Source organism: Burkholderia sp. AU16482, from assembly GCF_002223285.1.
Lineage (GTDB): Bacteria > Pseudomonadota > Gammaproteobacteria > Burkholderiales > Burkholderiaceae > Burkholderia > Burkholderia semiarida.
The window spans coordinates 115,344-173,014 of the sequence record NZ_NKEY01000009.1 but is presented as its reverse complement, the minus strand read 5'-3'; the positions used below and the strand labels follow the sequence as shown (position 1 = coordinate 173,014).

50 protein-coding genes and 1 pseudogene (2 of these 51 cut by a window edge) are annotated in these 57,671 nt (G+C 68.7%); 25 read left to right on the top strand and 26 right to left on the bottom strand.

The features are described 5' to 3' along the window. Positions 1-1,237: the 5' portion of an MFS transporter gene (locus CFB35_RS31255; protein WP_089466237.1), read on the bottom strand. Its footprint begins 344 nt before the window's first position; 1,237 of the gene's 1,581 nt are visible here — the first part of the coding sequence; the start codon lies at positions 1,235-1,237; the stop codon falls past the left edge of the window. An 83-nt stretch (positions 1,238-1,320) separates the two neighbouring features. Between CFB35_RS31255 and CFB35_RS31250 the strand changes: the two genes are divergently transcribed. Then, positions 1,321-2,373, top strand: coding sequence for an HlyD family secretion protein (locus CFB35_RS31250; protein ID WP_059575184.1), 1,053 nt, complete (start codon positions 1,321-1,323; stop codon positions 2,371-2,373). Next, positions 2,370-3,821: an efflux transporter outer membrane subunit gene (locus CFB35_RS31245; RefSeq protein WP_059574854.1), complete on the top strand. Its 1,452-nt coding sequence runs from the start codon at positions 2,370-2,372 to the stop codon at positions 3,819-3,821. Before CFB35_RS31250 ends, CFB35_RS31245 begins: the two co-directional genes overlap by 4 nt. Positions 3,822-3,861: 40 nt before the next feature. Here CFB35_RS31245 and CFB35_RS31240 read toward each other — a convergent pair whose 3' ends face one another. Continuing rightward, positions 3,862-5,133, bottom strand: coding sequence for an NAD(P)/FAD-dependent oxidoreductase (locus tag CFB35_RS31240; RefSeq protein WP_059574852.1), 1,272 nt, complete (start codon positions 5,131-5,133; stop codon positions 3,862-3,864). Positions 5,134-5,367: 234 nt separating this feature from the next. On the opposite strand from CFB35_RS31240, the gene CFB35_RS31235 reads away from it, so the two are divergent. From CFB35_RS31235 to CFB35_RS31180, 12 genes are all read left to right on the top strand, one after another. Further along, the gene (locus tag CFB35_RS31235) at positions 5,368-5,640 is read left to right on the top strand and encodes a UBP-type zinc finger domain-containing protein (protein ID WP_059574850.1); all 273 of its coding nucleotides are present in this window, start codon (positions 5,368-5,370) and stop codon (positions 5,638-5,640) included. Positions 5,641-5,796: 156 nt separating this feature from the next. After that, positions 5,797-6,276 carry a VOC family protein gene (locus CFB35_RS31230; RefSeq protein WP_059574848.1) on the top strand — a complete coding sequence of 160 codons (480 nt, stop codon included), beginning with the start codon at positions 5,797-5,799 and terminating at the stop codon, positions 6,274-6,276. Between the two features lies 1 nt (position 6,277). Then, positions 6,278-7,501 carry an FAD binding domain-containing protein gene (locus tag CFB35_RS31225; protein ID WP_089466085.1) on the top strand — a complete coding sequence of 408 codons (1,224 nt, stop codon included), beginning with the start codon at positions 6,278-6,280 and terminating at the stop codon, positions 7,499-7,501. A gap of 73 nt (positions 7,502-7,574) precedes the next feature. Then, the gene (locus CFB35_RS31220; protein ID WP_089466084.1) at positions 7,575-7,934 is read left to right on the top strand and encodes a DUF485 domain-containing protein; all 360 of its coding nucleotides are present in this window, start codon (positions 7,575-7,577) and stop codon (positions 7,932-7,934) included. Beyond that, on the top strand, positions 7,931-9,613 hold the full coding sequence (gene actP, locus CFB35_RS31215; RefSeq protein WP_089466083.1) for a cation/acetate symporter ActP: 1,683 nt from the start codon (positions 7,931-7,933) through the stop codon (positions 9,611-9,613). The genes CFB35_RS31220 and actP overlap by 4 nt, the downstream gene beginning before the upstream one ends. Next, positions 9,610-10,794, top strand: a complete 1,185-nt coding sequence (locus CFB35_RS31210; RefSeq protein ID WP_179231819.1) for an amidohydrolase family protein — start codon at positions 9,610-9,612, stop codon at positions 10,792-10,794. The genes actP and CFB35_RS31210 overlap by 4 nt, the downstream gene beginning before the upstream one ends. Before the next feature lie 277 nt (positions 10,795-11,071). Then, entirely contained in the window at positions 11,072-12,358 is a 1,287-nt protein-coding gene (locus tag CFB35_RS31205) for a cytochrome c (protein ID WP_089466081.1), read from the top strand. Next, positions 12,355-12,855, top strand: coding sequence for a (2Fe-2S)-binding protein (locus CFB35_RS31200; RefSeq protein ID WP_060310513.1), 501 nt, complete (start codon positions 12,355-12,357; stop codon positions 12,853-12,855). Before CFB35_RS31205 ends, CFB35_RS31200 begins: the two co-directional genes overlap by 4 nt. Continuing rightward, positions 12,855-15,116, top strand: a complete 2,262-nt coding sequence (locus tag CFB35_RS31195) for a molybdopterin cofactor-binding domain-containing protein (RefSeq protein WP_059574834.1) — start codon at positions 12,855-12,857, stop codon at positions 15,114-15,116. The genes CFB35_RS31200 and CFB35_RS31195 overlap by 1 nt, the downstream gene beginning before the upstream one ends. Before the next feature lie 104 nt (positions 15,117-15,220). Then, complete coding sequence (locus CFB35_RS31190; RefSeq protein WP_059574832.1) at positions 15,221-16,138, top strand: LysR family transcriptional regulator; 918 nt, start codon at positions 15,221-15,223, stop codon at positions 16,136-16,138. A gap of 181 nt (positions 16,139-16,319) precedes the next feature. Continuing rightward, on the top strand, positions 16,320-17,537 hold the full coding sequence (locus CFB35_RS31185; protein ID WP_059574830.1) for an MFS transporter: 1,218 nt from the start codon (positions 16,320-16,322) through the stop codon (positions 17,535-17,537). A 78-nt stretch (positions 17,538-17,615) separates the two neighbouring features. Beyond that, the gene (locus tag CFB35_RS31180; RefSeq protein ID WP_059574828.1) at positions 17,616-18,728 is read left to right on the top strand and encodes an alkene reductase; all 1,113 of its coding nucleotides are present in this window, start codon (positions 17,616-17,618) and stop codon (positions 18,726-18,728) included. Positions 18,729-18,810: 82 nt separating this feature from the next. Here CFB35_RS31180 and CFB35_RS31175 read toward each other — a convergent pair whose 3' ends face one another. From CFB35_RS31175 to CFB35_RS31165, 3 genes are all read right to left on the bottom strand, one after another. After that, positions 18,811-19,494 carry a hypothetical protein gene (locus tag CFB35_RS31175; RefSeq protein WP_059574825.1) on the bottom strand — a complete coding sequence of 228 codons (684 nt, stop codon included), beginning with the start codon at positions 19,492-19,494 and terminating at the stop codon, positions 18,811-18,813. Positions 19,495-19,587: 93 nt separating this feature from the next. Next, positions 19,588-21,474, bottom strand: coding sequence for an amidohydrolase (locus tag CFB35_RS31170; RefSeq protein ID WP_059575182.1), 1,887 nt, complete (start codon positions 21,472-21,474; stop codon positions 19,588-19,590). 132 nt (positions 21,475-21,606) lie between these two features. After that, positions 21,607-24,510: a winged helix-turn-helix domain-containing protein gene (locus tag CFB35_RS31165; RefSeq protein WP_059574823.1), complete on the bottom strand. Its 2,904-nt coding sequence runs from the start codon at positions 24,508-24,510 to the stop codon at positions 21,607-21,609. Positions 24,511-24,909: 399 nt separating this feature from the next. On the opposite strand from CFB35_RS31165, the gene CFB35_RS31160 reads away from it, so the two are divergent. Then, the gene (locus tag CFB35_RS31160) at positions 24,910-25,830 is read left to right on the top strand and encodes an AraC family transcriptional regulator (RefSeq protein ID WP_060967346.1); all 921 of its coding nucleotides are present in this window, start codon (positions 24,910-24,912) and stop codon (positions 25,828-25,830) included. A 38-nt stretch (positions 25,831-25,868) separates the two neighbouring features. Here the strand turns inward: CFB35_RS31160 and CFB35_RS31155 are convergent, their stop codons facing one another. Then, positions 25,869-26,903, bottom strand: coding sequence for an MBL fold metallo-hydrolase (locus CFB35_RS31155; RefSeq protein ID WP_089466080.1), 1,035 nt, complete (start codon positions 26,901-26,903; stop codon positions 25,869-25,871). A gap of 218 nt (positions 26,904-27,121) precedes the next feature. Here CFB35_RS31155 and CFB35_RS31150 point away from each other — a divergent pair, with 218 nt between their 5' ends. Next, positions 27,122-28,027 (top strand): LysR family transcriptional regulator, encoded by a 906-nt coding sequence (locus CFB35_RS31150; protein WP_089466079.1) that lies wholly within the window; start codon positions 27,122-27,124, stop codon positions 28,025-28,027. A gap of 24 nt (positions 28,028-28,051) precedes the next feature. On the opposite strand, the gene CFB35_RS31145 is transcribed toward CFB35_RS31150, so the two are convergent. From CFB35_RS31145 to CFB35_RS31125, 5 genes are all read right to left on the bottom strand, one after another. Then, the gene (locus CFB35_RS31145) at positions 28,052-29,512 is read right to left on the bottom strand and encodes an alginate export family protein (RefSeq protein WP_089466236.1); all 1,461 of its coding nucleotides are present in this window, start codon (positions 29,510-29,512) and stop codon (positions 28,052-28,054) included. A 14-nt stretch (positions 29,513-29,526) separates the two neighbouring features. Continuing rightward, positions 29,527-30,480 carry a VOC family protein gene (locus CFB35_RS31140; RefSeq protein ID WP_089466078.1) on the bottom strand — a complete coding sequence of 318 codons (954 nt, stop codon included), beginning with the start codon at positions 30,478-30,480 and terminating at the stop codon, positions 29,527-29,529. 315 nt (positions 30,481-30,795) lie between these two features. Further along, positions 30,796-32,685, bottom strand: a complete 1,890-nt coding sequence (locus CFB35_RS31135) for an amidohydrolase (protein WP_089466235.1) — start codon at positions 32,683-32,685, stop codon at positions 30,796-30,798. A 19-nt stretch (positions 32,686-32,704) separates the two neighbouring features. Next, positions 32,705-32,872: a DUF1427 family protein gene (locus CFB35_RS31130; protein WP_059579100.1), complete on the bottom strand. Its 168-nt coding sequence runs from the start codon at positions 32,870-32,872 to the stop codon at positions 32,705-32,707. 168 nt (positions 32,873-33,040) lie between these two features. Further along, on the bottom strand, positions 33,041-33,727 hold the full coding sequence (locus CFB35_RS31125) for a hydrolase (protein WP_059579098.1): 687 nt from the start codon (positions 33,725-33,727) through the stop codon (positions 33,041-33,043). A 306-nt stretch (positions 33,728-34,033) separates the two neighbouring features. On the opposite strand from CFB35_RS31125, the gene CFB35_RS31120 reads away from it, so the two are divergent. Continuing rightward, positions 34,034-34,315: a XapX domain-containing protein gene (locus tag CFB35_RS31120; RefSeq protein ID WP_089466077.1), complete on the top strand. Its 282-nt coding sequence runs from the start codon at positions 34,034-34,036 to the stop codon at positions 34,313-34,315. A gap of 29 nt (positions 34,316-34,344) precedes the next feature. Beyond that, entirely contained in the window at positions 34,345-34,491 is a 147-nt protein-coding gene (locus CFB35_RS35745) for a hypothetical protein (protein WP_373453028.1), read from the top strand. Between the two features lie 134 nt (positions 34,492-34,625). Here the strand turns inward: CFB35_RS35745 and CFB35_RS31110 are convergent, their stop codons facing one another. Further along, positions 34,626-35,363 (bottom strand): YoaK family protein, encoded by a 738-nt coding sequence (locus CFB35_RS31110; RefSeq protein ID WP_089466076.1) that lies wholly within the window; start codon positions 35,361-35,363, stop codon positions 34,626-34,628. Continuing rightward, a complete protein-coding gene (locus CFB35_RS31105; protein ID WP_089466075.1) occupies positions 35,345-35,581 on the bottom strand; it encodes a DUF1427 family protein in 237 nt (78 codons plus the stop codon). The genes CFB35_RS31110 and CFB35_RS31105 overlap by 19 nt, the downstream gene beginning before the upstream one ends. Before the next feature lie 227 nt (positions 35,582-35,808). Here CFB35_RS31105 and CFB35_RS31100 point away from each other — a divergent pair, with 227 nt between their 5' ends. From CFB35_RS31100 to CFB35_RS31090, 3 genes are all read left to right on the top strand, one after another. Then, on the top strand, positions 35,809-36,528 hold the full coding sequence (locus tag CFB35_RS31100; RefSeq protein WP_060314486.1) for a TetR/AcrR family transcriptional regulator: 720 nt from the start codon (positions 35,809-35,811) through the stop codon (positions 36,526-36,528). Positions 36,529-36,670: 142 nt separating this feature from the next. Further along, a complete protein-coding gene (locus CFB35_RS31095; protein WP_089466074.1) occupies positions 36,671-37,546 on the top strand; it encodes an alpha/beta fold hydrolase in 876 nt (291 codons plus the stop codon). A gap of 40 nt (positions 37,547-37,586) precedes the next feature. Then, positions 37,587-38,729, top strand: coding sequence for an FAD binding domain-containing protein (locus CFB35_RS31090; protein ID WP_089466073.1), 1,143 nt, complete (start codon positions 37,587-37,589; stop codon positions 38,727-38,729). Here the strand turns inward: CFB35_RS31090 and CFB35_RS31085 are convergent. From CFB35_RS31085 to CFB35_RS31075, 3 genes are all read right to left on the bottom strand, one after another. Continuing rightward, positions 38,657-38,917 (bottom strand): hypothetical protein, encoded by a 261-nt coding sequence (locus CFB35_RS31085; protein ID WP_089466072.1) that lies wholly within the window; start codon positions 38,915-38,917, stop codon positions 38,657-38,659. The genes CFB35_RS31090 and CFB35_RS31085 overlap by 73 nt on opposite strands. Positions 38,918-39,058: 141 nt before the next feature. Continuing rightward, a complete protein-coding gene (locus tag CFB35_RS31080; protein ID WP_060314497.1) occupies positions 39,059-39,364 on the bottom strand; it encodes a DUF4148 domain-containing protein in 306 nt (101 codons plus the stop codon). 222 nt (positions 39,365-39,586) lie between these two features. After that, positions 39,587-40,054, bottom strand: coding sequence for an MEKHLA domain-containing protein (locus CFB35_RS31075; RefSeq protein WP_059579075.1), 468 nt, complete (start codon positions 40,052-40,054; stop codon positions 39,587-39,589). 211 nt (positions 40,055-40,265) lie between these two features. Between CFB35_RS31075 and CFB35_RS31070 the strand changes: the two genes are divergently transcribed. From CFB35_RS31070 to CFB35_RS31060, 3 genes are read left to right on the top strand one after another with little or no spacing between them, the layout of a single operon-like run. Continuing rightward, entirely contained in the window at positions 40,266-43,505 is a 3,240-nt protein-coding gene (locus CFB35_RS31070; protein WP_089466071.1) for an efflux RND transporter permease subunit, read from the top strand. A 53-nt stretch (positions 43,506-43,558) separates the two neighbouring features. Continuing rightward, a complete protein-coding gene (locus CFB35_RS31065; protein ID WP_089466070.1) occupies positions 43,559-44,986 on the top strand; it encodes an efflux RND transporter periplasmic adaptor subunit in 1,428 nt (475 codons plus the stop codon). Between the two features lie 31 nt (positions 44,987-45,017). Beyond that, positions 45,018-46,559, top strand: coding sequence for an efflux transporter outer membrane subunit (locus tag CFB35_RS31060; protein ID WP_089466069.1), 1,542 nt, complete (start codon positions 45,018-45,020; stop codon positions 46,557-46,559). A gap of 466 nt (positions 46,560-47,025) precedes the next feature. Here the strand turns inward: CFB35_RS31060 and CFB35_RS31055 are convergent, their stop codons facing one another. The 8 genes and pseudogenes from CFB35_RS31055 to CFB35_RS31020 all read right to left on the bottom strand — a co-directional run bounded on the left by CFB35_RS31055 (position 47,026) and on the right by CFB35_RS31020 (position 54,069). Next, entirely contained in the window at positions 47,026-47,376 is a 351-nt protein-coding gene (locus CFB35_RS31055; RefSeq protein WP_059579063.1) for a type II toxin-antitoxin system ChpB family toxin, read from the bottom strand. Beyond that, positions 47,370-47,621, bottom strand: coding sequence for an AbrB/MazE/SpoVT family DNA-binding domain-containing protein (locus tag CFB35_RS31050; RefSeq protein WP_081066622.1), 252 nt, complete (start codon positions 47,619-47,621; stop codon positions 47,370-47,372). The genes CFB35_RS31055 and CFB35_RS31050 overlap by 7 nt, the downstream gene beginning before the upstream one ends. A gap of 169 nt (positions 47,622-47,790) precedes the next feature. Further along, entirely contained in the window at positions 47,791-49,251 is a 1,461-nt protein-coding gene (locus CFB35_RS31045; protein ID WP_089466068.1) for a heavy metal sensor histidine kinase, read from the bottom strand. After that, on the bottom strand, positions 49,248-49,925 hold the full coding sequence (locus CFB35_RS31040) for a heavy metal response regulator transcription factor (protein WP_060314447.1): 678 nt from the start codon (positions 49,923-49,925) through the stop codon (positions 49,248-49,250). The genes CFB35_RS31045 and CFB35_RS31040 overlap by 4 nt, the downstream gene beginning before the upstream one ends. Positions 49,926-50,138: 213 nt before the next feature. Then, positions 50,139-50,660 (bottom strand): annotated as a pseudogene (locus CFB35_RS31035) (methyl-accepting chemotaxis protein); the annotation flags it as partial. Between the two features lie 83 nt (positions 50,661-50,743). Then, positions 50,744-51,217, bottom strand: a complete 474-nt coding sequence (locus CFB35_RS31030; RefSeq protein WP_060967331.1) for a hypothetical protein — start codon at positions 51,215-51,217, stop codon at positions 50,744-50,746. 91 nt (positions 51,218-51,308) lie between these two features. Next, positions 51,309-52,595, bottom strand: a complete 1,287-nt coding sequence (locus tag CFB35_RS31025; RefSeq protein WP_089466067.1) for an MFS transporter — start codon at positions 52,593-52,595, stop codon at positions 51,309-51,311. 49 nt (positions 52,596-52,644) lie between these two features. Next, positions 52,645-54,069, bottom strand: coding sequence for a M20 family metallopeptidase (locus tag CFB35_RS31020; protein WP_089466066.1), 1,425 nt, complete (start codon positions 54,067-54,069; stop codon positions 52,645-52,647). 134 nt (positions 54,070-54,203) lie between these two features. On the opposite strand from CFB35_RS31020, the gene CFB35_RS31015 reads away from it, so the two are divergent. Then, entirely contained in the window at positions 54,204-55,100 is an 897-nt protein-coding gene (locus CFB35_RS31015; protein ID WP_059579045.1) for a LysR family transcriptional regulator, read from the top strand. Here the strand turns inward: CFB35_RS31015 and CFB35_RS31010 are convergent. Continuing rightward, the gene (locus tag CFB35_RS31010) at positions 55,097-56,188 is read right to left on the bottom strand and encodes an IS630 family transposase (RefSeq protein WP_059625722.1); all 1,092 of its coding nucleotides are present in this window, start codon (positions 56,186-56,188) and stop codon (positions 55,097-55,099) included. The two genes, CFB35_RS31015 and CFB35_RS31010, sit on opposite strands and share 4 nt — an antisense overlap. A gap of 350 nt (positions 56,189-56,538) precedes the next feature. After that, positions 56,539-57,671 carry the 3' end of an alpha-ketoglutarate dehydrogenase gene (gene mdeB, locus CFB35_RS31005; protein WP_089466065.1) on the bottom strand. 1,555 nt of this gene lie beyond the right edge of the window, so the window shows 1,133 of its 2,688 coding nt (coding positions 1,556-2,688); its start codon lies off the right edge, out of view; its stop codon occupies positions 56,539-56,541.

Sequence of the window (57,671 nt, the reverse complement as noted above, 5' to 3'; positions counted from 1 at the left end):
CGAACGTCAGCGCATGCTCGGCCGTCACGTGCCTGCCGAAGAAGACGATGACCGACGTGAGCGCCATCGTCTGGCCGAGCGCCTGCAGCAATTGCGACGGAATGAAGTCGGGTTCGGCCCACACCGGCGTGAGCCGCGAGCCGAGCGCGAACGCGATCGCCACCACCGCGAAGCCGGCGACGATCAGCCGGCGCGGGTCGACACGCTGCAGCAACAGCGCGACGCACGGCGCGAACAGCAACTGCGGAATCGCGATCCAGCGCAGCGTATCGCCGATCTGCAGCGGGCGCAGCCCGTACGTACTCGCGAGGAACAGCGACGGGATGAAGCTCGTGTTGAGCACGGTGAAGCGCACGAGGCCGACGAGCACGATCAGCAGCGCGACGTTCGGCCGCGCGAGGTAGCCGAGATCGATGCCCGCGCGCGGCGACGCGAGCTCGTGGATCAGGAACGCGGCGACCATCAGGATGCCGACGGCCAGCAGCGTGACGATCAGCGGCGACTGCAGCCAGAACAGCCGCTCGCCCTGGTCGAGCGCGATGCACAGGCAGGCGAACCCGCCCGCGCCGAGCAGCATGCCGCGCGCGTCGATGCCGGACGCGAAGCGCTTGACCGGCTCGTCGGCGAGCGACAGCATCAGGCAGGCGATGAACGGCAGGGTAAGCACCGCGTTCTGCCAGAACAGCCAGCGCCAGCTCAGGTGCTCGCTGTACCAGCCTTCGAGCGTGGCCGACAGGTTCAGCGACATCTCGAGATTCATCGCATACGCGGCGATGCCGAACGGAATGAGCCGCGGCGGCAGCGTGCGCACGACGAAGCCGATCGTCAGCGGCACGAACACGCCCGATGCGCACCCGGCGAGCGCCTGAAACACGATGAACGCACCGAATCGCGTGCAGAGCGGCAGCACGCTTTCGGCGCAGAGAAACACCACGGCGCCCGCGAGCAGCACGCGGCGTGTGCCGAACAGGTAGGCCGCGGCGATCGCCAGCGGCCCGACGAACATCTGCGACGCGGTAAATGCGGTATTGATCCACGCGCCTTCGTCGACGCCGATGCCGAGCGCGCCGCGCACGTCGGCCAAGCCGAGCGACGTGATGCGCGACGTCAGCGTCGCGATGACCGCACCGAGCAGCACGGCCGCGATCGCGGCGATCGACCGGAACGTCGGAACGTCGGAGGCCGCGCCCGAGGCCGGCCCTGGCGCGGCACTGCCGGTGGCGAACGTCGTGTTCATCGTCGAGCGGCTCCCGTTTGTCAAGCTGGCGCCAGCATAACGCGATGCGCCGAATCCCGTCCGTACGATGGAGTGTGCCGATCATGACCCCGCCCTCGCCCGATACCCGATCTTCCGCGGCCTCCGCGCCTTCCACGCCCGCGCCCGCGCGCTCGCGCCGGCCGGCCGTCGTCGCGATCGCCGTGCTCGCGCTGTTGCTCGTCGCGTTGCTCGTGTACGAGTTCGACGCACGCGATCGCGGCACCGACGACGCGTACGTGACCGGCCACCTGCACGTGATCTCGCCGCGCGTGGCCGGCGCGGTCGAGCGCGTGCTCGTCGACGACAACCAGTTCGTGCATGCGGGCGACGCGCTCGTGCAGATCGACCGCCGCGATTTCGACGTGCGCGTCGCGGTGCAGCGCGCACGCGTCGCCCAGGCGCATGCCGATGCGAGCCGCGCACGCGCGCTGATCGAACAGGCGGACGCGGCGCTCGTGTCGGCGCACGCCGATGCCGAAAAAGCCGAACTTGATTACGCGCGTGCCCGCGAGCTGACCCGCGAGACGCCGCGCGGCTTGTCGAAGCAGGAGTTCGATGCGGCCGATGCCGCACGCAAGTCGGCCCGCGCGCGCGTCGCGGCGGCCGATGCGCAACGGCGCAGCGCCGCCGCCGCCGCTCAGGCCGCCGATGCCGCGTCGAGCCAGAACGATGCCGAGCTGCGCGACGCGCAGTTGCAGCTCGGGTACACGACGGTCGTCGCGCCGTCGGACGGCTACGTCGGCAAGAAGACCGTCGAGACCGGCGAGCATGTCGCGCCCGGTCAGGCGCTGCTCACGCTGGTCGAGCCGCATCCGTGGATCGTCGCCAATTTCCGCGAGACGCAACTGCGGCACGTGCGCGCCGGCGACGCCGTGCAACTGCGCTTCGATGCGCTGCCGCAGCGCGCGTTCACCGGCCGCATCGACAGCCTGTCGCCCGCGACGGGCGCGCAGTTCGCGCTGCTGCCGCCCGACAACGCGACCGGCAATTTCACGAAGGTCACGCAACGGGTGCCCGTGAAGATCCTGCTCGACGGCCCGGCGGCGACGGAGCCACGCATCCGGCCCGGGCTGTCGGTCGTCGTCACGCTGCAACCCGGCGGTGAATCGCGATGAAGCGCGCATGCATCCTCGTCGCCGCGAGCGTGCTGGCCGCGTGCTCGATCTCGCCGCAACCGCTCGCGCCCGTCCCGGTCGGACACGACGGGTTCCGCCATGCCGATCCGTCGACCGATGCGGGTGCGCCGTCGCTCGCGGCATGGCCCGCGTGGTTCGGCGATCCGCAGCTCGGCCGCCTCGTCGACGCCGCGCTCGCGCACAACCTCGATATCCGCGCGGCGGCCGCGCGCGTCGACCAGGCGCGGGCGCTGCTCGGCATCCGCGATGCCGCGCTCGCGCCGACCGTGCGCGTCGATCCGTCGTTCAGCCGCACGCGCGTATCGGGCACGGTCGACAACGCGCTGCCGAAGCGGACGATGCACAACTGGTCGGTTCCCGTCGCCGCGAGCTACGAAGTCGATCTATGGGGGCGCTTGCGCGGCGACGCCGACGTCGGCGAACAGAACGTGCTGCAGGCCGCGGCCGATCGCGATGCGATCCGCTTGAGGATCGCGACCGAAGTCGCCGTCGACTACCTGACGCTACGCTACGTCGACGACGATCTCGCGACGCTCGACAGAGCGATCGGGCTGCGCCGCACCGCGCTGGACGTGATCGCCGCACGCGTGCGGGCCGGCGCGGCGAGCGACCTCGACGGGCTGCGCGCGTCGGCCGACCTCGATACCGCGCATGCCGATCTCGCGGAAAGCCGCCGGCTGCGCGACAACCTCGTCGACGCCATCGCGGTGCTGACCGGCGTGTCGCCGACTGCGTTCGACGTCGACACGCGCGCCGTACCCGTGCGCGTGCCGGACGTGCCGGCCGGGCTGCCGTCCGCGCTGCTGGCGCGACGCCCCGACGTGTTCGCGGCCGCGCGGCGCGCCGATGCGGCGTCGCTCGAACTGGGCATCGCGCGCACCGCGTGGTTGCCCACGCTGACGCTGACCGCCGACGGCGGTTTCGCCACCCGCGACCTGCGCTCGTTTCTCGACCGCAACAGCTCGCTGTGGAGCCTCGGCGCGAACGTCGCACTGACGCTGTTCGACGGCGGCAAGCGCGACGCGGCGGTTGCCGCCGCGCGGGCCGGCACGGACATCGCCGACGCGAACTATCGCGCGACGGCGCTCGGCGCGCTGCGCGACGTGCAGGACGCGCTCAACGACATCGCCGCGCAAAAGGAACGGATCGCACGCTACGCCAGCGCCGCGCGCGCGACCGACGCGGCGGCGCGCCTGTCGCTGAGCCGTTACGCGCACGGTTACGTCAGCTACCTCGAAGTCATCGATGCCGATCGCGACGCACTGAACGCGCGGCGCCAGCTGATTCACAGCCGGCAGGCGCTCGCGATCGCGACGGTGAGCCTCGTGCGTGCGTTGGGCGGCGGGTGGACGCCGCCGGCGCGGACGGGCCGTGACGGGTCGCGCGATGACGGGTCGCGCGGTTCGACGCAGGCCGACGCCGGATGAAACCGCGATCCGGGGCGGTCGCGACGCCTTCGCACGCGCGTCAGGCCCTCGCGAGGCGATGTGCGTCCTCGCCGAGAAACCGGTGCACGAAGGTCACGGCCATCGCGCCTTCGCCGACCGCCGACGCGACGCGCTTGACCGACCCCGATCGCACGTCGCCGGCCGCGAACGATCCCGGCACGCTGGTTTCCAGATGGTACGGCCGGCGCTCGAGCGGCCACACGCGCTCGAACGCCGGACAGTCGTACAGGTCGCCGCCGGTGACCAGATAACCGTCCGGATTGCGGATGATGTCGGTATCCTTCGCCCAGTCGGTGTTCGGCGCGCCGCCGATGCACACGAACAGGCGCGTGGCCGGCAGCCGTTCGCGCGTGCCGTCCGCCGAGCGAAGCTCGATCGCGTCGAGCCAGCCGTCGCCGTGCAGGGCAACGACGCTCGACTGGTAGCGGACCTCGATGTTCGGCGTCCGCTCGATCCGGTCGATCAGGTAGCGCGACAGCGTGTCGGCGAGCGACGCACCGCGCACGAGCATCGTCACCTGACGCGCGTGCCGCGAGAAATTCATCGCGGCCTGGCCGGCCGAGTTGCCGCCGCCGACGATGAACACCTGCTCGCCCGCGCACATCGGCGCTTCGCTCGAACCGGCGCCGTAGAACAGCCCTGCATTCAGGAACGCCGGCTCTTCCGGCAGGCCGAGGCTGCGATATTCGATGCCGGTCGCGCAGATGTTCGCGCGCGCGACCAGGGTCGACCCGTCGGCGAGCTCGACGCGGATCTTGCCGTCGACAAAGGTCGCATGCACGCCCTCGCGCATCGTCAGCAGCTCGACGCCGAACTTGACCGCCTGCTCGCGCGCGCGTTCCGCGAGTTCCGCGCCCGGAATGCCGTCGGGGAAGCCCATGTAGTTCTCGATCAGCGAACTCGTGCCGGCCTGCCCGCCCACCGCGCCGCGCTCGATCACGACCGCGCGCAGCCCTTCGGACGCCGCGTAGACCGCCGCCGACAACCCGGCCGGCCCGGCGCCGTAGATCGACACGTCGTATTCGACGAAGCGCGGCCGCGCGACCCAGCCGAGCCGCGCGGCGATGTCGGCCAGCGTCGGCTGGTACAGGCGCGAGCCGTCCGGAAAGATCACGACCGGCAGCCGGATGTCGCGCAGCGGCGCGATGCCGAGCTCGCGCGCGCAGTCGGCGTCGGACGTCAGCTCGCACCAGTCGTACGCGACCATGCGCCGCTGCAGGAAATCGCGGATCGCGTACGCGTCCTTGCTGTGCGGCAGGCCGACGATCCGGACCAGTTGCGACTGAATCATGCGCGGCTCCCGAAGAAATCGATGCTGGATGCGGTCCGGCCGTCGCCAGGATAAAAGGGTGAGCCGGACGCACCGCGACTGTACGCCGCGCCGACGCGCCGCACGCGCGATTTCATAACAATTAAGGCGCGGCCGCCGCGCGGCGCCGCACAATGCGGCATCCCCGTCCCCGCTTGCGGCATCGCGCCGGCCGCGTCGCAAGCGTCGTTCCCCGCGCCGGCACCGGAGCGCAAGATGGCCATCGCCTGTACGCATCTCGACGAAGCACGCGTGCTCGACACCGACAAGGACTACTGCGAGGAATGCATCAAATCGGGCAGCGGCTGGGTGCATTTGCGGATGTGCCTGATCTGCGGACACGTCGGCTGCTGCGACTCGTCGCCGAATCGCCACGCGAGCCGGCATTTCCGCGACACCGGACACCGGCTCGTCCGCTCGATCGAGCCCGGCGAGCGCTGGATCTGGTGCTACGAGGACGAAGTCGTCGCCGGCGAGGTGCCGTCGTAACGTGACGCGCGGCGCACTCGGCGCCCGTTCGTCGCCGATTCGCCCCCGGTTCCGGGCCAAGGGTTAACACGGCTGGATCACGGCTTTGCGCCGCGTCGTTTTCGGCCTAGAATTTATCGAACGATAACTTATCCTTCGATAAACAAGAGGTTCGCCATGCCTGTCTCGCGACTCGCGCATTACTCGATCCGCACGCCTGATCTCGAAGCCTCGTGCCGCTTCTACGAACGCGTGCTCGGCTTCAGACGCGGCTACCGCCCGCCGTTCGACTTTCCGGGCGCGTGGCTCTATCTCGGCGACGACGAAGCCGATTACGGCACGGTCCACCTGATCGGCATCGATCCGGCCAACCCCCACGGGCTGGCCGCGTATCTCGGCGACAAGCCCGTGCCGGCCGCGGGCACCGGCACCGTCGACCACATCGCGTTCGTCGCGACCGGCGTCGAGGCGATGTGGCGCACGCTGCGTGACGAGCGCATCGCGTGGCGCGACCGCACCGTGCCGAGGCTCGGGCTGCATCAGGTGTTCATCGAGGATCCGTCGGGCGTGACGATCGAACTGAACTACCCGGCCGCCGAAGTCGCCGGCCTCGACATACGCGGCGCCGCAGCGGCCGCCGCCACCCGTGGAGACTGACATGCGCACCACTTCGACGCATCGCAAGGCCGCCATCGTCGGCGGCTCGCTGGGCGGGCTGTTCGCCGCCAACCTGCTGCTGCGCCACGGCTGGGACGTGGACGTGTTCGAACGCGTGCCCGACGCGCTGTCCGGCCGCGGCGCCGGCATCGTCACGCATCCGGAGCTGTTCGACGTGCTGCGCGCGGCCGGCGTGCGCATCGACGCATCGATCGGCGTGAACGTCGAATCGCGCATCACGCTGGCGCGGGACGGTACGCTCGCCGCCGAGCGGCCACAGCCGCAGACGCTGACCGCATGGAGCAAGATGTACCACGTGTTGCGCGCCGCGCTGCCCGACCAGCACCATCACGCGGGGGCCGTCGTCGCCGACGTCGCGGACGGGCCCGAGCGCGCGACGCTCACGCTGGCCGACGGATCGGTCGTGCATGCCGACCTCGTCGTCGCGGCCGACGGCTTCCGTTCGGCGATCCGCGAACGGTTGCTGCCGGACGCGCGTCTGCAGTACGCGGGCTATGTCGCGTGGCGCGGCCTCGTCGACGAACGCGAACTGTCCGGGCGCACGCATGCGGCGCTGTTCGACAAGTTCGCGTTCGGCCTGCCGCCGCACGAGCAGATCCTCGGCTACCCGGTCGCCGGCCAGCACAACAGCACGCAGCCCGGCGAGCGCCGCTACAACTTCGTGTGGTATCGCGCGACCCGCGAGGACACCGACCTGCCGAACCTGCTCACCGACGCGACGGGCAAGCTGTGGGCGGCCGGCATTCCACCGACGCTGATCCGCCGCGACGTGCTCGCCGACATGGAAGACGCCGCGCATGCATTGCTCGCGCCGCAGTTCGCGGAAGTCGTGTCGCGCGCCGCGCAGCCGCTGTTCCAGCCGATCTACGATCTCGAGGTGCCGCGCATGGCGTTCGGCCGCATCGCGCTGCTCGGCGATGCCGCATTCGTCGCGCGGCCGCATTGCGGAATGGGCGTCACGAAGGCCGCGGGCGACGCGCTGGCGCTCGTCGGCGCGCTGGCCGCGCATGCCGATCCGCTCGACGCACTGCACGCGTACAGCGACACGCGCACCGCGTTCGGCGCCGCGATCGTCGAACACGCGCGCCATCTCGGCGCGTACATGCAGGCGCAACTGAAGAACGACACCGAACGCGAGATGGCCGAGCGTTACCGCACCGCGGAAGTCGTGATGCGCGAAACGGCCGTGCCGCCGTCGCTCTGACCACCGACGGGCGCATGCACGACGTGTCGCGCCCGCCGCATCGCGCCCCATCCGATACCGACAAGGAGACACCGTGAACCGCTCGATTCCGGCTGCCGCCGGCCCCGCACCCGATCCGGACCTGCCCGCCGCGGCCATGCATCCGCTGCTGCGCGATGCCCGCTTCCGCCATCTCGTCACGCGAAGGAGGCGATTCGCGTGGTCGCTGACCGCGGTCATGCTCGCGCTTTACTTCGCATTCATCCTGTCGCTCGCGTTCTCGCCGGCATGGCTCGGCCGGCCGATCGTGGCGGGCCGCCCGACCACGTGGGGCATCCCGGTCGGTTTCGGCATGTTCGTCGCGACGTTCGCACTCGTCGCGCTGTACGTGTGGCGTGCGAATGCGGTGCACGACGCGCTCGTCGCGTCGATCCGCGACGGAGGCGGCCAATGAAACGCACCGTCGCCATCCTCGTCACCGCGGCCGCGGTCGCCGCGGCGCCGGCGTTCGCGGCCGGCCCCGCCGCGCTCGCGCATCCGCACAATCCGGTCGCCATCGGCATGTTCGTGCTGTTCGTCGCGTCGACGCTCGTCATCACGCGCTGGGCCGCCCGCCAGAACCGCAGCGTCGCCGATCATTACGCGGCCGGCGGGCGCATCACCGCGCTGCAGAACGGCTGGGCGATCGCCGGCGACTACATGTCGGCCGCGTCGCTGCTCGGCATCTCGGCGCTCGTGTTCACGAGCGGTTACGACGGGCTGATCTATTCGGTCGGCTTTCTCGCGAGCTGGCCGATCATCCTGTTCCTGATCGCGGAGCCGTTGCGCAATCTCGGCAAGTACACGCTCGCCGACGTCGTGTCGTATCGGCTGCAGCAACGGCCGATCCGTGCGTTCGCCGCGTCGAGCTCGATCGTCATCGTCCTGCTGTATCTCGTGTCGCAGATGGTCGGCGCCGGCAAGCTCGTCGAGCTGCTGTTCGGGCTCGACTACACGATCGCGGTGGTGATCGTCGGCGTGCTGATGGTCGTCTACGTATTCTTCGGCGGCATGCTCGCCACCACGTGGATCCAGATCGTCAAGGCCGTGCTGCTGCTCGCCGGCGCGGCCTTCATGGCGTTCATGGTGCTGAGCCGCTTCGGCTTCAGCCTCGACGCGCTGTTCGCGCAGGCGTTGCGCGTCCATCCGAAGCACGCGGCCATCATGCGGCCGGGCGGCCTCGTGTCCGATCCGGTGTCCGCGGTATCGCTCGGCCTCGCGCTGATCTTCGGCACGGCCGGCCTGCCGCACATCCTGATGCGCTTCTTCACGGTCGGCGACGTCGGCGCGGCGCGCAAGAGCATCCTCCATGCGACGGGCATCGTCGGGGCCGGCTATGCGCTGATCATCGTGATCGGCTTCGGCACGATCGCGCTCGTCGCGGCGGACCCGCGGTATCACGATGCCTCCGGCGCGGTCGCGGGCGGCGCGAACATGGTGGCGATCCATCTCGCGCATGCGGTCGGCGGCAACTTTTTCCTCGGCTTCATCTGCGCGGTCGCGTTCTCGACGATTCTCGCCGTGGTCGCCGGGCTGACGCTCGCCGGCTCGTCCGCGATCTCGCACGACCTCTATGCGAACGTGCTGCGCCGCGGCCGGGCGACCGACCGCGACGAAATGCGCGTCGCACGCGCGACGACGCTGGTGCTCGGCGTGCTCGCGATCGTGCTGGGCATCGCATTCGAGAAGCAGAACATCGCGTTCATCGTCAGCCTCACGTTCTCGATCGCCGCCAGCTCGAATTTTCCGGTGCTGCTGCTCTCGATCTACTGGCGCGGCCTGTCGACGCGCGGCGCGGTGGCCGGCGGCACGATCGGCCTCGTCACGGCGGTCACGCTCACCGTGCTGAGCCCGACCGTCTGGGTCCAGGTGCTCGGCCATGCGCACGCGCCCTACCCGTACGAATATCCGGCGCTGTTCTCGATGGCCGCCGCGTTCATCGCGATCGTCGCGGTATCGGCCACCGACGGGTCGGCCCGCGCGCGACGCGAACGCGCGCGCTTCGACGCGCAGCTCGTCGCATGCGAACTCGGCACCCTGCCGCGCCACGGCGCGCGGCAACACGACAATCCCGACCTGGAGACGATTCGATGACCTGCCCCTGCTGTCTGTCCGCCGGGCGCCGCCGCATGCTCGGCGCGTTCGCCGCGCTTGCCGGCGCGGCCGTTGCCGGACGCCCCGCCGCGGCGGCGCAACCGGCGCCCGCGTCGGCCGTGTCGGCCGTGTCGGCCGTGTCGGCCGTGTCGGCCGTGTCGGCCGTGTCGGCCGCTTCGGCCACGCTGGCTGGCCGGCGTCCGCGCGCGATCGACATCCACGCGCATTACTACCCGGAAAGCTTCTGCGACCTCGTCGGCGGCGACGGCAAGCGCTTCGGCGGCGCATTCGCGTGCGACGGCACGACGTTCACGTTCCGCACGCCGGCCGGCGGCCTCGGGCCGCTGCCGATGAAATTCATCGACGTCGATGCGCGGCTCGCGGACATGGACGCGTCGGGCGTCGACGTGCAGGCGCTGTCGCTGAGCGTGCCGATGGCGTACTGGGGCGACCGGCCGTTCAACGCGAAACTGGCGCGCGCATGGAATACGGCCGCGTCGCGCGTGCACCAGCGGCATCCGGCGCGCTTCGTCGTACTCGCGACGCTGCCGATGCTCGACGCGACCGACGCGATCGACGAGCTCGAGCGCGCGTCGACGCTGCCGGGCGTGCGCGGCGTGTACATGGGCACGAACATCGACAACCGCGACCTCGACGATCCGCGGTTCGCGCCGGTGTTCGCGCGCATCGAACAGCTCGGGCTGCCGGTGTTCCTGCATCCGCAGCAAACCGTCGGCGGCGCGCGCCTCGGCGATTTCTACCTGAGCAACCTGCTCGGCAATCCGTTCGATACGGCCATCGCCGCCTCGCACCTGATCCTCGGCGGCGTGCTCGACCGCCATCCGGCGCTGCATGTCACGCTGCCGCATGCGGGCGGCGCGCTGCCGATCCTCGTCGGCCGGCTGGACGCCGGCTGGGCCGTCCGGCCGGAAACGCGCCGGCTCGCGCACAAGCCGAGCAGCTATCTGCGGCGCTTCAGCTACGACACGGTGTCCCACTCGGGGCCGGTGCTGAGCTTCCTGATCGAGAACGTCGGCATCGACCGGCTGGTGCTCGGCAGCGACTATTGTTTCGACATGGGCTACGCGCAACCGGTGCGTTTTCTCGATCGGCTGGACCTGCCCGACGACCAGCGCGCGATGGTGCTCGGCGGCAATGCGGGCCGGCTGCTGCGGATCTAGCTGGCGCGCGCGTGCCGGATGTCGCCGAACCGGCCCGGCCCGCCGTTCAGAACGTTTCAGCCGGACTTCAGGAAATGATGCGGGCGTCTGCGTAGACTGGCTGCAAGAGCGACCGCGCTGGCCAGCCCGCGCGCCTTTTCGACTGATGGAGTGACGACGTGAATCCAGTTGCCAATTACCGCCTCGCCGCAACGCGTTCGCGGCCCGGCCGGCCGCCGCACGACGGCCCGGGCACGCCGCGCGCGACGTGCGGCGCACCGCTTCGCGCGGAGCGCGCATGAAGCACAAACGACTCTGGTTCGGCGCGGCCGGCATCGCGGTCGCCGGCCTGGCGATCGCGATCGGCATCATGGTGCGGCCGTCGATCGCGCCGATCGATCCGCCCGCCCCCGCTTCGTTCGATCCGCAACTCGTGCGCGCCGGCGCGCGCGTCGTCGCGCTCGGCGACTGCGTCGTGTGCCACACCGCGAAGGACGGCAAGCCATTCGCGGGCGGGCTGCCGCTCGCGACGCCGTTCGGCACGATCTACGCGACCAACATCACGCCGGATGCCGAAACGGGGATCGGCCGCTGGTCGCGCGACGCGTTCGCCCGCGCGCTGCGCACCGGCATCGGACGCAACGGCCAGCCGCTCTATCCGGCGTTTCCGTACATCCATTTCACGCGGATGTCCGACGACGACATCGCCGCCGCGTATGCGTACCTGATGACCCGCGAGCCGGTGCGCGCGACGGCGCCCGCCAACGACCTGATATTCCCGCTGAACTTCCGGCCGCTGGTGGCGTTCTGGAACGTGCTGTTCCTGCACGAAGGCGCATATCAACCCGACCCTGCGCAGTCCGCGCAATGGAACCGCGGCAGGATGCTCGTCGACGGGCTCGGCCACTGCGCATCGTGCCATTCGCCGCTGAACGCGATCGGCGGCGAGCAGCGCGGCCGCGCGTTCGACGGCGGCATCGTCGACGGCTGGGAAGCGCCCCCGCTCAATGCGCTCGGGGATGCCGCGCGGCCGTGGACGCAGGCACAGCTCGTCACCTACCTGCGCACCGGCCGCGCGAGCGAGCACGGCGCGGCGGCCGGGCCGATGCTGCCTGTCACGCGCGACCTCGCGACGGTGCCGGTGGAGGACGTCGAGGCGATCGCCGCGTACATCCTGTCGATCCAGAAACCGGCGAACGCACGTGCGGCCGCGGCTGCGCATCCGGTCGAACGCGTCGCGACGACGCCGGCCGCGCAGCGCGGCGCGGTGCTGTTCCAGGCATCGTGCGCGCAGTGCCACGGGCCGGCCGCGCCGATGCAGTCGATCGGCGAACGGCCGACGCTCGCGTTCAGCACGGCGGTCAACGCAGACACGCCGCGCAACGCGATCCAGATGATGTTCAACGGCATCGGCTGGCACGGCGAGGATACGCTCAACTACATGCCGTCGTTCGTCGACCAGTACGACGACGCGCAGATCGCCGATCTCGCCGCGTACGTGCGAGAAACCTATACCGACCGCCCCGCGTGGTCGGGCGTCGACGCGATGGCCGCGAAGCTCAGAAAAGAGGACACCGCACGATGATCACCCTCACCGTCAACGGCGTGCGCCACACGCTGGACATCGACCCGTCCACGCCGCTGCTGTACGCGCTGCGCAACGACCTGCACCTGCACGGCGCGAAGTTCGGCTGCGGCCTCGGGCAGTGCGGCGCGTGCACCGTGATCGTCGACGGCAAGCCGACGTTCTCGTGCCTGATGCCGGTGGCCGCGGTCGGTTCGCGCAGCGTGCGTACCATCGAGAGCCTCGGCACCGCCGAGCGTCCGGGCCCGCTGCAACGCGCGTTCATCGAGCACCAGGCCGCGCAGTGCGGCTACTGCATCGCCGGGATGATCATGCGCGCGCAGGCGCTGCTCGAACGCAACCCGAAACCGACCGAACAGGAACTGCGCACGCACATGGAACCGAACCTGTGCCGCTGCGGCACGCACATGCGGATTCTCGCGGCGGTGCGCTCGGTCGCGGGGCTGCCGGCCCCCGAACCCGCTTCCGCTCCCGTCACGATCAGCAAGGGGCTGTAATGAATTCCCACGACGACATCGACGAAAGCCGCCGGCACTTCATCGTCTCCGGCGCGCTGTTCGTCGCGTTCAGTCTCGCGCCCGCGTCGCGCGCGGCCGCGCAGCTGGTGATCGCCGACGAAGGCGCGGCCGTGCACGTGGCGAAAGCCACGCAGGCGCTCGCCGGCAGCCTGAAGACCAATCCGCTGCTCGACGCATGGATCAAGATCGCGCCCGACGGCAAGGTCACCGTGTTTACCGGCAAGGTCGAGCTCGGCACCGGCGTGCGCACGGCGCTGCTGCAGGTGGCCGCCGAGGAACTCGACATGAAGCCGTCGCTGATCACGTTCCTGACGGCCGACACCGGCGCGTCGCCCGACGAGGGCCTGACGGCCGGCAGCCACACGATGGCCGACAGCGGCTCCGCGCTGCTGAACGCGGCCGCGCAGGTGCGTGCGCTGCTGGTGGAAGGCGCGGCGAAGCGCTTCGGCGTCGAGCCGCGCGTGCTGACGACCGCCGACGCGGTGATCACGGCGCCCGACGGACGCACGATGACCTACGGCGACGCGATCCGCACGGTCGACCTGCATCGCAATGCGACGCCCACGTCGCCGCTGAAGAACCCGGCGACGTTCGCCGTGATCGGCACGTCGCTGCCGCGCGTCGACATCCCGAACAAGGTCACGGGCGGCGTCAGCTACGTGCAGGACATGCAGTTGCCCGGCATGCTGCACGCGCGCGTCGTGATGCCGCCGGTATATGAAGCGAAGCTGCTGTCGTTCGACGAAACCGCGATCCTGAAGCTGCCGGGCGTCGTGCGGATCGTGCGCAACGGCAGCATGCTCGCGGTCGTCGCGCAGGGCGAATGGCAGGCGGTGGTCGCGCAGCGCGCGCTCGCCGCCGGCTGCCGCTGGTCGCCGGGCCGCACGCTGCCCGAGCGCGGCACCGTGCACGCGGACCTGAAGCGGATCGCGACACAGCGCATCGAGATCGCGAACACGCACGCGGCCACCGCGCCGGCCGTGAAGACGCTCAATGCGACGTTCCTGAAGAACTACCTGCTGCACGGGTCGATCGGGCCGTCGTGTTCGGTCGCGCATCTCGAGAACGGGATGATGACGGTGTGGACGCACTCGCAGGGCGTCTACCCGCTGCGCGACGCGCTCGCCGAGATGCTGTCGATGCCGAAGTCGAGCATCCGCTGCATTCACACCGAGGGGTCGGGCTGCTACGGGCACAATGCGGCGGACGACGCGGCCGCGCACGCCGCGCTGATCGCCGCCGCGATGCCTGGCAAGCCGATTCGCGTGCAATGGATGCGCGAACAGGAACACACGTGGGACCACTTCACGCCCGCGATGGTGACGGAGGTCAGCGCATCGCTGGACGCGAGCGGGCGCATCGTCGACTGGAACTATGCGTTGTGGAGCAGCTCGCACAACGAGCGGATCGTCAACGCCGGCCGGCTGCTGCCGGCGCGCATGCTGGAGCCGCCGTTCGTGCCCGCGCCGTCGACGCCGATGCTGCAACCGGAAGGCGGCGGCGACCGCAACGCGATTCCGCTGTATGCGCTGCCGAACCAGCACATCGTCAACAACTTCTCGCCGACGATGCCGCTGCAGACCTCCGCGATGCGCTCGCTCGGCGCGCACACCAACGTCTGGGCGATCGAAAGCTTCATGGACGAGCTCGCGCATGCGGCCGGCGTCGATCCGGTCGAATTCCGGCTGCGCCACATGGACGACCATCGCGCGCGGCAGGTGATCAAGCTCGCCGCGACGCACTTCGGCTGGCCGCGGCCGCCGCGTGCGCGCAACCGCGGCGTCGGCTTCGCGTTCGGCAAGTACAAGAACCTGATGGCCTACGTCGCGATCGCGGTCGAGGTGTCGGTCGTGCCGGAAACCGGCCAGGTGACGCTCGAGCGCGCGGAAGCGGCGGTCGACGCGGGCCAGGTCGTGTCGCCGGACGGGATCCGCAACCAGATCGAGGGCGGCATCGTGCAGGCCGCGAGCTGGACGCTGTACGAGGCGCTGAAGTACGACACCGAACGGATTCGCAGCTTCGACTGGAGCAGCTATCCGATCCTGCGTTTCTCGGCGGCGCCGCAAAGCGTGAAGGTTCATCTGATCAATCGTCCCGGCGCGCCGTTTCTCGGCGCGGCCGAGGCGTCGATGGGGCCGACCGCCGGCGCGCTGGCCAACGCGATCTTCGACGCGACCGGCCAGCGCATGCGTGAAATGCCGTTTGCCGGCGACGCGCTGAGAAAGCGCATCGACGCATAGCGGCCCGGTCGCCCCCGCTACGCGATACCCGATATCCGATATCCGACCAGACGGCGCCGGCACGCACCGGCGCCGCATGCCGACAGGCTGGAGAACTTCCGACGATGGATACCTTGCTTTCGATGCGCGTGTTCACGCGCATCGTCGAAACCGGCAGCTTCACGCGCGCGTCCGACACGACCGGCCTCACCACGCCGCGCGTGTCGGCGCTGCTGAGCGGTCTCGAGCAGCACCTCGGCTGCCGGCTGCTGAACCGCACCACGCGCCGCATCTCGCTGACCGAGGACGGCCAGGCCTACTACGAACGGTCCGTCGCGGTGCTGCGCGAGATCGACGACATGGAGGCGTCGGTCTCGCAGGCGCGCAACGTGCCGCGCGGCCGGCTGAAGGTGAACCTGCCGCCGGCGATGGCGAAGCAGGTCGCGGTGCCCGCGCTGCCGGCGTTTCTCGACGCCCATCCGGACATCATGCTCGAACTCGGCGTGACCGACCGGCAGATCGACCTCGTCGGCGAAGGGGTCGACTGCGTGGTGCGCATCGGCGCGCTGGACGATTCGGGGATGATCGCGCGGCGGATCGGCAGCCTGACCACCTGCACGTGCGGCTCGCCCGCGTATTTCGCGCGGTTCGGCGAGCCGGAGACCGTCGACGATCTCGCGCGGCACGTCGCGGTCAGTCACATCTCCGCCGATACCGGGCGGCCGCGCGCGTGGGACTACGTGGTCGACGGCGAGCCGCGCATCGTGCAGATGTGCGGCACCGTGGCCGTCAACGACGCGGACAACTACATCGAGTGCGGCGTCGCCGGCATCGGGCTGATCAAGACGTCGCTGTACCTCGTCGAGCCGTACCTGAAATCGGGCCGGCTGCGCGAGGTGCTGACCGATTTCAACGCGCCGGCCCGGCCGATCTCGGTGCTGTATCCGCCCAATCGGCACATTCCGGTCAAGCTGAAGGTGTTCGTCGACTGGCTCGCGGGGCTGTTCGAGCAGATTCCGACGCTGCAGGGCAAACGCGGCTGAACCCGCCCGGCGCGGCACCTTTGCGTGCCGCGCAACGCTCGATTGCGCGGCGTTCCGCTTCCGGCTTTATCGATTGATCAATAGTATTGACGGCAATGCGGTGCACCGTATCGCGGCCGGCCGGTCTCCATGCCGGCGCGACGCTCCGGTAGCCGGCCTTTCCCTTTTCCAGGAGTCGACCATGTCAACGGATTCAACACCGCTCGCGCCGCCCGCGCACGGCGCCAAGCTCACGCAGGGGCTGATCCTGCTGTTCGCCTTCAGTTGCGGCGCGATCGTCGCGAACCTGTACTACGCACAACCGATCACCGAGCTCATCGCGCCGAGCCTGCACATGTCCGACGACACGGCGAGCCTGATCGTGTCGCTGACGCAGATCGGCTATGCGTTCGGCCTGTTCTTCATCGTGCCGCTCGGCGACCTGCTCGAAAACCGCAAGCTGATGATCGTGACGGCCGTCGTGTCGATCGCGAGCCTCGCGGCGGCGGCGCTCGTGCGCACGCCCGGGCTCTTTCTCGCGGTTTCGCTGCTGATCGGGTTCAGCTCGGTGGCCGTGCAGATTCTCGTGCCGCTCGCCGCGCACCTCGCGCCGGATCATTCGCGCGGCCGCATCGTCGGCACGATCATGAGCGGGCTGCTACTCGGCATCCTGCTGGCCCGCCCGCTGTCGAGCGTGGTGGCCGACGCATTCGGCTGGCGCTTCGTGTTCGCGGCCGCGGCCGTGCTGATGACGCTCGTCACGGCCGTGCTCGCGCTGACGATTCCGTCGCGCCAGCCCGATCACCGCGCGACCTATTTCGAGCTGATCGGCTCGCTGCTGCACCTCGTTCGCACGATGCCGGTGCTGCGCCACCGCGCGTTCTACCAGGGCCTGATGTTCGCGTCGTTCAGCCTGTTCTGGACGGCCGTGCCGGTCGAACTGACGCGTCACTATGGACTGTCGCAATCGGCGATCGGCCTGTTCGCGCTGGTCGGTGCGATCGGCGCGACGTCGGCGCCGGTAGCCGGGCGTCTGGCGGATGCCGGCCATACGGTGCGCGCGACGCTGATCGCGCTCGTGGCCGGCGCGCTGTCGTATGCGGTCGGGTTCGTGCACGGCACCGGCCTGTACGGGCTCGTCGTCACCGGCATCGTGCTCGACTTCGCGGTGCAGATGAACATGGTGCTCGGCCAGCGCGAGATCTACGCACTGCACGCGGCGAGCCGCAACCGGCTGAACGCGCTGTACATGACGAGCATCTTCGTCGGCGGCGCCGTCGGCTCCGCGCTCGCGAGCCCGCTGTACGAGCGTGGCGGCTGGCCGCTCGTCGCCGCGGCGGCCGGCGCGTTCCCGATCGTCGCGCTCGCCCACTACCTGCTCGTCGGGCGGACGCACGCGCAACGTCACGCCGCGGGTTGAGCCGCCCTCACCCATCGAATCGATCCGTTCGCGGGGCGCGCCGCCGCCCCGCTCCACGTCGAACCACAGGAGTCCATCATGTCTTCCCTGCTCAGTGCCTACGATCTGCGCGGCCTCGCGCTGCCGAACCGCGTCGTGATGGGGCCGATGACGCGCTCGCGCGCGCCGTCGCGCGGCCTGCCCACCGAACTGATGGCCGAGTACTACGCGCAGCGCGCGTCGGCCGGCCTGATCGTGACCGAGGCCACCAACGTCAGCGCGGCTTCCGCGGCGTTCGAGCTGACGCCCGGCCTCGTCGACGATGCACAGGCCGCCGGCTGGAAAATCGTCACCGACGCCGTCCACGCGAACGGCGGGCGCATCTTCGCGCAGCTGTGGCACGGCGGCCGCGTCAGCTCGCTGACGCTGCTCGGCGGCGCCGCGCCGCTGTCGCCGTCCGGCGTGAACGACGACCTCGAACAGTTGCAGGTCTGGGCACAGTTGCAGAACGGCTACTACACGAAGATTCATGCGACGCCGTCGCGCGCGATGACGACCGATGAAGTCGTCGCGACCGTCGACGAATTCCGGCAGGCGGCCGCGCGCGCGATGGCCGCGGGCTTCGACGGTGTCGAGATCCATGCGGCCAACGGCTACCTGCCGCACCAGTTCCTGTCGTCGACGCTGAACCGCCGCGACGATCGCTACGGCGGCTCGGTCGCGAACCGCGCGCGCTTTCTCGAGGAAATCGTCGACGCGGTCGGCGGCGTGATGCCGTTGAACCGCGTCGGCGTGCGCATCTCGCCGTACGCGAAATACAACAACGTGCGCGACGCCGACCCCGACGCGACGCTCGCCTACGTCGGCCGGATGCTCGACGCGGCAGGCGTCGCCTATCTGCACGCGGCCGATACCAACGGCTGGAGCGGCGAGCCCGATCTGCCGCGCATCGTCGAGCACGCGCGGCGGTCGTTCCGTGGCACGCTGATCGTCAACGGCGGCATTTCACCGGACGCGGCGAACGCGCTGATCGACGCGGGCGACGCCGATCTCGTCGCGTTTGCGCGTGCGTACATCGCGAACCCGGATCTCGTGGAGCGCATCGCGGCCCGCGCACCGCTCGCGGAGCCGAAGACCATCGGCTGGTACGGCGGCGACCGCGCCGGCTACGTCGACTATGCGCGGCACGACGCCGCGCAGTCGCACGCATGATCCGCGCATGCGGCGCGCAGGGCCCGGCATGCCGGGCGCGGTGCCGCAACGCGTCCGGCCACCGCGTGCCGGAGCGGCGCCGTCACGTATCGTTCCACCGCGCGCCCAGCACGCGCCCGCAGAAATTCGGCCGATGAAAATCCGGATCCGCGCGTTCGAGCACGTCGGCACTCCACGTGCCGAACGTCGATTGCGGCCGATGTTCGACGCCGCGCGCGACCGTCGCGAGGAACGTTTCGCGAAAACCGCTGCCGCGCGGATACGCGGCCAGCAACGCGTCACGCTCGTCGAGCGTGTATGCGTCGAAGTCGGTCGCCATCAGATCGGTCGACACGGCGGCCGCCAGCGCGCGCGCGAGCGGCGACGCGCGGGCGGCCACGCCGGGCGTCGTATGCAGCGCGATCGCCTGCCACACGTCGTCGCGCACGCGTCGCGAGCGCCGATGGCGCAACAGCAGCGCGCATGCGGCATCGGCGCCGTCGAGCTCGTAGCGCTCGGTCGAGCGGCAATACGCATGGCTCAACCCCATGTTCGCGTACATCGCGGCGACGTACAGCGCGTCGGCGTCGCATGCGTTGCATGCGTCGCCTGCCCGCCGCGCGGCGAGCGACGCGAACACGAACACGCGCGCCGCGTGATCGACCAGCACGGCGGGCAACGACGCGCGGGCCGCGTCGGCCGCATCGAGCGCAACGGGCGTGCGCGGAATGCGAACGCCGGCCACTTCGTCGCCGATGGCCGGTGCGCGCGGGTGCGCAGCATTCATCCTGTCTCCTTCATGCCCCGCGCACGGGGCGGAAAATCGTTCAATGCCCGGGGGCGTCCGGCGCGCGGCGCGTCGCACACCGGCACGCGCCGCTCAAAACGCGACGCAGCAGCGGCCGAACGCTTCGCAGCGCTCGGCGGCCGCACTTGCCGTCGGATAGCGCGGCCGCGCGAAACGGCGGCCGTGACCGCGCGCCCGGCACGCATCGCTGCCGGGCGCCGCGCATGCGTCGCCCGCCGCCGATGCATGCGGACGGGCGAGCGCCGCGCCGCCGACGCCGCCTTCCGCGACCGGCGACCATGCGGGACTGACGGGCGGCGGCGGCGGCGCCAGCGGCGCGAATTCCTGCTCCGCGTGCACGACCTTGCCGTCGACGACCGTCAGCACCGACGACAACGCGGGGATGCGCCGTGCGTCGATCGTGAAGTAGTCGTCGCTCAGCACCGCGAAGTCGGCGTACCGGCCGGGCACCAGCGCGCCCTTGCGGTGCTCGTCGGCGGAGAACCATGCGCTGCCGACCGTATAGCGGCGCAGCGCCTCCATCCGGCCGAGCCGGTTGCGCGCCGGATACAGCGCGGTGCCGCCGACGGAGCGCCCCGACACCATCCAGTACAGCGCGACGAACGGGTTGTAGCTCGCCGCGCCCGTCGCCCCGGAGCCCGCGCCGACCGGCAGCCCGGCCGCGAGCATCGCGCGGATCGGCGGCGCGCGCGTGGCCGCCGCCGCGCCGTGGCGGGCGATGAAGGCTTCGCCCTGGAACGCCATGCGCGGCTGCACGGTGATGCCGCCGCCCAGCGCCGCGACACGCGCGATATTGGCATCCGAGATCGTCTCGCAGCGGTCGAAGCACCAGCGCAGCCCGTCGAACGGCGTGTCGCGATCCACCGCTTCGAACACGTCGAGGAAGCGGCCGATCGATTCGTCGTAGGTCGCATGCAGCCGGAACGGCCAGCGATGGCGCACGAGCAGCCGGACGACGGCCGCCAGGTCCGCGTCGACCGACGCGGCCATCTCGACGCACGGTTCGAGAAAATTCCCGAGATCGATCGCCGAGCACAGCAGCCGCTCGCCCGCGCCGCTCACGCGCAGGAACGCGTCGCCGTCGCCGGGCGCCGTCCGCGCGATCCATGTCGCGAAATCGTCGAGCTCGCGGCCGGCGTGCCGCGCGCCCAGCGCATAGGCGATGCGCGTCGTCAGTTCGCCGCGCCGCGCGAGCGTCGCGACCGCCGCGTAGTCGTCCGGATACGCGAGGCCGTCGCCGCCGGCGTCGATCGCGCTCGTCACGCCCACGCGGTTCAGCGCGCGCATGAACTGGCGCGTGGAGTTGAGCCGGTCGGCCGCATCGAGCATGGGCGCGCGGGCGAGCGCCGCGAACAGCACGGCCGGATCCCGACGCGCGAGCAGCAGCCCGGTCGGCCGCCCGTGGCGGTCGCGCCGCAGTTCGCCGCCGGGCGGATCGGGCGTGTCGCGGCCGTAGCCGAGCGCGCGCAGCGCGGCCGCATTCAGCCACGCGCTGTCGCCCAGATGCTGAATGAATACGGGCGTGTCGGGCGCGATCGCGTTGAGCTCGGCCACCGTCGGGCCGCGCTTTTCCGCGAACTGCAGCGCCGTCCAGCCGCCCGCCACGCGCGCCCATTGCGGCGCGGGCGTGCGTCGCACCTGCCGGCCCAGCAGTTCGAGCGCGTCGGCAAGCGACGGCACGCCGTCCCAGCGCACCTCGAGGTTGAAGTTCATGCCGCCGCGGATCGCCTGCAGGTGCGCATCGATCAGGCCCGGAATCACGGTACGGCCGTTCAGATCGATACGGGTCGTGCCGTCGCGCGCATGGCGCAGCACGTCGCGATCGTCGCCGGTCGCGACGATGGTCCCGTCCTTCACGGCGAGCGCGCGGACGAACGAGCGTCGTTCGTCCTGGGTCGCGATCTTGCCGTTGAAGACGACGAGGTCCGCCGAGCGCGCGGGTTCCGTCGCCCTAAGCACCGTCAGGCCTCCCGTGCGCGCCTGCGTGCGACATGCTGCTTGGCGCCGCTGCCTGACAAGCGGCCGCACCGCGCGCGTCGGCACGCATGCCGCGATCGCGCGGGCGCGCTGCTGCACCGGATTCGCGCATCGCTATGCCGCCTGCTGCGCCGCGTCGGCGGCATCGCGTCGCGCGCGCGTCCGGCACGGCGCGAGCGGCGCCTCCTGACGGACGAAGTTCTGCACGCGCAGCAGGCGACGCACGTCGTGCGCGCGCGAATCCGGATCGAAGTGCCGCGCGCCCGCGGCGACCAGCGTCGACGCCTGCGCGGTGTGCCCGCGCTCGATCAGGTGATCGGCGAGATCGAGCGAACTGCGCAGCGCCCACATCGCGGCGCCCTGCGCGTTCGCGGTCTGGATCGCCATCTGCAGATGACGATGGCCGTCGGCCTCGTACGCCACCGCGAGATCCGCGCCGACGGTGCGCGCCTGTTCGAGCATCGCGACGCCGTTCACCCGCAGCAATTCGGGGACGAACAGGTGCTCGCCGTGCGCGCGGCAGCGCGCGAGCGTCGCATCGAGCCGGGAGCGCGCTTCGTTCGCGCGACCGGTCCGCACGAGGCCCTCCGCGTACGCAACGGTCAACGGCGCGAGCAGACGCCGGAAACCGCTCGCCTCGACGCGCCGCAGCGCCGGTTCGAGGCGGGCGAGACCGGCGCCGGGATGGCCGGCCTGGATGTCGAACTGTCCGGTCAGGCATTCCGCGTGACTGCGCCAGATGTCGAAGCCGTGCGCGTCGGCGGTCGCGCGCAGCGTCGCGAGATAGTCGGAGGTGATGTCGTGATCGCCGTAGCGCAGTGCGATCGGCGCGGCGGCCGCACCGAGCACGATGCACAGCGTGAGCGCCGACGGGCCGCGGCGCGCGCACTCGACCGCCTGCGCGGCGACGCGCATCGCATGCTCGGGCTCGCCTTGCATCCAGAGCAGACGGATCAGCATCGTGCGCCCCAGCGTCGCCATGTCGACGCCGAGCGCGGCCTGCGCGCACGCCGGTTCGTCCGCGTCGGCGAGTTCGGCCGTCGCCGCTTCCAGCCGCTCGCGCGCCTGCGCATGCTCGCCGAAGTAATGCAGCGACGTCGCGACCATCGTGTTCGCCAGCAACCGCTGCGACCGGTCCCCGCGCCGCTCGGCCGCGCGCTCGAAGCGCGTCGCGTAGCGCAGCGATTCGTGGATGTCCGACAGCGTCAGCATCGTATGCCACAGCCCGACCAGCGCGCGCGCGTCGAACGCATCGTCGCCGATATGCGCGGCGAGACCGAGCGTGCGGTTCCACATCGCGGCGGCGGCCGGCGCATCGCCATCGGTATGCAGCAGCGCCGATGCGCAGGCCGCCCGCAGCCGCATCTCGCGCGCGGCGTCGACCGGGCCCGCGGCGCCCGTGTCGAGTGCGTCGAGTACCTGGCGCGCGCGCGCCGTGCACGCGCGCATCCGCGCCGGCTCGAGCAGCGCACGCGCCAGCCGGTCGGGCTCGGGCACGCCTGCGGCCACGGCGGCCACGGCGGCCTCCGCCGGTTCGTCCGCGGCCGGCGCGGGTGCATCCGCGGGCAGCGCGTCGGCGAGCGTCGCGGGACGCGCGGGCGCATGCTCGCGCTCGTACGCCGCGTGGCGCGCGACGATGCGTTCGAATTCGCCTTCGTTGTGCAGTTTTTCGAGCGCGTACGCGCGCGTCGATTCGGTCAGCCGGTAGCGCGCATACGCGCCATGGAACTCGACGGTCACCAGCGATTTCGCCACCAGCTCGCCGAGCACCGCGATCATGTCCGCGGCCGACGTGCCGGGCTCGGTCGCGACCGCGCGCGCGGCATCGAACGAAAACGGCCCGATGAAGCATCCCATCCGGCGAAACAGCGCGCGCGCGGCCGGATCGAGCAGCACGTAGCTCCAGTCGAACGTCGCCCGCAGCGTCTGATGACGCGGCAGCGCCGAGCGCAGCCCGCCCGTCAGCAGGTTCAGCCGGTCGTCGAGACGCGACGCGACGACCGCGAGCCCGAGCGTCGCCACGCGCGCCGCGGCCAGCTCGATCGCGAGCGGCAGCCCGTCGAGGCGCCGGCAGATGTCCGCGATCACCCGCACGCCGGCTTCGTCGACCGGGCAATCCGGCGCGGCCGTGCGCACGCGCTCCAGGAACAGCTCGACGGCCGAACAGCGGGCCATTTCCGGGACGGACGCGCCGCCGTCCGGCACCGCGAGCGGGCTCATCCGCAGCACCGCTTCGGCCGAGATGTGCAGCGGCTCGCGGCTCGTCACGAGCACGCGCGGCGAGCCCGCGCGCGACGTCAGCGTTTCGACGAGGCTCGCCACCAGATCGACGATGTGCTCCGCGTTGTCGAGCACGAGCAGGCAGCGCGACGTCGCGAACGCGTCGCCGATGCGCTCGATGGCCGGCACGCCCTGCGTGTCGAGGCCGAGCTCGGCGGCCAGCGCGATCAGCATGTCGTCGCGCGTCGACGCGCGCGCCAGCTCGACGAACAGCACGCGCTCGCGCGAGCGGCTGCGCACGCCGTGCGCGACGCGTACGGCAAGACTCGTCTTGCCGATGCCGCCCGCGCCGACGAGCGTGACGACCGGCGTACGCTCGAGCATGTCGACGATCTGCGCGATTTCGGCGTCGCGCCCGACGAGCGGCGCGAGCAGCGACGACGCGGGGGCGTCGGGCGGCGCCGCGACGGCCGGTGCGTCGGCCGCGGGCGCGAGGTCCGGGCCGGGCGACGGGCTCGCGACCAGCAGATAGCCGCGCCCGGGCACCGTCTTGATCAGATCGCGGCTCGCGCCGAGCGCCTTGCGCAGCGTCGCCACATGCACCTGCAGCCGGTTTTCCTCGACGATCAGGCCCGGCCAGACCGCATCCATGATGTCGTCTTTCGACACGACCGAACCGCTCGCGCGGTGCAGGACCTCGAGAATGTCGAGCGCGCGCGCGCCGATGCGCAGCGACGCGCCGTGACGGCGAATGTCCCGCTGCTCGAAATCCACCGACAAAGTTCCGATCTGGACCATGGCCGCCTCCGGGTACCTCGGGATGAGCGCCGGGTGAACGCGGCAGTTCGCCCGGCGGAGAGTCCAAGTCCGGCGTGCTGCCGCGCCGGACGATAAATGTCGAAATACGGGTCGAGTGTAGAGGGGCATGCCGTGAAAATCTTGAAGGAAAATGCGCTGTCCGCGCATGCCGCGCACGCGCGGCCGGCACGATCGCTTGCGTGTAAAAGTGGGGCGCTATACTCTGCCGGGCCGCTCGCGCAGGCGTCGCGCCGGGGCACGCACTCACCGCGCGCACGCATTGAAAGCAATTTGTCAGGATGAAGAGCGGACGTTTATGCAAATTCATTTTGAACGTTCGCGCGCGCATCTAAACTGGACTCGTCATTTCACGCTCCGAGTCCCTCGCTGGGGAATTCCATGTCAGACTCCGTCATCGCAGCCCCGACGGCATCGCCTCCTCCACGGCCGAAAGACACGCTCGGGTGCGTGTCGAGCCTGCTGGCGAAGGATGTCGAGACGGCATCCGGCGGCCTGAAGCTCCACCGCAAATGCATGCGCGAAGCGCACGTCGAACGGATCGACATGCCCGCGTGCGACCGCGGCTTCCTGGTCGGCGTGTCGCTGAACGGCGGCCACCGCCGCACGCTCTATGGGCGCGCCGGCGCGAGCGAACGCCGGTTCCAGCATCACTCGATCTACATTCGCGACTTCTCGCGCCATTTCCACGCGGACCTGTACGGCAATTTCGACTTCGTGCTGATCGAGCTGCCGCACCCGTATCTGGCGCGCATCGGCCCCGAACACGGCGGCAGCCCGGTCGACGGCCTCACGTGCCGCGTCGATGCGCGCGACCCGGTGCTCGGGCATCTCGCGCACGCGGTGGCCGACAGCCTCGACGCGCCCGGCCCGCTGAACGCGCTGTTCATCGAGCAGGTCGGGCTCGCGATGGGCACGCATCTCGTGCGCCGCTACGGCAACGTGCGCGCGCGCGAACTCGAGCACAAGGGCGCGCTGTCTCCCGCGAAGGTGGCGCTCGCCAAGGAGCTGTTGATGGAAAAGGCGGACCTCGGCGTGTCGATCGAGGAAGTGGCGAACGAATGCGACCTGTCGCGCGGCTATTTCATCCGCGCGTTCTCGCGCACCACCGGCCGCACGCCGCACCAGTGGCTGCTCGAACAGCGCGTGATGCGCGCGCGCGAGCTGATCGAGACGTCCGACATGACGCTGGCCGACATCGCGGTCGCGTGCGGCTTCGCCGACCAGAGCCACCTGAACCGCGTATTCGCGCGGATCGTCGGGCACCCGCCCGGCGCGTGGCGGCGCGCACGGGCGCGCTGACCGGCGGCATGGCGCACGCCGGGCCGCACGCCGGGACGTCACCGCACCGGCGTCGCGTCGTAGTTGACCGGCACCCAGTCGTATTGCGCACCGTCCCGACGCAGGTGGCCGAGACCGGGAAACGCGATATGCGCGGCCCCGACGAGATAGCGCCGCTCGGCGACGCGCTTCAGCGTATCCCGCCGCGTGCGGCGGGCGGCCTCGGCATCGCTGTCGTACTGGACCGTCGCGTCGACGTCGCGCAACTGGATCGCCGCCACGTGCACGATGTCGCCCCACGCGAGCAGGCCCGCGCGGCCGCTCTCGATCAGGTAAGCCGTATGGCCCGGCGTATGGCCGGGCATCGGCACCGCGCGAATGCCGGGCGCGAGCGTCGCGTCGCCGCGAAACGTCTTGAAGCGGCCGGCCGCGACGTACGGCGCGACCGCCGCGGCGGCCGCATCGAAGAACGACGCGAGAAACGCCGGCGCGTGCGCCTTGTTCGCCGGATCGAGCCAGTACGCGGCCTCGACGGCGTTCACCCGCACGACGGCATTCGGAAACGTCATCGCGCCATTCGACGCGATTCCGCCGACATGGTCCTTGTGCAGGTGCGTGAGCAGCACTTCGTCGATCTGCGCGGGCGCGTAGCCGGCCGCGCGCAGATCGTCGAGCAGCTTGCCGCAGCAGTCGCCGTACAGCGTGCCGGCGCCCGCGTCGACGAGGATCCGCTTCGATCCGGTATCGACGAGGAACGCGTTGATCGACCCTTGCACGGGCGGCTCCAGGAATGCGCGGTCGAGGTCGCGCCGGATCTCGTCCTTCGAGATGTCGCGAAACACCGAATCGACCGGAAACGGATGCGTGCCGTCGGACAGCGCGATCACCGTGAAGTCGCCGATCTTCAGCCGATAGAAGCCGGGCGGCTGCCGGCCCGCGGCGGGCACCGGCGCGTCGGGCTGCACGCCGGACGGCGCATCGGCCCGCACGCCGGCCTGCGCATGCACCGCGGGCGCCAACAGGCCCGCGCACCCGGCCACGATCAACCAACGGGCCGTCTGCGCGACGCACGCGTGCCGAAACAGGTTCTTCATCGGATCTCCGTGACGAATCGTGCGCGTGGCCCGTCACGAACGGAACGGCCAGCGCAACACGCGATGTCGCGCAGCTTATCGGCCGCCGCGGCGAAAATCCTGAGCGACGCCTGAATTGTCCTGAAGACACGCCGCACGCGATCCGGCCGCCGCACCGCCCGGCGCTAGAATGCGAACCGCATGCAACGCGACGTTGCCACCCGCCCAAGGACGATCTCATGGACAAATTCTCCGCGCTGCGCGCGTTCGTCGAAGTCGCGGAAGCCGGCGGCTTCTCGAGCGCGGGGCGCCGGCTCGATCTCGCCGCTTCGTCGGTCGTGCGCGCGGTGGACGCGTTGGAGGCGTCGCTCGGCACCGTGCTGCTGAACCGCACGACGCGACAAGTCACGCTGTCCGACGCGGGCGCCGTCTACTATGCGCGGGCGAAACGCGTGCTCGGCGAGCTCGCCGATGCCGACGCGCTGGTGGCCGACCGCGGCGACGCGCCGTCCGGCCCGCTGCGCGTATCGGTCCCCGTCGCCTACGGGCTGCGCCGCATCGCGCCGCACGTCTCCGCGTTCGTCGCGCGCCATCCGAAGCTCGACCTCGATCTGCAACTGACCGACGAACGCGTCGATCTCGTGTCCGCGCGGATCGACGTCGCAATCCGGCTCGGCGACGCGGCCCCGACCGCGGACGTCGTCGCGCGTCCGCTCGGCACGTTCCGGCGCTACGTGGTCGCGAGCCGCGGCTACCTCGACGCGCACGGCACGCCGGCGACACCCGGCGAACTCGTCGATCACGCGTGCCTGCGCTTTCATTTCGGCGTCGACCAGCAGGCGTGGACGTTCGCCAGCGCGCCACGCACGACGCAGGTCGTCGTCACCGGGCGGCTGAAATCGAATCACAGCGAGGTGCTGCGCGAGGCCGCGCTCGACGGCGCCGGCATCGCGCTGCTGCCCGACTGGCTGGTCGAGGCGGATATCGAAGCCGGCCGCCTGCAGCGGCTGTTCGACCAGTACGACGTGACGCCGGGCTCGGCGCGCGCGGTGATCACGGCCCTGTACCTGCCGAACCAGCGCGGCTCGAAGCGCGTGACCGCGTTCATCGATTTCGTCGAATCGCTCGCCCGCGCGCAGCCCTGATACGCGAGAGCCGGGCGCGGCGCGTCACCAGCCGAACTTCGCTTCCATCCCGACATAGTCGGCATTGCGCGCGCCGAGCGCGCGAATCGACGAGCCGAGCTGGAAGTGCACGGCTTCGAGCGCGAGCGCGACGTTCGCGTTCACGAGCCAGTCGACGCGCGCCTGCGCGTACATCCCCGTCCACGCGCCGCCCTTGCCCGCCGTGCCCGGCACCGCCGACATCCCCTGCCCGTAGATCGCGTCGGCCGTCGTCTGCCGCCACTGGAAGCCGACGGCGGTGAGCACCGTCACCGAGCTCGCCGGCTTGAAGGTCAGCGACGGCTTCACGTGGATCAGGTTGCTGTATCCGGTATACCCGGCGAGCGTGAAGTAATAGCCGTTCGGAAACATCGGGTTGAACGTGCCGACGCGCCGGTCGCCCGGATGCGCGTCGCCCGATGCGCCGTCGACCTGGATGCCGACGCGCGGCGTGCCGGCCGTCTTCGCGAACGTGTAGCCGCCCAGCGCGCCGAACGCCCACGCGCCGATCGTGTCCTGCCCGACGTGGCCCGTCTGCAGCATCGCCTCGACGTCCCAGTCGAACCCGTCGGTCTTGCCCGCGTAGCGCATGTCGAACACGTCGCGCCGCTCGGTGCCGGATGCATCCGGATAGCGCGCGTTGTCGCGCGTGTAGCGCGACCAGTACGCGGACAGATCGCCGGGCCCCGTGCCCGTGCGCTCGACGCGCACGCCGTCGAATCGCAGGTGCCGGTTCGACACGTCGTCGAACGCGGCCGCGTTGCGATACTGCACCGGACGCGTCACATAGCCGATCACGCGCCATTTGCCGATTTCGTAATCGGTCCACAGTCCGTCGTATGCCTGGCGCACGTTCGGGCCGTCGCGCACCGACACGAAGCGCTGCAAGTCGAACGCCATCTCCTGCCGGCCGATCCGCGTCTTGAACGTGCCGGGCCCCAGTTGATCGACGTACGCGACGAACGCCTGCTGGAGGTCGAGCTGGTCCTTGTCGACCGGGCCGACCGTATCCTTGCCGAACGGCCGCGCATCGACGAACTGCACGAACGCCTGCAGGTGCCCGCGATAGCGCAGGTCCGCATGCACGTTCGCGCGCTGGATCACGTAGTTGTCGTCGTGCGCGGCGCCGAGGCCGAACAGCGGCGCGTTGTTCAGCTCGAAGCGCTCGCGCAGGTTCGCGCCGAGCGACAGATAGGTCGACGGGTCGCCGCCGAGCGGCACGTATTTCAGCGCGTCGAACGGCTTGCGCGGCACGCACGGATTCGCGAGCGCCGACCAGTCTTCCTGCCAGCGGTTGAACAGCACCGTCGGGCGTTTCGCGGTGCACGACGCGGCGGCGGCAGCCGGCGACGCGGCCGCGCCGGCCGACGCCGCCTCGGCTTCGGCGCCGACGGCGGTACCCGCGTGCGACGCGGCACCGCCCGCCAGCACGACGCACGACAGCGCGCCGCGCCACGATCGCTTCATCGGCCGGCGCACCGTCATTTCGACCGCGCGTGGATCTCGGCGACGTAGCCGCCCGGGAACTGCACGAGCGCCGCGTCGCGCCCGTCCGACTTGAACGGCGGCACGAGCACCGTCACGCCCGCGGCTTCGGCCTGCTTCAGCGTCGCCGCGAGATCGGCCACTTCGTAGCCCGTCATCTCGCGCCCGAACGGGTACGGCAGATGGCCGTCGGTCGCGAGCACGGTCATCTTGCCGAAGCCCGATTCGATGCGAATGCGGCGGTACGTGTCGTTCGGCCGCCCGATCTCGATGCCCGGCGCATGGCGCACGTCCGACACGATCTTGCCGTGCGAGAACGCGGCGAAGTCGCGCGCGAGCTTGCCCGCGCTTTCCGGCGACACGTATACGCGATTCTCCGGCACCGTCTGCAGCGGGTCGTAGTTCGGCGCCTGCGTATGCCAGTACAGCTGCATGTTCACGCCGCCCGGCCAGCGGACGATCGCGTCGCGGCCGATGGGGTCGGGGAACGTCGCCACGACGATGTCCGCGCCATGCGCGCGCGCCGACTTCACCGCGACGTCCATGTCGGTGACGAGATAGCCGGTGCGCTCCTCGCAGAACGGATACGGGATCGGCGTCTTGAAACCGAACACCGAGATCGTGCCGACCGGCGTCAGCACGAGCTGCGACATCGTCTGGCTCGGCGTCGGCGTGACCTGGAACACGCCCTGCTTCGACTTCTTGCCGCCGAACGTCGCGACGAAGCTGTCGGTGAAGCGGTCGAAGTCCTCAGGCGCGACGCACACGTGGGTCGTGTCGTACTGCGGGCCGACCGCAACGGCGGGAAAACGCGCCGCGGCGGCCGGCGACGCGATGTCGTCGAGGTGGGTTTCGTCGGCGAGCGCCGGCGTGCCGGCCAGCAGCGCGGCGAGCACGGCCGACGACGCGGCGGTCATGCGCAGCATGTTGCGCAGGTTCAATAAACTCATCGGTTTTCTCCTTGATGGTGATGCGCGCGGCCAGCGCCGCGCGCGGATTCGGATTCAGCGGGATACGGGCCACGCGTCCGGGCGGCCGGACGACCGGCGAGAAACACGAGCGGCGCGCGCGGCTTCCCGCTCGGCGGGAGACGGCGCAGACTCGTCGTTTCAGCGCGGTCGCCGCAACGTCACCGAATGGCGGGAACGCTGCCGGTCTGGCGTCGTATATCGTCGAGCACGGTGACGCGCTGCTGGATTTCCCCTGGCCGCGACGGCAGCGCGCGGACCTGCGCCGCGGTGTCGCAAGTGGCGCGCATCGCCCTGTCAGACCGCCCAGCACGAACAGCCGAACGCGCCCCAGAAACCCTTCGCGTCCGACGTCGGCAATGCGTTCGCCCATGCGCTCGCGTGCGCATGCTGGTGAACGTTGCATTCGTTCGCGCAGCCGCACATCGCGGCGGCCGCCGCGCGCTGCAACGGCGCGCCGGCGCGCTGCGTCGCGCCCCAGCCGCCATAGCCGCCGAACTCGCGCACCGGCGACCAGTCCGGCATCGCCGGCGGGATCGGCGCGTCGTGCGACGCGAACGGCCCCGCGCCCCACACGATCTTCCCGTCGACCACCGTCAGCAACGCGGTCGTGCCGGCGATATCGTCTTCCGCGCACGCGAAGAAATCGCGATCGGGGACCACCAGGTCGGCAAGCTGTCCCACCGCGATGCGCCCTTTCTTGCCTTCCTCGTTCGAGAACCACGTCACGTACTCGGTCCACATCCGCAGCGCGGTTTCGCGATCGAGCAGGTTGCGCTGCGGATACAGGCGCATGCCGCCGACCGTCTTGCCCGTCACGAGCCATGCAAGCGACACCCACGGGTTGTACGACGCGACGCGCGTCGCGTCCGTGCCGGCCGACACCCTGAGCCCCTTGCCGAGCATCTTCGCGACAGGCAGCGTCGCCTCGGCGGCCTGCGCGCCGTAACGCTCGACGAAGTATTCGCCCTGATACGCCATCCGGTGCTGCACCGCGATGCCGCCGCCGAGCGCGGCGATCCGGTCCATCGATTTCTCGGAGATGGTTTCCGCATGATCGAAGAACCAGTTCAGCCCGTCGAGCGGGATGTCTTCGTTGACCTTCTCGAACACGTCCAGCGCGCGGCTGATCGTTTCGTCATAGGTCGCGTGCATGCGCCACGGCCAGCGGTTTTCCGCGAGCACGCGCACGACGCCTTCGAGGTCGTCCTCCATCTGCGCGGGCAAATCCGGCCGCGCGACGCGGAAGTCCTCGAAGTCGGCCGCGGAAAACGCCAGCATCTCGCCCGCGCCGTTATTGCGGAAGTAGTCGGTGCCATCGTGGTACTTGACGCTCTTCGTCCAGTTCACGAAGTCTTCCTTCTCCGCGTTCGGCTTCTGCGTGAACAGGTTGTACGCGATCCGGATCGTCATCTCGCCCGCGTCGTGCAGCTTGCGGATCACTTCGTAATCGTCGGGATAATTCTGCGAGCCGCCGCCCGCGTCGATCACGCCCGTCACGCCGAGCCGGTTCAACTCGCGCATGAAATGGCGCGTCGAGTTGTACTGATACTCGAACGGCAGCTTCGGCCCCTTCGCGAGCGTCGCGTAGAGGATCGTCGCGTTCGGGTTCGCGAGCAGCAGGCCGGTCGGATTGCCCCCGGCATCGCGCAGGATCGTGCCGCCCGGCGGCTCCGGCGTGTCCTTCGTATAGCCGACCACGCGCAGCGCGGCCGCGTTCAGCAGCGCGCGGTCGTACAGGTGCAGGATGAACACGGGCGTATCGGGCGCGACCGCATTGAGCTCATCGATCGTCGGCAGCCGTTTCTCGACGAACTGGTGCTCGGTGAAGCCGCCGACCACACGCACCCATTGCGGCGCGGGCGTCACGGCGACCTGGCGCTTGAGCATCTCCATCGCGACCGCGAGCGACGGCACGCCGTCCCAGCGCAGCTCCATGTTGTAGTTCAGGCCGCCACGAATCACGTGGCAGTGGTTGTCGATCAGGCCCGGCAGCACGCCGCGGCCGCCGAGATCGACCACTTTCGTCGCGCGGCCCGCGAGCGGCATGACGTCCGCGTCGCTGCCGACGGCGACGAAGCGGCCGGCGGCAATCGCGACGGCCGTCGCGACGGGGTTCGCGCGGTCGAGCGTCGTGAATCGTCCGTTATGCAGGATCAGATCCGGTTGGGTCACGGTTGCGGTCATGTGCATCACCTCTTGTTGATCAGAAGCCAAACAGCTGTTTCACGGTGGGTAACGCTTGCACGCCGATCAGCATGCCGAGCAACCCGACCAGCGCAATCAGCGGCGGTGCGGGAGAGCGAACCTTGATGGCGCTGTAAATCACACCGATCAGCAGGCCCGCACCAAGGGAAACCAGATAAGGTTTCATGCGATCAATCTCCCGGACAATTTCAAATGCAGGCGCGGTGTGCCGAACGGCATGCCGCGGGCGGCATTCGTGTTTCGGTCACGTCCGCCGCCCGCGGCAATGGAGCCGATGCGGCGCGTTCGCATCGAACCCGTCGCACCGGCATCCGCCGTTGCAGGCCGTCCGCGCTTACTTCGCCGGAACGGGCGCAATCGACTCGTGCGGCGTCGCGGTACGCTGCGGCGCCTTGTGGAGCATCGTGTACGCGTAGTCCACGCCCATCCCGTATGCGCCCGAATGCTCCTTCGCGATCGCCATCACCGCGTCGTACGTCTCGCGGTGCGCCCAGTCGCGCTGCCATTCGAGCAGCACCTGCTGCCACGTGACCGGCACCACGCCGGCCTGCACCATGCGCTGCATCGCGATATCGTGCGCGGCCTGCGTCGTGCCGCCCGAAGCGTCGGCGACCATGTAGATCTCGTAGTCGCCCTCGAGCATCGCGCACAGCGCGAACGTCGTATTGCAGACTTCGGTCCACAGGCCCGACACGACCACCTTCTTGCGGCCATTCGCGGCGAGCGCGTCGCGCACCTTCTGGTCGTCCCACGAGTTCATCGACGTGCGTTCGAGCGTCTTCTGGTTCGGGAACACGTCGAGCAGCTCGGGATAGGTGTGGCCCGAGAAGCTCTCGCTTTCGACCGTCGTGATCGTGGTGGGAATGTTGAAGACCTTCGCGGCCTTCGCGAGCCCGACGACGTTGTTCTTCAGCGTCTGGCGATCGATCGACTGCACGCCGAAGGCCATCTGCGGCTGCTGGTCGATGAAGATCAGCTGGCTGTTGTGCGGGGTAAGTACTTCAAGCTTGGGATTGCTCATGGTGATGATGTCCTTTGACGCGGAGAAAAATGAGACTCGCCTGGCCGACGAATCCGCGAAGCGTCCAATGCGCGGTGTCGGAAGCGTCGGCAGCCGGCCTGCGTCATTCAATACGCGAACGTGCAGCCGCACCAGTTAATTGTTCTGATTCTCGCCACGCTCGACATTCAGACTGAAAAGTTCTGAATTTCATTGAATGCGCCAACGACGAGCGCGCCGACCTGATAGGCTGGCCCAAGACTTTCGGATCGACGCCAGACCGGGAGGTATCCGTATTTTTAACGGCTGTCACTTCATTCCAGAACGATGAAACCGTACACTGCTTCGCTTTTCGCCGGCATCCTCGCCGGCGTCGTCTACGCGCTGATCGGCGTGCAATCGCCGGCGCCGCCCGCTGTCGCTCTCGCCGGCCTGCTTGGCATTCTGACCGGCGAACAGATTCTTCCCGTGGTGCGACGGATGCTCGACGGCATTCGACCGGGAACCGCGTGGCGCGACGCGAAGTGCAGTCAGCACATGTTCGGCCCGTTACCTGGCGCTCACACCTCCGACGCTTCCGTGAAGCACCGCGAATCGACACCGACGTGACAGGCACACGTCGAGCGAAGCTCACGCGCATGGGCCGCGTCGTCGTCGACGAAGGCCGTCATCTTCTTGATGCTGCCGAACAGCGTGAACGGAAGGCGCAGCGCGCGAAGTCGCGCGTTGTGCGTGATTTGCGCATCCGCCACCCCGAGTGTCGGTTTCCGGGCGATCAGCCGTGAACGGTCGAGGCGTCTGGCGCTTGCCGACCCGAATCAAGCCATTCTTGAAGCCAGCGTTGACGGAATGAAGAAACGGGAGCGGCTTCGCCGCCGCCGATGCTGCAGACAGCCGACGCCGCGTGCGGCATCGGCGTTCAACGCGCCGCGGACGTCTCGCCGGTCCGGCCGGCGCGCCAGGTGAGGAAAGCGAGCATCGCGAGCGGCAGCGCCAGCGCCCAGAACGCGGCGTACAGGTAGGCGCTCGCGCCGGCGCCCGCACCGAGCGCGAACCCGGCGACCGGCGGCAGCGTGCGTCGCAGCCGCGCGCGCGCGGCTTCCCGTTCGGCCGGCGCGGCGATCGGCACGAGCCAGTCGAATGCATCGATGACCGCCTGCGTGACGTTGCCGGTCATCACGGTGTTCGCGACGACGGTGCGCGCGGTCAGCCGGCCGTGCGCGTTCTGCACGCCCATTGCCGCCGCACCCAGCAGCCCGCAGACGATCGTCGCGGGCGCATCGGCGCTGCCGATCGGCGACGCCGCGACGCCCGCGAGCATGAAGCCGGCCAGCAGGATCGTCTGCAGCGCGTACAGCGAGCGCGCCCGCGGGCCATGCCCGCGCACGCGCATCCGGTGATCGAGCAGGCGGGCGGCCACGATGCCCGCGATGAATGCCGGAAACGCGAGCCACTTGATCATCAGGCCCTGGCCGACACCGGCGAGGCCCGAGCCGATCAGGATGAAGTTGCCGGTAACGTGCGCGGTGAAGAGCCCGAACAGCGCGACGAAGCCGAGCGTGTCGACGTAGCCGGCGATCGATGCGAGAAACACATCCTCGCCGCGCAGGCGATCGGGGGCCGCCGCGCCCGCTGCCGTTACTTGCGCGGGCTGCATGTCGTGGCTTCCGCGGTTGGGTCGACGGTGCCCGCATCGCGGACCTGCGCGGCGCGCGCGCGCCATTGCGCCCGCGCGAGCGCGACCGCATGCTCGCGCAAGACGAGGCCGAGCCGGCCCGCCAGGGCGATCGGCGGCGGCGCGGGCGATTGCACGCGCACGAGGGGGTGCGGGAGGCCGACTGCGATGCCGGCTCCCGGCGAGATCAGGTAAGGCATGGTCCGTTCCGGTTACGCCGCCGGCCGGGCCGGCCGAAGGGATTCGGCCGCGTGCGGCGGCTCGGGAGCAAGACTACGGAATGCGGGCCTGAAAGTCATGGCGGCGAACTGAATCGTTCTGAACGCGCGGGGCGGCGACGCCCGCGCCGCGTGGCCGGCTTCGCGGTGGCGCGCCTTGCTATTTTTCGATCGATAAGTGCAGAATGGCCGCATTCAGGAGCCGACGCATGACCGACACCAAGCGCAAGGCAGCGCCCCGCACGCGCGGGGCGACCGCCGACGACACCGCCGCCACATCGGGCCGCCGCCTCACGCCGGAAGCGCGCGAGCGGCAGATCGTCGAAAAGGCGGTCGAACACTTCGCGACCCACGGTTTTTCCGGCAGCACGCGCGAGCTCGCGCGGCAGATCGGCGTGACCCAGCCGCTGCTCTACCGGTATTTCCCGAGCAAGGAAGCGCTGATCGATCGCGTATACGACGAGGTCTACACGTGGGATCCCGAGTGGGAAAAACTGATCGCCGACCGCTCGGTTCCGCTGCAGCAGCGGCTCGTCGCGTTCTACCGGTCGTATGCGCAGACGATCCTGCGGCGCGAATGGATTCGCACGTTCATCTTCGCGGGGCTCAGCCGCGAGGGCTTCAACACGCGCTATCTGTCGCGGCTGCGCGAACGCGTGTTCCTGCCGGTGCTGCGCGAGCTGCGGCATGCGTACGACATCGCGACGCCGGCGTCGGAAGCGCAGCGCAATGCGGAAATCGAACTGGTGTGGAGCCTGCACGCGAGCATCTTCTATCTCGGCGTGCGCAAGTGGGTATACGGGCTGCCGGTACCCGACGATCTCGACGCGGAAATCGAACGGCAGATCGACGCGTTCCTGAACGGCACGCCGGCCGCGCTGAAGCGTGTCGCGTCCGACGCAGCCGCGAAGCGCGCCCGCCGCTCGTGATGCCGCGGCGCGGCGTGGCGTTGCACCGCGCCCGGGCCGATTCAGAACGATTCAGCCGCGACGGTCGCTGCTTGCCCTATGCTCGGACAGCATTGGACGCGTGCCGTACCGCGCACCGTCCGCATCGAACCGGGGCTCCCACATGACGACCGACACGCTCGCACTCACCCATCACACCATTACCGCGAACGGCATCCGCCAGCACGTCATCGATGCCGGCGCCGGGCCCGTCGTCGTGCTGCTGCATGGCTTTCCCGAAACCAGCTTCGCGTGGCGCCACCAGATCCCGGTGCTCGCGCGGCACTACCGCGTGATCGCGCCCGACCTGCGCGGCTACGGCGAAACCGACAAGCCCGCGGCCGGCTACGACAAGCGCAACATGGCGCGCGATCTCGCCGCGCTGCTCGATGCGCTCGGCATCGACCGCATCGCGCTCGTCGGCCACGATCGCGGCGCACGCGTCGCGACGCGTTTCGCGAAGGACTTCCCCGCGCGCGTCGAGCGGCTCGTCGTGATGGACAACGTGCCGACGCGCATCGTCGCGCAGAACATGACCGCGCAAACGGCGCGCGCGTACTGGTTCTTCCTGTTCCACCAGGTGCCCGACCTGCCGGAGGCGCTGATCGCGGGCAAGGAAGCCGAATGGCTCAGCTATTTCTTCGCCGACTGGTGCTACAACCCGCATGCGATCTCGGGCGATGCATTCGACACGTACGTACGCGCGTATCGGCGCCCGGGGGCCGTGCGCGGCGCGTTGGCCGACTATCGCGCGAACGCGGAAGACGTGCAGCAGGATCTCGTCGATGCGGATGTCAGGATCGGGTGCCCGACCATGGCGATCTGGGGCGAGGATTTCTACGCGGTCGGCAAGATGTTCGACATGAAGGCCGTATGGGAAGGCATGGCGGCGAACCTGCGGGCCGAGCCGATCGCGCTGTGCGGGCACCTGCCGCACGAGGAGCAGCCCGAGCGCGTGAACATGCTGCTGCTCGATTTCCTGCGCGGCTGGGCCGGCTGACGCAACGCCGCTGCACGCGGCATCATCGGAGGACCATCGGATGGGACACGGATCGGGCCGCAAGGCCGTCATCGCCGGCGGATCGGTCGGCGGGCTGTTCGCGGCGACCGCGTTGCGCGCGGCCGGCTGGGACGTCCGCGTATTCGAGCAATCGCCGCACGAACTCGACAGCCGCGGCGGCGGCATCGTGCTGCAGCCGCCGATCGAGCGCGCGTTCGCGTTCGGCGGCGTGCCGCTGCCGCGCGAGGCCGGCGTCGATTCGATCGACCGGATCTACGTCGACGCACAGGACCGGATCGTGCAACGCTTCGCGATGCCGCAGACGCAGACCGCGTGGAACGTGATCTACACGGCGCTCAAGCGTGCGCTGCCGGCCGGCATCCTCCACGCCGGCGACGCGTTCGAGCGGTTCGAGCAGGACGGCGCGCGGATCGTCGCGCACTTCGCGAGCGGCCATGCCGAGACGGCCGACCTGCTGATCGGCGCGGACGGCGGCCGCTCCACCGTGCGCGCGCAGTTGCTGCCGGACGTACGGCCGACGTATGCGGGCTATGTCGCGTGGCGCGGGCTCGTCGACGAACGCGCGCTGCCCGAGCAGGTGCTGGTTCTGCTGCGCGAACGCTTCACGTTCCAGCAAGGCGACCGGCACCTGTTCCTCACCTATCTGGTGCCCGGCGCCGACGGCGCGCTCGAACCGGGCGAGCGGCGCGTGAACTGGGTGTGGTACCGGCGTCTCGCGTCCGACCGGCTGGCATCGCTGTTCCTTGCACGCGACGGCACGCAGCGCGACGGATCGCTGCCGCCCGGCGCGATGCGCGACGACAACCGCGCGGAACTCGTCGACGCCGCCGACCGGATGCTCGCGCCGACGCTCGCCGCGCTGGTGGATGCGACACCCGCGCCGTTCGCGCAGGCGATCCTCGATCTCGCGGTCGAGCGAATGGTGTTCGGGCGCGCGGTGCTGCTCGGCGACGCCGCCTGCATGGTGCGCCCGCACACGGCGGCGGGCGTCGCGAAAGCGGCCGACGATGCGGTCGGTCTCGCGCAGGCGTTGCGCGACGTCGCGCCCGGCAGCAGGTTCGACGCCGGGCTGGCCGGCTGGGACGCCCGTCAGCGCGCCGCCAGCGCATCGATCGCCGCGCGCGGAATCGCGCTCGGCGCACGTTTGATGGGCGCGGCCTGAGCGTTCGCGGGCCGCGTGTCATGCGCCGGGCGCGGCGCATCGGACTCCGGGTCGAGCGCGTGCAGCACGCTCGCGCGCCCGCCGTCGTCATCCGGCAGTTGCGGCTGGCCGCGCGCGAAGGCCGGCGTGGCGGCGGCCGTGCCGACGCAAAGAGCGAGCAACGCGGCGGCGACAAGCTTGCGGTTCATGATGACACTCCCGAGAACGATTCGATGGGGACGCGCCGCCGGCACGACCGCGCGAGCGAAAGCGATTCGTTGCGTGACGGGTGCGTTGCCGGCGTCGAATGACCCGACGCCGGCGGCGGACGGCGGCTGAAAAAACCGCGTTCAGTGGTGCTCGAACAATTGCTGCGTGTCGAGCGATGCGAGCGAAGGCACGCCCGTCGCGGCGGCGGCATCCGGCCGTGCAGCGACCGACTGCGGATGCTGGGCGGCGACCTTCGCCTCCGCTGCCTGGATGTCCTCGGGATAGTAAGGATCGCTGCCGACCGGCCGATAACCGGCCTTTTCGACACGGACGAGATCGGCGCGCACGTCGGCCCGTGTGAGCGCATGGTCGGCGGTTTGCGCAAATGCGACGATCGGTGCGCTCAGCGCACAGGAAAGCAGGACTGCACGAATCAGGTTGTTCATGATGTTCACCTCTCAAAGATGGCGTGTTCGCGTCCGCAGATCAGGCCGGACATCCGCTCCCCATCGATGTGATGAAGAGTTGGGATCATTCTGCGATTCGCGCGCTTTCCTGAAGGTGAGGCTTCGATTACGGTTTTGTTATCCGGGCGCGGGCGCCCGTCGTGCAGGGGCGCCCGGCTCGCCGGGCACCGCGCAGGCGCGCACGTCGGACGACCGTCGCGTTCATGCGGACGCGTCGAGCGGCCGCACTTCCGGAATCATCGCGGCCTGGCCGCGCACGATTCCGTCTGCGTCCGTGAGCTGCCACACGGTCGCGCGCTCGATCCAGAACCGCTTGCCGGATTTCGTGACCCGCACGCCGCGGTATCCGGACACGAAGCCGTCCCGCATCACCTTGTCGAGGAATATCTGCCGCTCGCGCCGCTCCATCGGCTCCGCCGACAGGCGCGACGGCAACGCCGTCAGTTCGTCCCAGTCGTATTCGAAAATCGCCTGCGCGCGCCGGTTGCCGTACACGAACACCGGATCGGCCGACGTGTCGTGCGCCAGCACGCCGAACGGCGCCGTCTCGTACAGCCACGCGGCGCCGTCGGACGCGCTCATCCCGTCGGGAACGAGCGGGCGGTGCAACAGCCGGCGGTAGGAATCGGCGAGAAGGAGGAAGAAATCTGCATCGGTGCGCAACGACATCGGTCAGGCTCCTGAAAGCGGCGGGATACGGGAACGCGTGAAGGTTCACGGCCGGACATTATAGGGACGAAGCGGCGCGGCCGGCGCCGCCGCATCCGCACAGATAACGACTTCGTAATCTTCGGGTCAGGGTCGGGTCAACGCCGCGCCGGCAGACTGCATGCTCGTCGCATCGAATGCGCATCCGAGCCCTGCTTCGAGGAGCACCATCATGTGGATCGTCCGGCTGGCGTTACGCAGGCCCTACACGTTCGTCGTACTCGCGCTGCTGATCTTCATCGCGGGGCCGCTTGCCCTGCTGCGCACGCCGACCGACATTTTTCCGAGCATCGACATTCCGGTCGTCAGCATCGTCTGGTCGTACAACGGCTTCTCCGCGGAGGACATGGCCAAGCGGATCACGTCGAACTACGAGCGCGCGCTCACGTCCGACGTCGACGACATCGAGCACATCGAGTCGCAGTCGCTGAACGGCGTGTCCGTCGTGAAGATCTTCTTCCATCCGGGCGCCGACATCAATCGCGCGATCGCGGAAGCCGCGAGCAACGCCGCGTCGATCCTGCGCATCCTGCCGCCCGGCACGCTGCCGCCGAACATCATCACGTACAACGCGTCGACGGTGCCGATCCTGCAGCTCGGGCTGTCGAGCGGCACGCTCGCCGAGCAGCAGCTGTACGACCTCGGCAACAGCTTCATCCGCACGCAGCTCGCGACCGTCCAGGGCGCGGCCGTGCCGCTGCCGTTCGGCGGCAAGATCCGCCAGATCGTCGTCGATCTCGATACGCGCGCGCTGCAGGCGAAGGGGCTCGCGCCGATCGACGTCGTGAACGCGATCAACGCGCAGAACCTGATCCTGCCGGGCGGCACCGCGAAGATCGGCACGCACGAATACAACGTGCAGATGAACGGCAGCACGCAGACGGTCGCCGCGCTGAACGACCTGCCGGTGAAGACGATCGGCGGCAACGTCGTGTACGTGCGCGACGTCGCGCACGTTCGCGACGGCTACGCGCCGCAGACCAACATCGTGCGCGTGGACGGCAAGCGCGCGGCGCTGCTGACGGTCGAGAAGACCGGCAGCGCGTCGACGCTGACGATCATCGACCAGGTGAAGGCGATGCTGCCGAAGATCGCGGCCGGGCTGCCGAAGGCGCTGCACATTTCGCCGCTCGACGATCAGTCCGTGTTCGTGAAGGCGGCGGTCCAGGGCGTCGTGCGCGAGGCGCTGATCGCCGCGTGCCTGACCGCGCTGATGATCCTGCTGTTTCTCGGCAGCTGGCGCGCGACGCTGATCATCGCGGTATCGATTCCGCTCGCGGTGCTCACGTCGCTGCTCGCGCTGTCCGTGCTCGGCCAGACCATCAACATCATGACGCTCGGCGGGCTCGCGCTCGCGGTCGGGATCCTCGTCGACGACGCGACCGTCGCGATCGAGAACATCACGCATCATCTGGAGCTCGGCGCGCCGCTAGAGGAAGCCATTCTGACCGGCGCGGGCGAAATCGCGGTGCCGACCTTCGTGTCGACGCTGTCGATCTGCATCGTGTTCGTGCCGATGTTCCTGCTCACGGGCGTCGCGCGCTATCTGTTCGTGCCGCTGGCCGAGGCCGTGATCTTCGCGATGATCGCGTCGTACTTCTTCTCGCGCACGCTGGTGCCTACGCTCGCGATGGCGCTGATGCGCGCGAAGGGGCAAGGCCGGCCGCCGCGCGGCGTATTCGCGCGCGTCGCGCGTTTCCAGGCCGCGTTCGAGCATCGCTTCGAGGCCGTGCGGCTGCGCTATCGCGCATTGCTCTCGGCGGCGATCGCGCGGCGCCGCCGCTTCGCGGCCGCGTTCCTGCTCGCGTGCGTCGCGTCGACGGGCCTCTACGCGTTCGCCGGGCAGGACTTCTTTCCGTCGGTCGACACCGGTGAAATCCGCCTGCACCTGCGCGCGCCGACCGGCACGCGGATCGAGGAAACCGCGCGGCTGACCGACGAAGTCGAAGCCAAGATCCGCGGCGTGATTCCGGCGAACGAACTCGCGGGCGTGCTCGACAACATCGGCGTGCCGGTGAGCGGGATCAACCTCACGTACGACTCGTCCGACCCGATCGGCACCGAGGACGCCGACGTGCTCGTCACGCTGAAACCGAATCACGCGTCGACGGCCGCATACGTCGCGAAGCTGCGCAACGTGCTCGCGCAGTCGTTCCCCGGCGTGACGTTCGCGTTCCTGCCGGCCGACATCGTCAGCCAGATCCTGAACTTCGGGCTGCCCGCGCCGATCGACATCCAGATCGTCGGCAACAAGCTCGACCAGAACCGCGCGGTCGCGAATGCGCTGCTCGCGAAGCTGCGCGGCGTGCGCGGGCTCGTCGACGCGCGCATCCAGCAGCCCGGCGACGAACCGGCGATCAACGTGAACGTCGACCGCACGAAGGCGATCCAGGCCGGCCTCGAACAGCGCGACGTCGCGCAGAACCTGCTGATCGCGCTGTCCGGCAGTTCGCAGACCACGCCGAACTTCTGGCTCGATCCGCGCAACGGCGTCAGCTACCCGGTGCTCGTGCAGACGCCGCAATACACGGTGAATTCGCTGCAGTCGCTCGCGAACGTGCCGCTGCCGGCCGGCACCGCGCGCGCGCCGCAGACGCCGGCCGGCGGCCCGGCCGCGGGCGCGCCCGCGCAGAACCTGCTCGGCTCGCTCGGCACGTTCTCGCGCTCGACGCAGCAGGCCGTGGTGTCGCACTACAACGTGCAGCCGGTGCTCGACATCTTCGCGTCGGTGCAGGGGCGCGACCTCGGCGGCGTCACGGCCGACGTGACGAAGCTCGTCGACGCCGCACGGGCGCAACTGCCGCCCGGCTCGTCGATCGTGCTGCGCGGCCAGGTGCAGGCGATGCACGAATCGTTCACGGGCCTGCTCGGCGGCCTCGCGCTCGCGATCGCGCTCGTCTACCTGCTGATGGTCGTGAACTTCCAGTCGTGGCTCGATCCGCTCGTGATCGTCGGCGGGCTGCCGGCGTCGCTCGCCGGCATCGCATGGATGCTGTTCGTCACGCGCACCACGCTGTCGGTGCCCGCGCTGACCGGCACGATCCTGTGCATCGGCATCGCGACCGCGAACAGCATTCTCGTCGTGAACGCGGCGCGCGAGCTGCTCGCGGGCGGCGCGTCGCCGTGGCAAGCGGCGCTCGATGCCGGCTTCAACCGCTTCCGCCCCGTCGTGATGACCGCGCTCGCGATGCTGATCGGCATGCTGCCGATGGCGCTCGGCCTCGGCGACGGCGGCGAACAGAATGCGCCGCTCGGCCGCGCGGTGATTGGCGGCCTCGCGTTCGGCACGGTGTCGACGCTGCTGTTCGTGCCGGTGGTGTTCGGCTTCGTCCACGCGTGGCTCGCGCGGCGCCGCGACGCCGCGGCCGCCCGGCGCGCGCAGCCCGCGCCCGATACGCCGGCACTGCGTTGAGCGCGCACGGCCGCCCCTTCCCATCCTTCGATTCGCCCGACCCCGGACCCATCATGAACGACTCGATCGAACCCGTCGCCCCGCCGCCGGCCGCCGAAACGGCCACCGCGGCCCCCGCCGCCGCAGCCGTGCCGCCTGCCGCGCGCGGCGCCGCCTCCGACACCCCGCCGGCTCGCCGCGGCCGCAAGCTGACCGTGCCGCTCGCGGCCGCCGCGCTCGCTGCCGCGCTGCTCGCGCTCGGCATCGTGCCGCGTATCGACGCGCGCGCCGCACAGCGTGCGCAGGTGGCCGCGCAGCGGGCGCTGCCGGTGTCGGTCGTCGTGCCCGGCACGGCGCCGGCCGACCAGACGCTGACCTTGCCCGGCGCGGTGACGCCGTATGCGGACGCATCGATCTATGCGCGCACGAGCGGCTATATCGCGCATTGGAGCGCCGATCTCGGCACGCACGTGAAGGCCGGCCAGACGCTCGCGCAGATCTCGGCGCCCGATCTCGACGCGCAGTTGCGCCAGGCGCGCGCGGACGAAGCGAGCGCGCAGGCGAACTACGACTACGCGAAATCGACCGCGCAGCGCTGGCAGGACATGCTGAAGACGCAATCGGTGTCGCAGCAGGACACCGACACGAAGGTCGCGGACATGAACGCGAAGCGCGCGATGCTCGCCGCCGCGCAGGCGAACGTCGCGCACCTTGCCGAACTCGTGTCGTACGAATCCATCACCGCGCCGTTCGACGGCGTGATCACCGCACGCAACGTCGACGTCGGCACGCTCGTCACCGCGGGCGGCACGCCGGGCAGCCCGGGCCTGTCCGGCGAACTGTTCCACCTCGAACAGACGGACACGCTGCGCGTGTTCGTCGACGTGCCGCAGGACAGCGCGACGGGTGTGTCGACCGGCACGCCGGTCTACCTGACGACGCCGCAGTATCCGGGGCGGCGCATCGCCGCGCGCGTCGCGCGCAGCGCGGGCGCGATCGATCCCGTCACGCGCACGCTGCGCGTCGAGATCGACGTCGACAATCGCGACGGCGCGCTGATGCCCGGCGCGTATGCGCAGGCGCATCTCGTCGTGCCGAGCGCGGCGCCGGCGCTCGACCTGCCGGTCAGCGCGCTGCTGTTCCGTCCGAACGGCGTGACGGTGGCCACCGTCGGTGCGAACGGGCGCACCGCGCTGAAGATCGTGCAGATCGGGCGCGATTTCGGCACGCGGGTGGAGATCGTCGCGGGGCTCGCGGCAACCGATCGCGTGATCGACAACCCGGGCGATGCGATCACGGCCGGGGAGACCGTGAAGATCGTGTCGACCGCGCACGATGCAGCGCCGGTCGCTGCTTCGCCGGCTTCGGCCGCTTCGGCCGCTTCCGCCGCGCAGGCCGCGCAACCGGCGTCTGCGGCCGATGCACGCAACGTGCCGCCGCCGCGCGCGGTCGGCGCCGCACCGGCTACATCGACACCCGCTGCCGCGCCCGCCCGCGGCTGACCCATCGACGACGAATCACGAGATACCTGCCATGCGCCTCCGTCATCCGCTTCCGTTCGCACGTCGCATCGTCACGCTCGCCGCCACCGCCGCACTGACCGCCTGCTCGACGCTGCCGCCCTACTCGCCGCCCGCCGTCGCGGTGCCCGCGCACTACGCGGGCGCGCCGGCCGCACCTGCCGCGCAGGCCGGCTGGCACGTCGCGATGCCGGCCGACGCCGCCGCGCGCGGCGCGTGGTGGACCGTGTTCGGCGACGCCGACCTGAACGCGCTCGAAGCGCGCGTCGACGTGTCGAACCAGACGGTGAAGAAAGCCGTCGCCGATCTGCAGCAGGCACGCGCGATGGTCGACTATCAGCACGCCGGATTCCTGCCGACGATCACCGCGGGCGTCGCGCAAAGCCGCGCGCGCGTGTCGCAGAACCGGCTCGGCTCGTCGCTCGCCGGCAAGACGACGCCCGACTACCAGGCCGGCGTGGCCGCGAGTTGGGAGCCCGATGTGTTCGGTCGCGTGCGCGATGCGGTGACGGGCGCGCAGGCGAACGCGGCCGCGAGCGCGGCCGACCTGCAGGCCGTGAAGCTGTCGGTCACGGCCGAACTCGCGACCGATTATTTCGCGCTGCGCTCGCTCGACACGCAGAAGCAACTGCTCGACGACACGGTGCACGCGTACGCGGACGCACTGACGCTGCTCAGGCAGCAACTCGCGGCCGGTGCGATCGACGCGTCGGCCGTCGCCCAAGCTCAGACGCAACTCGAATCGACGCGCACGCAGGACACCGACATCGACGCGTCGCGTGCGCAGTTGCAGCATGCGATCGCGACGCTCGTCGGCGAAAGCGCGTCGACGTTCGCGCTGCCGCCCCGCGTGCAGGCGTTCCACGTGCCGGCCATTCCGGCCGGCGTGCCGTCGCAACTGCTGGAGCGGCGGCCCGACATCGCGGCGGCCGAGCGTCGCGTCGCGGCCGCGAACGCGCAGATCGGCGAGGCACGTGCCGCGTTCTTTCCCGATCTGGTGCTGTCGGCGAGCGCGGGGCTCGAGAGTTCGTTCTTCGCGCCGTGGCTCACCGCGCCGAGCCTGTTCTGGTCGCTCGGCCCGCAGCTCGCCGGCACGCTGTTCGACGGCGGCCGCCGCAGCGCATCGCTGCGCGGCGCGCATGCGCAATACGACGGCGCAGTCGCCGATTACCGGCAAACCGTGCTCGTCGCGTTCCAGCAGGTCGAGGATCAGTTGTCCGCGCTCGATGCACTCGCGTCCGAAGCCGGCAGCCAGCAACGCGCGACCGACGCGGCCGATCTGTCGCTGCGGCTGACGACGAATCGTTTCAACGCCGGCGCCGTCAGCTATCTCGATGTGGTGACCGCGCAGACGATCGCGCTGACGAACCGGCGCACCGCCGATCAGATCGACGCGCGCCGGATGGAGGCGGCGGTCGGGTTGCTGAAGGCGTTGGGCGGCGGCTGGCAGGCGGGCGCGGGCGCGGAATCAGGCGCGGAATCGAACACCGGCGCGAAGGAACACGCGGGTGCCGTGCGGCCCGAACCCGCCGTCACACAGCCGGCGGCCGGTTGAACGTGAGAGGCGCGCAGCCGTAGCACCATTTCAACTCTTCGATCGGCGGACGAAAGGTTGCACGTCGGTAATACGGCTCGTTGACGTCACACTGCGACATATCACCGTCAGTCATGTGAACCATGTCTTCCCCATCACTTGCGCCCGGGTCGATTGCCTCGCGGTAGTTGGGTGCCACTCTCCGGTCTCGTACGTCCGGTTGACCTGCCGCTGGCAAGCGAATGGTCCCCGGCCTCGTTCTGGATCAAGCTCCAATAATGCTGGGGCGTGCTCGCGTAATTGTCCATCTGCGAGCAGGGCTTCGACCAATTCGCCGGCAATGACGTCGCCGAGACGCTCCGCATCGAACAGCCGCCCACGGTTGCACGCGCCAACGCCGTGCGCGCCGCATTTGAGGCAGCGAACCGACGCGTTGATCGCACTGTCGATTGGCGATGTCACTTACCGGCGAGGCCGGCGTTTCCCGTCATTCCAAAATGGTTTGCAGGCGAGCGAGCGCATCTTCGACAACTTCAATGGGGGCACGCTCGACCTTGCGTGCGCCGCGCGCCTCGAGATCGAGCGTGCGGACCATGTTCACCAGCGCCACGCCCTGCGTCTCCGTCCCCGAACCCGAGAGCGGCACAGCGAATCCCGCGTATCGCGCGAATTCGCCGCCCTGCGTAATTGGCGCGACGAGCGCCACGCCAAGCGTGTTGAACGCGGCGGGTGACAGAACCAGCGCGGGACGGAAATCCCCTTGCTGTTCTTTGCCCACTGTCGGATTCAGGCTAACCCGCACGATATCGCCACGGTCGAACTTGACGCGCCTCACCATGCCTCACGTCCCACGGGCTTGACTTCACCCCACGCAACGAGGTCTGCCGGTTGCGGAGCCTTCGGATCGCATTGCGCAACGAGTTCATCCAGCGAATATTTGCGCCGCGCGGGTGAAAGCAACACGCCATCCGGCCGTACATCGGCGCGCAGAGAACTGCCAGCCGACGCGCCGATCTGCTCCAACAACACAGCAGGAAGCCGTACGGCCGCACTGTTGCCCCACTTCTGAATTTTGAGTTCCATATCATGCTCCGAATGTTTATCCATTGTAGACACGCGCCGCAGAAATGGCAAGCCGTTTGTATCTACATTGATTCTACATTCGGTTCGTTTGAAGACCCCGCAAACGGCTGCCCTGTTTCGAACGCCGGCACGAAGGACCACGCGGCGGCCGCGCAGCCCGAACCCGCCGTCACGCAGCCGGCGGCCGGTTGAACGTGAGCACGAAGCGCGTGCCGCGCGCGTCGCTTTCGACCTGCGCGGTGCCGCCGTGCAGTTCCATCACCGAGCGCACGATCGCGAGGCCGAGCCCTGCCGTGCCGCCCGGCGCGCCGCCGCTGCGCGCGGGGTCGCCGCGCACGAAGCGATCGAAGATCCGCGGCAACAGCGCGGGATCGATCGGCTCGCCGGGATTCGCGACGACGACGCGCACCGCGTCGTCGGTTTCATCGACACTCAGCGTGATGACGCCGCCGGCGGGCGTGTAACGCAGCGCGTTCGCGAGCAGGTTGCCGACCGCGCGGCGGAACAGCTCGACGTCGGCGGTCAACTGCCCGTGCCCGTCGACGCGCAGCGCCGAGCCCGCCTCGTCGGCGAGCCCCTCGAAATACTCGGCGATGCGCTCGAGTTCGTCGCGCACGTCGAATGCGCGCTGCCGCGTGACGAAGCTCGGATGCTCGGCGCGCGCGAGAAACAGCACGTTCTCGATCATCCGCGCGAGGCGATCGTATTCCTCGAGATTCGATTCGAGCAGCGTCTGGTACTCGTCGGCCGAACGCGGCCGCGCGAGCGCGACTTCGGTGGCGCCGCGCATGTTGTTCAGCGGCGTGCGCAAGTCGTGCGCGAGATCGGCGCTGAATTGCGACAGATGCGAGAACGCCTGCTGCAGGCGGCCGAGCATCGCATTCTGCGCATCGACGAGCGCGCGCAGCTCCGGCGGCGCGCGCGACGCGTCGAGTCGCGTGTCGAGCTTGTCGACCGTGATCCGGCCGGTGTCGTCGACGATCTCGCGCAGCGGCGCGAGCGCCTTGCGGATCAGCCAGTAGCCGAGCAGCAGCGCGAACAGCGCGCCGACGCCGCCGGCAAGCATGAGCCGGTTGCGGTAGCCGTCGAGCAGTTCGGCCCGGTCGCGCATGTTGCGGGCGATCGCGATGCGGATCGGCGTGCGGTCGCCGAGCGCGGCCTCGATCGCGACGCCGCGCATCGGCGTGCCGCCGGCGGCGGTCCATGTGACGAGCCGGTCAGCCGTGATCCGGTCGTTCGCGGGAACCGGCGCCGCGTGCGGCGCGAACAGTTGCGCGTCGGCCAGCGGAACCGATGCGGCCGCGGGTACATCGTCGAGCGCGGCGAGCCGGACGTTGTGGCGCGCGAGCACGTCGCCCTGCGCATCGACGACGACCATCGACAGCGCCTCGTTGCCCAGCACCTGGCTCGTCAGCCGCTCCGCGTGCGCGCGAACCGCATCGAGCGACTCGAGCTCGCCCGCGAGCCGGCGCGTGTGGCGCGCGGCCAGCACGATGTCGAGATCGTCCTGCGTGTTCACCTGCCGCTCGAGGCCCGCATACACATACGCGCCGACGAGCGCGAACGCGGCCAGCGTGGTCGCGGCGAAAGCGAGCGCGAGTGTCGCCGCGAGCGAGCGCGGGCGCGTCATGCGCCGTCCTTCGGCTCGAGCACGTAGCCGACGCCGCGCACGGTATGGATCAGCTTGACCGGAAACGCGTCGTCGATCTTCGCGCGCAGGCGCCGGATCGCGACCTCGACGACATTGGTGTCGCTGTCGAAATTCATGTCCCACACGTACGATGCGATCTGCGTGCGGCTCAGCACCTCGCCCTGCCGGCGCGCGAGCAGTTGCAGCAGCGAGAATTCGCGCGGCGTCAGGTCGATTCGCGTGGCGCCGCGCTTCACGCGGCGGCGCACCACGTCGATTTCCAGATCGCCGACCGCCAGGTGCTCGGTCTCGCGCGGCGGCCCGCGACGCGCGAGCGTGCGGATGCGGGCCAGCAGCTCGACGAACGCGAACGGCTTCACGAGGTAATCGTCGGCGCCGAGTTCGAGGCCGTGCACGCGGTCGTGCACGTCGTCGCGCGCGGTCAGGAACAGCACGGGCGTCGTGTGCGTCTCGCGCAGCCGCTTGAGCACGCCCCAGCCGTCGAGCACGGGCAGCATCACGTCGAGCACGATCACGTCGTAACGCTCTTCCTGCGCGAGCATCAGCCCTTCGGCGCCGTCCTTCGCGAGATCGACGCTGAAGCCCGATTCCTCGAGCCCTTTCTTCAGGTACGCGCCCGTTTTCGGTTCGTCTTCGACTATCAGGATGCGCATGGCCGGCTCCGTCGCATTCGTGGGGACATACGGCGATGTTACCCGGAAACGGCGACACGGCCGCGCTCCGTGCAGGCCCGAGCGGCGTAGATGACAAAACGGTAATCGGCCCGTCAGCCTGGCGTGCGGTCGCGGCGCCAGGCCGCGGATTCCCGTCCCGTCGGTCCAGCGCGATCGCGGCGCGTATGCCTAAACACGCCGGCTCTACGGGGCTTCACTGCGTCCAAGCCGAAAAACCGAGACGACCTCCACCCGTTCCCGTGACTGCTGGCGCAGACTGATCGCCGCCGCCGTTTGCTCGACCAACGCGGCGTTTTGCTGCGTGGCGCGCTCCATCTGGCCGACGGCTTCGCCGATCTGGGCCACGCCGAGCGATTGTTCGGCGCTCGCGGCACTGATTTCACGCATCGTCTCGGTGACGCGACGAATGGAGTTCACGACTTCGGTCATCGCCACCCATGCGCGCTCGACTTCGGTCGAACCTTGAGCCACGCGCCCCACGCTCGAGCCGATGACCTTCTTGATCTCCCTGGCCGCATCGGCGGAACGTCCGGCCAGGCTGCGCACTTCGCTGGCGACCACCGCGAAGCCCCTGCCCTGCTCGCCGGCGCGCGCGGCCTCGACCGCGGCGTTCAAGGCCAGAATGTTCGTCTGAAAGGCAATGCTGTCGATGACACCCGTGATGTCCGAGATTTGGCGGGAGCTGTCGTTGATGCCCTTCATGGTTTCCACGACGTGACCGCGACACCGATTTGCCGGGACCAGTCACTGACCAGCCGCTCGGTCTGCGACGGCCGGGCAAAGCGATTTTCATCGCATCAATGGATCAACATGTTCTCGGCGATCGCGTGCTTCAACTCCTTCAGAACAAGCGCGAGCAGACGAGATACCTGCATTTCGACCTCGTCGCCGTCGAAAGTAACGAGGGCACGCACCCTGTTGCCGTCGATGCCGCCGAGCCAGTCGAGGTCTTGCGGGCGTGTCGACCACACCAGCAACGGCACGCCTCGCGGCAATCGACTCAATCGGCATTCCGGCCTCGTCTTCGCCGCATCGGGAACGTTACCCGGCATGAGCGACTCGCTCCATGCACGATGCGCATCGACGGGATCGTCAATCTGGAGAAGCGCGACTTCCGGCATCGCCGCGAAGCGGGCTACGGCCGCTGAAACCGCGGCCGCGCCGGGGCTCGGATCCATGACGACACACACGCGAGCCCGCTCCGAAGGCGGTAACAGCCAGTTCCACGTCGAAGCCCCCGACGATACCGCGTCCAGTTTCCTTGCACTCATGCCGATCACCTCGCATGTCGTCGAAACAAGTCTCGGACCGCACCCGGCGAAGCCATCGCTCGGCCGTGCGGCGTTCTCTCGATGCGCTGCCTTATCGGAGATTCAACATCGATCGACAGCCGCGCAATGCAAACAGACTCAGCACGCCGAGCAGCATCAGATAAAACGCCGGCGATGCCAGATTGCCCGTCTGATGGATCAGCGACGCGACGATCAGCGGCGCGAAACCGCCAAACAGCGTGACGCCGATGTTGTAGCTGATCGCCATGCCCGTCGCTCGCGTTTCGGTCGGAAATACTTCCGCCATCAGCGCTGGCAGCGCGCCAAAATAGACCGCCTTCAGCGTCCCCATCCAGGCCATCATCGCAATGAGTCTTCCCAGATCGGGATGCGCGCCAAGCAATTTGAAAACCGGATAAATGGTCAGAATGAAGGCTATCCCGGCCCAGATCATCAGCCTGATGCGGCCGATTCTGTCCGAGAGATGACCGACGAACGGCGTAACGAACGTCAGGATGGCGCCGGCCAACGTCGTTGCAATGAAACCGAAACTGGCAGGCAGATGAAGTTCACGTACCGCGTAGGTCGGAATATAAAGAATGACGTAACTGGCGCCGGTAGAAAGAACGAGCGTACCGATCGCCAGCAACATTCTGGCTTTCTGATTGACGAACACTTCCCTCACCGGGAACGATGCGGGCCTTTCACGCCTTGCGCCGTCGGCCTCATGCACGTGCTTTCGCAAGTACAGGCCGACCGGTCCGATCAGCACACCAAAGAGAAACGGGATGCGCCAACCCCATGCGTCGATGGCGTCTCCATCGAGGATCAACGTGAGGAGAACGCCGAAACCGGCCGCGAGCATATAGCTCAATCCTTGACTCGCGAACTGGAAGCTGGCGAACAATCCCTTGCGCTCGGGACACTGTTCCACCAGAAACGCGGTTGTGCTGCCGAACTCGCCGCCCGCGGAAAATCCCTGAAGCAGCCGAGCGCAGATGACCAGAATCGGTGCGATCACGCCGATCGACTCGTAACTCGGCATCAGCGCGATCGTCGTCGTGCCGATCATCATCGTCACGATCGACACCATCATCGACGCCTTGCGGCCGCGACGATCCGCATACGAACCCAGCACCAGCGCTCCGATCGGTCTGGCCAAATACGAGATCGCGAACGTCCCGAACGTCAGAAGAAGGGATACCCCGCTGCTCGACGCAGGAAAGAAAGCCTTTGAAATTGAGATTGCGAAGAATCCGTAAATCAGTATGTCGAACCACTCCAAGGCATTGCCGACGGTTGCGGCGGACACCAGTCTCAACACGTTTGGAGCTTGTTCTCTCGTCGGCGCGGCATCCACCATTTCCATAGTACGCATCTCATTCTCCGTTCACTTACGATGACAAGTGCATTAAAAAATTGGCGTCTTATGCGTGGACGACAAGCGCTCCTTCCTTGCGCCGATCCCGGACGGCGGATGCCGACTCCCCGAGATCCCAAAATATGCCGGCCATGATCTGCAGCGCCTCACGCGCGACACTTCCAAGCAGGTGTTCGTTCGGTGCGTGCTGGGAGCAGGCTCCGTATGAGTGCGGAATCCAGATCGTCGGAAGGCCCAGAACCTCGGAAAAGACGTCGTTGGGCAGCGACCCGCCAAGATTGGGAAGCAAATCCGGCTGCTTTCCGGTCGTCCGCTCGATCGAATCGAGCGCCCATGCGACCCACGGATCTTCCGGCGGCAGACGCGTAGCGCCCATTCGCTCGCCGATCGAAACCTCGACCCTGTCGAACCCGCATTCGTCGAGGCGATGCCGTAGAACTTCTTCGATACGCTCGCAATCCGTACCGACGACGTACCTGAGTTGGCAATGCGCGTGCGCGACGGGCGGAATCGCGCCGATCGGGCTGGTCGGGTTACCGGTGGTAAAGGCCAGTACTTCGAGCGCGTTCCATGCATAGACGCGCTCCTGGGCCGTCAAATCGGGCTCGCCCCAATTGCCATCGACGTGAGGATCGTCGGGCCCGCCACCGACGGCAATATGCTTCAGCGCCGTGCGTACCGAAGCCGGAATATGCGTCGGCAACAGCGCGTCGACGAGGATCCGCCCGCGCCCGTCGACGAGCGACGAGATCGCGTTCGCGAGCACGGTTCCGGCATTGCCGAGCGCCCCTCCCCAATTTCCGGAATGATGGGCACCCGACCGGAGCCGGACGGAAAGCGTGAAGTTCACGAATCCACGCGACCCGAGAAAAACGCATGGGACGTTCGACCTGGCCCGAGGGCCATCCGAAGCGATCAGAACGTCGGCGGCGAGTAGGTCCTTGTTCTGCTCGCAGACCGCGCGCAGCCCGGGCGATCCGGTTTCTTCCCCCATCTCGAGCAGCAGCGTCGCATTGAAACCCAGGCGTCGATTCCTGGCCTCGATAACTTGCTCCAGCGCGGCCAGGTTGATCGTGTGTTGCCCTTTGTTGTCGGCGGTGCCCCGCCCGAACCATCGGTCTCCTTCAACCGTAACGTTCCATGGCGACATCTGGTCCTTCCACTGTCCGTCATGGCCACGGACGACATCACCGTGCCCGTACATCAGGATCGTCGGAAGCGAGGGATCCTCGATACGCGTCGCGATCAAAAACGGCGCGCTCCCCGCAACCGGGTTCTCGACGATACGAGACTCAAAGCCGATACGGTCGATCGATGGGACGATCTCGTCGACGAGGTATGCTCGAAGCTCGCCGTCCCGTCCGGAATCCTGACTTTCCGTCGTCATGGAGACGCGTCGCGCGAGATCTTTCAGAAAGCCCCCCGAATCGAAATATGTTGTGGCAGAGTCGATTGCTTGATGGCGCGTCATGGTGATCCTCGCGTGTATCGTGGAAGAGCGGCTTGTTCGACCTTGATGGATCAAGCGTACGGAGCCAAAACGCGCACTACAATTGACTTTTTTGCGTGCCCTGCTTTCGAATAACGCAAACTTGGCGGCCCGTCATGCACAACGCTGCACTCCGATACTTCCTTGCCGTTGCCAATACAGGTTCGCTGAGCGAGGCGTCCGAGAAGCTGCACGTTTCGATCTCGGCGATCAGCCGTCAGATCACGAAGCTGGAGGAGGAGGTTGGCTGCCCGTTGTTCGAGCGTCAGGCGCGCGGCATGGTCCCCAACAAGGCCGGGGAGCTGCTGGCTGCACATGTTCGTAGAACCCTGCTCGAAGGTCAGCAGGTGATCGAGGAGATCAAGGCGCTGAACTCGTTCGATCGGAGCACGATCCGCGTCTCGACGTCGGAAGCGTTTGCCCGGGATGTTCTCCCTCGGGCCATCACGCAATTTCTGGAGAAGTCGCCCGGTACCCGTTTCGAGGTAGCGGTGACGGCGCCGAAGGAGGTGACGGCACACGTACGGAGTGGCGAAGCGGATATCGGCCTGACTTTCGGTGTTGTACGAGAGCCGGAGATCAACGTCGAGTACACGCAGAGCGCGCCCATTTGTGCCGTCATGCCGCGTTCTCACGTGCTGGCTGGTCGCGCGACGGTATCGATGGCCGAGTTGCGGAATTTCCCGATTGCGTTGCTTGACCGTGGCACGACGATCCGTCAGCTTTTCGATACGACGGCGAGCCTCGAGAATCTTCTTTTCGAGCCTGTCCTGACCTGCAACAACTCCGGCACGCTGTATGCATTCACTCAAATGTCTGGGGTCGTGTCGCTGACCAGCCGCCTGACGGTACGGGCGCGTCTGGCGACGGACGGCCTGGTGGCGATACCGATCGACCATCCGGGCATGTCGTTGCGTGCGATCCAGATCCAGACCTTGTCGGGCCGCGAGTTGTCGACTGTACTGATCGACTTCATTGGCGAACTGGTGAAGCAACTGCATACGGCCGACTAGTGTCCTGTTCCGCTGATTCGCGAGCAAAGTCGATGCAGCTTTTCGAGGATGGAATCGGCTGACGCGGTCCAGACGAACGGTTTGCAGTTTTCGTTGTAGTGGGAAACGAATTGATCGATTCGCTTGACCAGTTGTTTGACCGAGCCGAACGAGCCTCTACGAATCGCCTTGTCGGTGATCAACGCAAAGAAGCGTTCGACCTGGTTGAGCCACGAACTGTAGGTGGGAATGAAATGCATATGCCAGCGGGGGCGTGCCGCCAGCCACGCCTTGACCTTCGGATGCTTGTGACTGCCGTAGTTGTCGACGATGCAGTGCACGTCGAGTTCGGCTGGCACGGCCTTGTCGATTTCGCGCAGAAACGACAGGAATTCCTGATGTCGATGGCGCGGCTTGCAGGTAGCGAGCACGGCGCCATTGAGGACATTCAGGGCGGCAAACAACGTCGTGGTGCCATGACGGACGTAGTCGTGAGTAACGCCTTCGACGTAGCCGAAACCCATCGGCAGCATGGGTTGTGTACGCTCGAGCGCCTGACATTGACTCTTCTCGTCCACGCACAGCACCAGCGCGTTCTCCGGTGGACTCAGATACAAGCCGACCACATCGCGCAGTTTCTCGATGAAGAACGGATCGGTCGAGAGCTTGAAGCTTTCACTTCGGTGCGGCTGCAGGCCCAGCAGTTTGAAGTAACGGTGCACGCTTGTCGGCGAGATGGCGGTTTCGGCGGCAATCGTGCGCACACTCCAATGAGTGGATCCATCTGCCGGCTTCGTGTGCAGGGTCTTGTGAATCAGTTGGGCCAACCGCTCGTCGTCGATGGTACGCGGCTTGCCGGGACGTACTTCATCGTAGAGTCCGTTGATTCGCTGCTCCAGAAACCGCAGACGCCACTTGCCCACCGTGGCACGCGTGAGTTGCAGGCGCTGCGCGATCGCGCTGTTGGGCTCGCCGTCCGCAGCCGCCAACACGATACGCGCCCGCGAGACCAGCGCAGCCGAAATCGAGCGAGAACGCGCGATCGACATCAGTTGCGAACGCTCGTCTTCGCTCAGCACCAGTTCCGCCTTCGGTCGTCCCATCGCCATGCTGACGTCTCCCGTTCCGTTGACGTCAACATGCTACGCGAAGATAGACCAGTTAACAACGGAACAGGACACTAGATACGTGACGACCCGTACCCGTGTCCCCACCGAGCCCCGACATCCCGCGAACTACGGTGGTCAAATAAACCACGAACCTGAGCAGAACCACCTTTGCCGTCCGCCCAAGGACGCGCCTTTCTTTTGGTTACTTTTCTTTGGAAGACAAAGAAAAGTGACCGCCGCCCCGCGCAGGGGCGACGCTGATAGACCGATAGCAAGACAGGTTCAACGACAAGGGCGGGGAGAACCACTTAAAACAACGACCCACGCACATATTCGACAGAAACCACACGTTAGTACGCCACCACCCCGACGACATCAGACGCCCCCGACAGTTGGCGGGCCTCATTCCCCACCACCGGCCCCTCGAGGGCCTTCAACCCGGCCTGCACGATGGCCTGAGCATCCACCTCAAAATACCGCCGCAACTGCGCGCGCGAATCGCTTCGACCGAACCCGTCGGTCCCAAGCGTGACATATCGCCGTCCTTCTGGAATATATGCACGAACCATTTCCGGAAGCGCTTTCACATAGTCCGACGCGGCGACGATCGGCCCAACGGTCGCGCGCAGCTGGGTGGAAATCCACGATTCCCCGATGTCTCCGGAACCGAGCCGCCATTCCCGCTCGCATCGCGCGCCATCCCGCCCCAGCTCGACATAGCTGGTAATACTCCAGACGTCCGCGGACACCTCATGCAACCGCTCGAATTCGTCCGCCGCCTTGAGAACCTCCCCCATGATCGCGCCGCTGCCGAACAACTGAACCCGCCTCTGAAAGCGGCCGCCCCGTCGAAACAGATACATGCCTTTCACGATACCTTCATGCGACGCATCGGCAATACTTGGTTGCGCGACGTTTTCATTGGTCACGGTGACGTAAAAGAATTCGTCGTACGCGTCACTCAGCATACGCCGCAACCCGTAATCGACCAGGACCGCCAGTTCACCGGCAAAGGACGGATCGTACGCCCGACACGTCGGTATCGTCGACGCGAGAAGATGGCTGGAGCCATCCTGATGCTGCAATCCTTCACCTCCCAGCGTCGTGCGGCCTGACGTGGCGCCGACGAGAAAGCCTCGGGCTCGCTGATCGGCAGCCGCCCAGATCAAGTCGCCGATACGCTGAAAGCCGAACATGCTGTAGTAGATATAGAACGGCATCATCGGAATACCGTGCACGGCGTAACTCGTCGCGGCGGCCGTCCACGACGAGATGGCCCCCGCCTCCGTGATGCCTTCCTCGAGAATTTGACCATCGGACGCTTCACGATACGAGAGCATCGATGAATTGTCTTCCGGATCGTACAACTGACCGAACGGCGCGTAGATTCCGACCTGACGAAAAAGATTCGCCATGCCGAACGTTCGGGCCTCGTCCGCCACGATCGGAACCAATCGCGGGCCGAGGCTGGCGTCCTTGAGCA

Bases quoted from the DNA above. Each gene is read 5' to 3' on its own strand.
- CFB35_RS31075 (WP_059579075.1), bottom strand. From the start codon at position 40,054: ATGTCGTTGCGCACCGATGCAGATTTCTTCCTCCTTCTCGCCGATTCC.
- CFB35_RS31210 (WP_179231819.1), top strand. From the start codon at position 9,610: ATGACCTGCCCCTGCTGTCTGTCCGCCGGGCGCCGCCGCATGCTCGGC.
- CFB35_RS31045 (WP_089466068.1), bottom strand. From the start codon at position 49,251: ATGACGCGCCCGCGCTCGCTCGCGGCGACACTCGCGCTCGCTTTCGCC.
- CFB35_RS31055 (WP_059579063.1), bottom strand. From the start codon at position 47,376: ATGGTGAGGCGCGTCAAGTTCGACCGTGGCGATATCGTGCGGGTTAGC.
- CFB35_RS31030 (WP_060967331.1), bottom strand. From the start codon at position 51,217: ATGAGTGCAAGGAAACTGGACGCGGTATCGTCGGGGGCTTCGACGTGG.
- CFB35_RS31100 (WP_060314486.1), top strand. From the start codon at position 35,809: ATGACCGACACCAAGCGCAAGGCAGCGCCCCGCACGCGCGGGGCGACC.
- CFB35_RS31065 (WP_089466070.1), top strand. From the start codon at position 43,559: ATGAACGACTCGATCGAACCCGTCGCCCCGCCGCCGGCCGCCGAAACG.
- CFB35_RS31180 (WP_059574828.1), top strand. From the start codon at position 17,616: ATGTCTTCCCTGCTCAGTGCCTACGATCTGCGCGGCCTCGCGCTGCCG.
- CFB35_RS31235 (WP_059574850.1), top strand. From the start codon at position 5,368: ATGGCCATCGCCTGTACGCATCTCGACGAAGCACGCGTGCTCGACACC.
- CFB35_RS31010 (WP_059625722.1), bottom strand. From the start codon at position 56,188: ATGGCGATGGGACGACCGAAGGCGGAACTGGTGCTGAGCGAAGACGAG.
- CFB35_RS31160 (WP_060967346.1), top strand. From the start codon at position 24,910: ATGTCAGACTCCGTCATCGCAGCCCCGACGGCATCGCCTCCTCCACGG.
- CFB35_RS31175 (WP_059574825.1), bottom strand. From the start codon at position 19,494: ATGAATGCTGCGCACCCGCGCGCACCGGCCATCGGCGACGAAGTGGCC.
- CFB35_RS31040 (WP_060314447.1), bottom strand. From the start codon at position 49,925: ATGCGCATCCTGATAGTCGAAGACGAACCGAAAACGGGCGCGTACCTG.
- CFB35_RS31155 (WP_089466080.1), bottom strand. From the start codon at position 26,903: ATGAAGAACCTGTTTCGGCACGCGTGCGTCGCGCAGACGGCCCGTTGG.
- CFB35_RS31090 (WP_089466073.1), top strand. From the start codon at position 37,587: ATGGGACACGGATCGGGCCGCAAGGCCGTCATCGCCGGCGGATCGGTC.
- CFB35_RS31050 (WP_081066622.1), bottom strand. From the start codon at position 47,621: ATGGAACTCAAAATTCAGAAGTGGGGCAACAGTGCGGCCGTACGGCTT.
- CFB35_RS31250 (WP_059575184.1), top strand. From the start codon at position 1,321: ATGACCCCGCCCTCGCCCGATACCCGATCTTCCGCGGCCTCCGCGCCT.
- CFB35_RS31140 (WP_089466078.1), bottom strand. From the start codon at position 30,480: ATGAGTTTATTGAACCTGCGCAACATGCTGCGCATGACCGCCGCGTCG.
- CFB35_RS31200 (WP_060310513.1), top strand. From the start codon at position 12,355: ATGATCACCCTCACCGTCAACGGCGTGCGCCACACGCTGGACATCGAC.
- CFB35_RS31125 (WP_059579098.1), bottom strand. From the start codon at position 33,727: ATGAGCAATCCCAAGCTTGAAGTACTTACCCCGCACAACAGCCAGCTG.
- actP (WP_089466083.1), top strand. From the start codon at position 7,931: ATGAAACGCACCGTCGCCATCCTCGTCACCGCGGCCGCGGTCGCCGCG.
- CFB35_RS31110 (WP_089466076.1), bottom strand. From the start codon at position 35,363: ATGCAGCCCGCGCAAGTAACGGCAGCGGGCGCGGCGGCCCCCGATCGC.
- CFB35_RS31130 (WP_059579100.1), bottom strand. From the start codon at position 32,872: ATGAAACCTTATCTGGTTTCCCTTGGTGCGGGCCTGCTGATCGGTGTG.
- CFB35_RS31185 (WP_059574830.1), top strand. From the start codon at position 16,320: ATGTCAACGGATTCAACACCGCTCGCGCCGCCCGCGCACGGCGCCAAG.
- CFB35_RS31060 (WP_089466069.1), top strand. From the start codon at position 45,018: ATGCGCCTCCGTCATCCGCTTCCGTTCGCACGTCGCATCGTCACGCTC.
- CFB35_RS31145 (WP_089466236.1), bottom strand. From the start codon at position 29,512: ATGAAGCGATCGTGGCGCGGCGCGCTGTCGTGCGTCGTGCTGGCGGGC.
- CFB35_RS31085 (WP_089466072.1), bottom strand. From the start codon at position 38,917: ATGAACCGCAAGCTTGTCGCCGCCGCGTTGCTCGCTCTTTGCGTCGGC.
- CFB35_RS31195 (WP_059574834.1), top strand. From the start codon at position 12,855: ATGAATTCCCACGACGACATCGACGAAAGCCGCCGGCACTTCATCGTC.
- CFB35_RS31230 (WP_059574848.1), top strand. From the start codon at position 5,797: ATGCCTGTCTCGCGACTCGCGCATTACTCGATCCGCACGCCTGATCTC.
- CFB35_RS31190 (WP_059574832.1), top strand. From the start codon at position 15,221: ATGGATACCTTGCTTTCGATGCGCGTGTTCACGCGCATCGTCGAAACC.
- CFB35_RS31070 (WP_089466071.1), top strand. From the start codon at position 40,266: ATGTGGATCGTCCGGCTGGCGTTACGCAGGCCCTACACGTTCGTCGTA.
- CFB35_RS31120 (WP_089466077.1), top strand. From the start codon at position 34,034: ATGAAACCGTACACTGCTTCGCTTTTCGCCGGCATCCTCGCCGGCGTC.
- CFB35_RS31015 (WP_059579045.1), top strand. From the start codon at position 54,204: ATGCACAACGCTGCACTCCGATACTTCCTTGCCGTTGCCAATACAGGT.
- CFB35_RS31165 (WP_059574823.1), bottom strand. From the start codon at position 24,510: ATGGTCCAGATCGGAACTTTGTCGGTGGATTTCGAGCAGCGGGACATT.
- CFB35_RS31135 (WP_089466235.1), bottom strand. From the start codon at position 32,685: ATGACCGCAACCGTGACCCAACCGGATCTGATCCTGCATAACGGACGA.
- CFB35_RS35745 (WP_373453028.1), top strand. From the start codon at position 34,345: ATGGGCCGCGTCGTCGTCGACGAAGGCCGTCATCTTCTTGATGCTGCC.
- CFB35_RS31240 (WP_059574852.1), bottom strand. From the start codon at position 5,133: ATGATTCAGTCGCAACTGGTCCGGATCGTCGGCCTGCCGCACAGCAAG.
- CFB35_RS31020 (WP_089466066.1), bottom strand. From the start codon at position 54,069: ATGACGCGCCATCAAGCAATCGACTCTGCCACAACATATTTCGATTCG.
- CFB35_RS31245 (WP_059574854.1), top strand. From the start codon at position 2,370: ATGAAGCGCGCATGCATCCTCGTCGCCGCGAGCGTGCTGGCCGCGTGC.
- CFB35_RS31095 (WP_089466074.1), top strand. From the start codon at position 36,671: ATGACGACCGACACGCTCGCACTCACCCATCACACCATTACCGCGAAC.
- CFB35_RS31080 (WP_060314497.1), bottom strand. From the start codon at position 39,364: ATGAACAACCTGATTCGTGCAGTCCTGCTTTCCTGTGCGCTGAGCGCA.
- CFB35_RS31105 (WP_089466075.1), bottom strand. From the start codon at position 35,581: ATGCCTTACCTGATCTCGCCGGGAGCCGGCATCGCAGTCGGCCTCCCG.
- CFB35_RS31205 (WP_089466081.1), top strand. From the start codon at position 11,072: ATGAAGCACAAACGACTCTGGTTCGGCGCGGCCGGCATCGCGGTCGCC.
- CFB35_RS31150 (WP_089466079.1), top strand. From the start codon at position 27,122: ATGGACAAATTCTCCGCGCTGCGCGCGTTCGTCGAAGTCGCGGAAGCC.
- CFB35_RS31225 (WP_089466085.1), top strand. From the start codon at position 6,278: ATGCGCACCACTTCGACGCATCGCAAGGCCGCCATCGTCGGCGGCTCG.
- CFB35_RS31025 (WP_089466067.1), bottom strand. From the start codon at position 52,595: ATGCGTACTATGGAAATGGTGGATGCCGCGCCGACGAGAGAACAAGCT.